Origin of the sequence: Thiofaba sp. EF100 (assembly GCF_039822285.1) — a bacterium.
In the GTDB taxonomy this organism is placed as follows: domain Bacteria; phylum Pseudomonadota; class Gammaproteobacteria; order Halothiobacillales; family Halothiobacillaceae; genus Thiofaba.
In genome coordinates, this window is sequence record NZ_JBAJEY010000002.1 from 280,307 (window position 1) to 335,507 (window position 55,201).

The 55,201-nt window shown below is 66.8% G+C and carries 58 protein-coding genes (2 of these 58 cut by a window edge); 31 read left to right on the forward strand and 27 right to left on the reverse strand.

The genetic code is table 11. The features are described 5' to 3' along the window. The 11 genes from V6D91_RS05700 to V6D91_RS05750 all read right to left on the reverse strand — a co-directional run. Window positions 1-64 carry the start of a hypothetical protein gene (locus V6D91_RS05700; RefSeq protein ID WP_347318569.1) on the reverse strand. 311 nt of this gene lie to the left of the window's left edge, so only the first 64 of its 375 coding nucleotides appear in the window; it begins with the start codon at window positions 62-64; the stop codon falls past the left edge of the window. A gap of 8 nt (window positions 65-72) precedes the next feature. Beyond that, on the reverse strand, window positions 73-279 hold the full coding sequence (locus V6D91_RS05705) for a monooxygenase (protein ID WP_347318571.1): 207 nt from the start codon (window positions 277-279) through the stop codon (window positions 73-75). A gap of 135 nt (window positions 280-414) precedes the next feature. Further along, window positions 415-1,098 (reverse strand): hypothetical protein, encoded by a 684-nt coding sequence (locus V6D91_RS05710; protein ID WP_347318572.1) that lies wholly within the window; start codon window positions 1,096-1,098, stop codon window positions 415-417. Between the two features lie 81 nt (window positions 1,099-1,179). Continuing rightward, window positions 1,180-1,380 carry a hypothetical protein gene (locus V6D91_RS05715; protein WP_347318573.1) on the reverse strand — a complete coding sequence of 67 codons (201 nt, stop codon included), beginning with the start codon at window positions 1,378-1,380 and terminating at the stop codon, window positions 1,180-1,182. A gap of 19 nt (window positions 1,381-1,399) precedes the next feature. Then, window positions 1,400-1,696, reverse strand: a complete 297-nt coding sequence (locus V6D91_RS05720; protein ID WP_347318575.1) for an XRE family transcriptional regulator — start codon at window positions 1,694-1,696, stop codon at window positions 1,400-1,402. Window positions 1,697-1,722: 26 nt separating this feature from the next. Continuing rightward, window positions 1,723-2,007, reverse strand: coding sequence for a helix-turn-helix transcriptional regulator (locus V6D91_RS05725; protein WP_347318577.1), 285 nt, complete (start codon window positions 2,005-2,007; stop codon window positions 1,723-1,725). Window positions 2,008-2,030: 23 nt separating this feature from the next. Continuing rightward, window positions 2,031-2,333: a HigA family addiction module antitoxin gene (locus V6D91_RS05730; RefSeq protein WP_347318579.1), complete on the reverse strand. Its 303-nt coding sequence runs from the start codon at window positions 2,331-2,333 to the stop codon at window positions 2,031-2,033. Window positions 2,334-2,342: 9 nt separating this feature from the next. After that, window positions 2,343-2,621 (reverse strand): type II toxin-antitoxin system RelE/ParE family toxin, encoded by a 279-nt coding sequence (locus tag V6D91_RS05735; protein ID WP_347318581.1) that lies wholly within the window; start codon window positions 2,619-2,621, stop codon window positions 2,343-2,345. 87 nt (window positions 2,622-2,708) lie between these two features. Further along, window positions 2,709-4,127, reverse strand: coding sequence for an integrase family protein (locus tag V6D91_RS05740; RefSeq protein ID WP_347318583.1), 1,419 nt, complete (start codon window positions 4,125-4,127; stop codon window positions 2,709-2,711). Between the two features lie 403 nt (window positions 4,128-4,530). Then, window positions 4,531-4,899, reverse strand: a complete 369-nt coding sequence (locus tag V6D91_RS05745) for a PepSY domain-containing protein (protein WP_347318585.1) — start codon at window positions 4,897-4,899, stop codon at window positions 4,531-4,533. Window positions 4,900-5,003: 104 nt separating this feature from the next. Continuing rightward, the gene (locus tag V6D91_RS05750; RefSeq protein ID WP_347318587.1) at window positions 5,004-5,666 is read right to left on the reverse strand and encodes a DUF1345 domain-containing protein; all 663 of its coding nucleotides are present in this window, start codon (window positions 5,664-5,666) and stop codon (window positions 5,004-5,006) included. Window positions 5,667-5,767: 101 nt separating this feature from the next. Between V6D91_RS05750 and V6D91_RS05755 the strand changes: the two genes are divergently transcribed. From V6D91_RS05755 to V6D91_RS05840, 18 genes are all read left to right on the forward strand, one after another. Then, on the forward strand, window positions 5,768-6,448 hold the full coding sequence (locus V6D91_RS05755; RefSeq protein ID WP_347318589.1) for a response regulator transcription factor: 681 nt from the start codon (window positions 5,768-5,770) through the stop codon (window positions 6,446-6,448). Continuing rightward, window positions 6,448-7,845, forward strand: a complete 1,398-nt coding sequence (locus V6D91_RS05760; protein WP_347318591.1) for an ATP-binding protein — start codon at window positions 6,448-6,450, stop codon at window positions 7,843-7,845. The genes V6D91_RS05755 and V6D91_RS05760 overlap by 1 nt, the downstream gene beginning before the upstream one ends. 78 nt (window positions 7,846-7,923) lie before the next feature. After that, a complete protein-coding gene (locus V6D91_RS05765; RefSeq protein WP_347318592.1) occupies window positions 7,924-9,372 on the forward strand; it encodes a histidine kinase in 1,449 nt (482 codons plus the stop codon). A gap of 58 nt (window positions 9,373-9,430) precedes the next feature. Then, window positions 9,431-10,063: a response regulator transcription factor gene (locus V6D91_RS05770; RefSeq protein ID WP_347318594.1), complete on the forward strand. Its 633-nt coding sequence runs from the start codon at window positions 9,431-9,433 to the stop codon at window positions 10,061-10,063. A gap of 187 nt (window positions 10,064-10,250) precedes the next feature. After that, on the forward strand, window positions 10,251-11,405 hold the full coding sequence (locus V6D91_RS05775) for a methyl-accepting chemotaxis protein (RefSeq protein WP_347318596.1): 1,155 nt from the start codon (window positions 10,251-10,253) through the stop codon (window positions 11,403-11,405). 11 nt (window positions 11,406-11,416) lie between these two features. Beyond that, the gene (locus tag V6D91_RS05780) at window positions 11,417-11,785 is read left to right on the forward strand and encodes a response regulator (RefSeq protein WP_347318598.1); all 369 of its coding nucleotides are present in this window, start codon (window positions 11,417-11,419) and stop codon (window positions 11,783-11,785) included. A 14-nt stretch (window positions 11,786-11,799) separates the two neighbouring features. Then, window positions 11,800-12,087: an STAS domain-containing protein gene (locus V6D91_RS05785; RefSeq protein ID WP_347318600.1), complete on the forward strand. Its 288-nt coding sequence runs from the start codon at window positions 11,800-11,802 to the stop codon at window positions 12,085-12,087. Then, window positions 12,084-14,183 (forward strand): chemotaxis protein CheA, encoded by a 2,100-nt coding sequence (locus V6D91_RS05790; protein WP_347318602.1) that lies wholly within the window; start codon window positions 12,084-12,086, stop codon window positions 14,181-14,183. Before V6D91_RS05785 ends, V6D91_RS05790 begins: the two co-directional genes overlap by 4 nt. 23 nt (window positions 14,184-14,206) lie before the next feature. Then, complete coding sequence (locus V6D91_RS05795) at window positions 14,207-15,850, forward strand: methyl-accepting chemotaxis protein (RefSeq protein WP_347318604.1); 1,644 nt, start codon at window positions 14,207-14,209, stop codon at window positions 15,848-15,850. Continuing rightward, window positions 15,847-16,362 carry a chemotaxis protein CheW gene (locus tag V6D91_RS05800; RefSeq protein WP_347318606.1) on the forward strand — a complete coding sequence of 172 codons (516 nt, stop codon included), beginning with the start codon at window positions 15,847-15,849 and terminating at the stop codon, window positions 16,360-16,362. Before V6D91_RS05795 ends, V6D91_RS05800 begins: the two co-directional genes overlap by 4 nt. Before the next feature lie 12 nt (window positions 16,363-16,374). Beyond that, window positions 16,375-16,902 carry a chemotaxis protein CheW gene (locus V6D91_RS05805; protein ID WP_347318608.1) on the forward strand — a complete coding sequence of 176 codons (528 nt, stop codon included), beginning with the start codon at window positions 16,375-16,377 and terminating at the stop codon, window positions 16,900-16,902. Then, the gene (locus V6D91_RS05810) at window positions 16,899-17,498 is read left to right on the forward strand and encodes a hypothetical protein (RefSeq protein ID WP_347318610.1); all 600 of its coding nucleotides are present in this window, start codon (window positions 16,899-16,901) and stop codon (window positions 17,496-17,498) included. The genes V6D91_RS05805 and V6D91_RS05810 overlap by 4 nt, the downstream gene beginning before the upstream one ends. A gap of 4 nt (window positions 17,499-17,502) precedes the next feature. Further along, a complete protein-coding gene (locus V6D91_RS05815; RefSeq protein ID WP_347318611.1) occupies window positions 17,503-18,246 on the forward strand; it encodes an MBL fold metallo-hydrolase in 744 nt (247 codons plus the stop codon). A gap of 11 nt (window positions 18,247-18,257) precedes the next feature. Then, window positions 18,258-19,088 (forward strand): protein-glutamate O-methyltransferase, encoded by an 831-nt coding sequence (locus V6D91_RS05820; protein WP_347318613.1) that lies wholly within the window; start codon window positions 18,258-18,260, stop codon window positions 19,086-19,088. 44 nt (window positions 19,089-19,132) lie between these two features. Then, entirely contained in the window at window positions 19,133-20,764 is a 1,632-nt protein-coding gene (locus V6D91_RS05825) for a methyl-accepting chemotaxis protein (RefSeq protein WP_347318615.1), read from the forward strand. 32 nt (window positions 20,765-20,796) lie between these two features. Beyond that, a complete protein-coding gene (locus V6D91_RS05830) occupies window positions 20,797-21,285 on the forward strand; it encodes a chemotaxis protein CheD (protein ID WP_347318617.1) in 489 nt (162 codons plus the stop codon). 15 nt (window positions 21,286-21,300) lie between these two features. Beyond that, window positions 21,301-22,353, forward strand: coding sequence for a chemotaxis response regulator protein-glutamate methylesterase (locus V6D91_RS05835; protein WP_347318618.1), 1,053 nt, complete (start codon window positions 21,301-21,303; stop codon window positions 22,351-22,353). A gap of 15 nt (window positions 22,354-22,368) precedes the next feature. Then, complete coding sequence (locus tag V6D91_RS05840; protein WP_347318620.1) at window positions 22,369-24,117, forward strand: EAL domain-containing protein; 1,749 nt, start codon at window positions 22,369-22,371, stop codon at window positions 24,115-24,117. 13 nt (window positions 24,118-24,130) lie between these two features. Here V6D91_RS05840 and V6D91_RS05845 read toward each other — a convergent pair whose 3' ends face one another. Next, window positions 24,131-26,599 carry an FtsX-like permease family protein gene (locus V6D91_RS05845; RefSeq protein ID WP_347318622.1) on the reverse strand — a complete coding sequence of 823 codons (2,469 nt, stop codon included), beginning with the start codon at window positions 26,597-26,599 and terminating at the stop codon, window positions 24,131-24,133. After that, window positions 26,596-27,267, reverse strand: coding sequence for an ATP-binding cassette domain-containing protein (locus V6D91_RS05850; protein WP_347318624.1), 672 nt, complete (start codon window positions 27,265-27,267; stop codon window positions 26,596-26,598). Before V6D91_RS05850 ends, V6D91_RS05845 begins: the two co-directional genes overlap by 4 nt. Here V6D91_RS05850 and V6D91_RS05855 point away from each other — a divergent pair. From V6D91_RS05855 to atpC, 11 genes are all read left to right on the forward strand, one after another. Then, window positions 27,266-27,958, forward strand: coding sequence for an arylesterase (locus V6D91_RS05855; protein ID WP_347318626.1), 693 nt, complete (start codon window positions 27,266-27,268; stop codon window positions 27,956-27,958). The genes V6D91_RS05850 and V6D91_RS05855 overlap by 2 nt on opposite strands. After that, a complete protein-coding gene (locus V6D91_RS05860; protein WP_347318628.1) occupies window positions 27,955-28,173 on the forward strand; it encodes an AtpZ/AtpI family protein in 219 nt (72 codons plus the stop codon). The genes V6D91_RS05855 and V6D91_RS05860 overlap by 4 nt, the downstream gene beginning before the upstream one ends. Then, window positions 28,154-28,522 (forward strand): ATP synthase subunit I, encoded by a 369-nt coding sequence (locus V6D91_RS05865; protein WP_347318630.1) that lies wholly within the window; start codon window positions 28,154-28,156, stop codon window positions 28,520-28,522. The genes V6D91_RS05860 and V6D91_RS05865 overlap by 20 nt, the downstream gene beginning before the upstream one ends. Before the next feature lie 33 nt (window positions 28,523-28,555). Next, the gene (atpB, locus tag V6D91_RS05870) at window positions 28,556-29,380 is read left to right on the forward strand and encodes a F0F1 ATP synthase subunit A (RefSeq protein ID WP_347318632.1); all 825 of its coding nucleotides are present in this window, start codon (window positions 28,556-28,558) and stop codon (window positions 29,378-29,380) included. 64 nt (window positions 29,381-29,444) lie between these two features. Beyond that, window positions 29,445-29,738 (forward strand): F0F1 ATP synthase subunit C, encoded by a 294-nt coding sequence (gene atpE / locus V6D91_RS05875; protein ID WP_347318634.1) that lies wholly within the window; start codon window positions 29,445-29,447, stop codon window positions 29,736-29,738. 76 nt (window positions 29,739-29,814) lie between these two features. Beyond that, the gene (locus V6D91_RS05880; protein ID WP_347318636.1) at window positions 29,815-30,285 is read left to right on the forward strand and encodes a F0F1 ATP synthase subunit B; all 471 of its coding nucleotides are present in this window, start codon (window positions 29,815-29,817) and stop codon (window positions 30,283-30,285) included. A gap of 9 nt (window positions 30,286-30,294) precedes the next feature. Then, complete coding sequence (locus V6D91_RS05885) at window positions 30,295-30,831, forward strand: F0F1 ATP synthase subunit delta (RefSeq protein WP_347318638.1); 537 nt, start codon at window positions 30,295-30,297, stop codon at window positions 30,829-30,831. A 12-nt stretch (window positions 30,832-30,843) separates the two neighbouring features. Continuing rightward, the gene (gene atpA, locus V6D91_RS05890; RefSeq protein WP_347318640.1) at window positions 30,844-32,382 is read left to right on the forward strand and encodes a F0F1 ATP synthase subunit alpha; all 1,539 of its coding nucleotides are present in this window, start codon (window positions 30,844-30,846) and stop codon (window positions 32,380-32,382) included. 14 nt (window positions 32,383-32,396) lie between these two features. Then, a complete protein-coding gene (gene atpG, locus V6D91_RS05895) occupies window positions 32,397-33,260 on the forward strand; it encodes a F0F1 ATP synthase subunit gamma (RefSeq protein WP_347318642.1) in 864 nt (287 codons plus the stop codon). 39 nt (window positions 33,261-33,299) lie between these two features. Then, window positions 33,300-34,685, forward strand: a complete 1,386-nt coding sequence (gene atpD, locus V6D91_RS05900) for a F0F1 ATP synthase subunit beta (RefSeq protein ID WP_347318644.1) — start codon at window positions 33,300-33,302, stop codon at window positions 34,683-34,685. A gap of 12 nt (window positions 34,686-34,697) precedes the next feature. After that, a complete protein-coding gene (gene atpC / locus V6D91_RS05905) occupies window positions 34,698-35,144 on the forward strand; it encodes an ATP synthase F1 subunit epsilon (protein WP_347318646.1) in 447 nt (148 codons plus the stop codon). Window positions 35,145-35,446: 302 nt separating this feature from the next. Here the strand turns inward: atpC and V6D91_RS05910 are convergent, their stop codons facing one another. The 5 genes from V6D91_RS05910 to V6D91_RS05930 form a co-directional block, all read right to left on the reverse strand. Beyond that, on the reverse strand, window positions 35,447-37,699 hold the full coding sequence (locus tag V6D91_RS05910; RefSeq protein ID WP_347318648.1) for an arginine/lysine/ornithine decarboxylase: 2,253 nt from the start codon (window positions 37,697-37,699) through the stop codon (window positions 35,447-35,449). Between the two features lie 336 nt (window positions 37,700-38,035). Continuing rightward, entirely contained in the window at window positions 38,036-39,025 is a 990-nt protein-coding gene (locus V6D91_RS05915) for a lysylphosphatidylglycerol synthase transmembrane domain-containing protein (protein ID WP_347318650.1), read from the reverse strand. An 84-nt stretch (window positions 39,026-39,109) separates the two neighbouring features. Further along, entirely contained in the window at window positions 39,110-40,027 is a 918-nt protein-coding gene (locus V6D91_RS05920) for a biotin-dependent carboxyltransferase family protein (protein WP_347318652.1), read from the reverse strand. Then, on the reverse strand, window positions 40,024-40,728 hold the full coding sequence (gene pxpB, locus V6D91_RS05925) for a 5-oxoprolinase subunit PxpB (protein WP_347318653.1): 705 nt from the start codon (window positions 40,726-40,728) through the stop codon (window positions 40,024-40,026). The genes V6D91_RS05920 and pxpB overlap by 4 nt, the downstream gene beginning before the upstream one ends. Beyond that, window positions 40,725-41,480, reverse strand: coding sequence for a 5-oxoprolinase subunit PxpA (locus V6D91_RS05930; RefSeq protein ID WP_347318655.1), 756 nt, complete (start codon window positions 41,478-41,480; stop codon window positions 40,725-40,727). The genes pxpB and V6D91_RS05930 overlap by 4 nt, the downstream gene beginning before the upstream one ends. A 57-nt stretch (window positions 41,481-41,537) precedes the next feature. Between V6D91_RS05930 and V6D91_RS05935 the strand changes: the two genes are divergently transcribed. Next, window positions 41,538-42,275, forward strand: a complete 738-nt coding sequence (locus V6D91_RS05935) for a hypothetical protein (protein WP_347318657.1) — start codon at window positions 41,538-41,540, stop codon at window positions 42,273-42,275. Window positions 42,276-42,481: 206 nt separating this feature from the next. Here V6D91_RS05935 and V6D91_RS05940 read toward each other — a convergent pair whose 3' ends face one another. The 9 genes from V6D91_RS05940 to glyQ form a co-directional block, all read right to left on the reverse strand. Continuing rightward, window positions 42,482-43,246 (reverse strand): M90 family metallopeptidase, encoded by a 765-nt coding sequence (locus V6D91_RS05940; RefSeq protein WP_347318659.1) that lies wholly within the window; start codon window positions 43,244-43,246, stop codon window positions 42,482-42,484. Then, window positions 43,231-44,571 (reverse strand): GH1 family beta-glucosidase, encoded by a 1,341-nt coding sequence (locus tag V6D91_RS05945; protein ID WP_347318661.1) that lies wholly within the window; start codon window positions 44,569-44,571, stop codon window positions 43,231-43,233. Before V6D91_RS05945 ends, V6D91_RS05940 begins: the two co-directional genes overlap by 16 nt. Window positions 44,572-44,597: 26 nt before the next feature. Then, window positions 44,598-44,960 carry a DUF488 family protein gene (locus V6D91_RS05950; protein WP_347318663.1) on the reverse strand — a complete coding sequence of 121 codons (363 nt, stop codon included), beginning with the start codon at window positions 44,958-44,960 and terminating at the stop codon, window positions 44,598-44,600. Beyond that, window positions 44,957-45,970: a sensor domain-containing diguanylate cyclase gene (locus V6D91_RS05955; protein WP_347318665.1), complete on the reverse strand. Its 1,014-nt coding sequence runs from the start codon at window positions 45,968-45,970 to the stop codon at window positions 44,957-44,959. Before V6D91_RS05955 ends, V6D91_RS05950 begins: the two co-directional genes overlap by 4 nt. Before the next feature lie 13 nt (window positions 45,971-45,983). Then, entirely contained in the window at window positions 45,984-46,991 is a 1,008-nt protein-coding gene (locus V6D91_RS05960) for a histidinol-phosphate transaminase (RefSeq protein ID WP_347318667.1), read from the reverse strand. 326 nt (window positions 46,992-47,317) lie between these two features. Then, window positions 47,318-48,397, reverse strand: a complete 1,080-nt coding sequence (ugpC, locus tag V6D91_RS05965) for a sn-glycerol-3-phosphate ABC transporter ATP-binding protein UgpC (protein ID WP_347318669.1) — start codon at window positions 48,395-48,397, stop codon at window positions 47,318-47,320. Between the two features lie 11 nt (window positions 48,398-48,408). After that, window positions 48,409-50,433 carry a glucoamylase family protein gene (locus V6D91_RS05970; RefSeq protein WP_347318671.1) on the reverse strand — a complete coding sequence of 675 codons (2,025 nt, stop codon included), beginning with the start codon at window positions 50,431-50,433 and terminating at the stop codon, window positions 48,409-48,411. 103 nt (window positions 50,434-50,536) lie between these two features. Further along, on the reverse strand, window positions 50,537-52,609 hold the full coding sequence (glyS, locus tag V6D91_RS05975; protein ID WP_347318673.1) for a glycine--tRNA ligase subunit beta: 2,073 nt from the start codon (window positions 52,607-52,609) through the stop codon (window positions 50,537-50,539). Further along, on the reverse strand, window positions 52,606-53,526 hold the full coding sequence (gene glyQ / locus V6D91_RS05980) for a glycine--tRNA ligase subunit alpha (RefSeq protein ID WP_347318675.1): 921 nt from the start codon (window positions 53,524-53,526) through the stop codon (window positions 52,606-52,608). The genes glyS and glyQ overlap by 4 nt, the downstream gene beginning before the upstream one ends. A 345-nt stretch (window positions 53,527-53,871) precedes the next feature. Between glyQ and V6D91_RS05985 the strand changes: the two genes are divergently transcribed. Beyond that, a protein-coding gene (locus V6D91_RS05985; RefSeq protein ID WP_347318677.1) for a cytochrome ubiquinol oxidase subunit I crosses the window boundary here: on the forward strand, window positions 53,872-55,201 show its 5' portion. Its footprint extends 65 nt past the window's final position; the window shows 1,330 of its 1,395 coding nt (coding positions 1-1,330); the start codon lies at window positions 53,872-53,874; the stop codon falls past the right edge of the window.

Consider the following 55,201-nt stretch of genomic DNA (forward strand, 5'->3'; position numbering starts at 1 on the left):
CCTTGCCGATACCGCTTCCACCGTTCATTTCGGCCCACCCCCGCCCGCCAGCGGGGGTTTTCATTTGTGCGCTCATTGCTCGCCCTCCCCGCTCTTGGTCTTGCGGTAGGCGGACATGCGCTCCAGGGCGTCCGCAGGCCACAGCAGGCGGCCATTGGGGAGTTTGAGGGGAACCAGGCCGAAGTAATGCCCGCGCTCGCAGTAGTGCACGCGGATGGAGGACGGCTTGATCTTGACCAGCCGGGCCAGTTCTTCGGTGGAGAGGGGAATGTCGTTCATGTGATTGGGCTCCTTGAATTCACCAGCCTTCATGTGCTGGCAGGGCCCAATCTATTGACCGCCAATCGCGTTTTGTCCCTATAGGGATGAACCTCTATCCCGATAGTCTCCTATCGGGATAGAAGGTCTTGACGGCTAGTCTTCAAGTGTGATGGCCGCCTTGATTTTCTCCGCGATGGTTTCGTCCTTGGAGGGTAGGCTTAAGCCGTACTTGGCAGCCTTAGCCTGTAACTCATGAGCCGCACTGTAAGGCTCGCGTGGAAGGCCAGCAGCTTTAAGGAGGACGCGGATCATCTGGAGGTAGGTCTTCTCTTTGCGCGGGTCGAGGCGATCCTCCATTTCCGCCTTGCTGGGCATCGTTCCAGCGTATGCGCCGAGGCGATATTCGCGCTCGAAGCGGTCGCGTTCTTCGCGTGTGATTACAAGGCTTTTTAGTCCTACAGCATCCATGCTATCAATCCAAAACCAACTGGTCGGATTGGCCGCCTCATCGCCTATCTTCTCCTTTTTTAACTCAGCCCATATTCCTTCAGTTATGGGTTTGCCGTCTGCAATCTCCCCAATAATAGGGGGTGGCACGGCAATGATGCCGGCTATCTTTTCTGGCTCGCTAGAGTCAATGAAGTGCCCGTTTTGTATGCGCCCTCGCACAAACTGCATGTTTCTTGTTTTGGCGCAAATCCTGATGACGTCCGTTTCACCATAGTGCAATAAATCATCAACACTACACCCCCAGCGTTCAGCAATTTCCTCCAGACTGAACCACTCCTTTTCCGGTAGCTCAACGCGGGCGGGTTGGTTATCCTTCTTGGCAGCCATGATTGCACTCCTCGCGTGCATGGGTGGTGAGAGGCCCGGTCAGGTGGTGGCACACCTGCCGGGCTTTGTTGTTGGTGGGCTCTACGCTTTCCCCGCCAACCGAATGACGGCACGGTTGCCGGTAGCCTCGGCACGGCAACGGAGGGCAGTCATCAGAGCCTCGCGTCCGCCAGGTTGGTCCGCTTCCTCCAGGGCCACCGATACCAGTTCCTCGGCAAAGGCCGGGTCCTTGCGCATCAGCTCAATGAGGGTTTCATCGTGGGGGCGGTCAGGGCGGTGCATGCGATCCCTCCTTGGGGCATCAGGCGGCGGCAGGTTCAGCGGGTTCCAACGCTTCGATGTGCACACGCAGCCCGGCAGCGGTCGCCATGTTGATGAGGGCGTCCAGCGAGAAGCGGCTCATCCTCCCGCGCAAGAGGTCGTTCATGCGCGGCTGGGTCACGCCACAGCGGTGGGCGGCTTCGGCCTGGGTCCAGCCGTGGCGGCGCACGTGCTGGGCCATGGCTTGCATCAGCTCGGCACGGGCTCGCAGGTTGGCGGCCTGTTCGGGGGAATCCGCTAGGGCGTCCCAGACGCTGGCATAGGTTTCAACGGTCATGATGGCGCAGGTAGTCTCTCCAAGGCTTACTCCCTCGCCTCCAGCCGAATGACGGCGCGGCTTCCGGTGGCCTCGGCATAGCGGGCCAGGGTGCGCAGGCTGGGCATGCTCTTCCCGCTCTCCAAGCGGGCAATGGTGCTCTGGGTGGTGTGCATGCGTTCGGCAAGCTGGGCCTGGGTCAGCCCGGCGCGTGCCCTTGCGGCGATCAGTTCGCGGGCGATGGCGTACTCGGGCTCCAAGGCGTCATAGGTCGCCTTCACCTCGGGGTGCTCCAGCAGCTTGGCTTTAAGCTCATCAAGAGTTGTCATCATGGCTCGCCCCCTCCTTAGAGGCATCAGGCGGCGGCAGGCTCGGGCTTGCGCAGCGGCTCAATCGGCGGCAGGCGGTGTTGTGAGGCTCGCCAGAGGTCATATTGCACCTGGAGCCCTAGCCAAAGGTCGGGCGAGGTGCCCAGCCATTGGGCCAGCCTCAGCGCCATGCCTGCCGACACTCCGGCGCGTCCATTCAGCAGCTTGGAGAGGGTGACCCGGTCAACGTGCAAGGCTTGAGCGGCCTCGGTCACGGTCATTCCCTCGGGCAGCCATGCTTTCAGGACCTCGCCAGGATGAGGTGGGTTGTGCATGCGGGTGGCATTCATGGTGACCTCCTAGTGGTAGTCCTGATAGTCCACAACCTCGGCATCCGCGCCCACAAACAGGAAGGTCAATCGCCAGTTGGCGTTCACCCACACCGCCCAATGTCCGGCAAGGTCGCCAGTTAGGGGGTGCAGCTTCCAGCCGGGGGCGTTCATGTCTTCCGGGCCGGTGGCGTTATCCAGGGTGGCAAGCATCACGCGCAGCTTGCCCGCGTGATGCGGCTGGATTCCGGCCTTGCTGCCGGTGCGGAAGAAGGCTTCCAGTCCGCGGTGGCGGAATGATCGAATCATGGCTGAATTGTTGTGTGTTGCGTTACAGTTGTCAATGTGAGTTTGCCCAATCACGCATAGGCGCAGGGCGGGCCGAAGGGGAGGAATTCAATTCCTACCCCCGGCCTTGACCACACGAAGGCCCGTTAGGGTCCTCTCAATGGCGGGCTGCTCGATCCCGGCCTGTTCCAGAATCCACGCCTCGATCTTGGCGTGCCACAGGCGCAAGAGGTCGATGGGGCGGACGCGGTAATGCTTGTTGGCAACGTCTCCAGGGACGTGGCCCTGTATCTGCTTGACGATGCCATCCGGGCACTCAACCCATTCAGCGAGGCTTCCGAAGCTGCGGCGCAGGCCATGCGGGGAAACGTGGGGGATGCCCGCCAGTTCACACACGCGGGCATTCAGGCGGGCCGGTTCGCTGATGTACCCGCTGGCACTGGTGGAGCTAGCGAACACCCAAGGGGAAGGTCCGGGCGCTTGACCGTCCCGGAGGGGGCGGACATTCGCAGCGCGGCGCTTGAGGTCGAGGAGCAGGCTTGCGACGTAGGGGGTCAGCGGGATGGTGCGCGTTCTGTCCAGCCCTCCACGGCTTGCCACTTTGTCGCGGATGGTGAGGCGGTGCCATTGCAAGTCCACATCGTCCCAGCGCAGGGCCCGCAAGGACTCCGGGCGGGCTCCAGTGAGGAGCAGGGCTTGCAGGTAGACCGAAACCGTCTGGTTTTGGAGTTTCCGCACTTCACCAAACCATGCCGCGAGCTGCTCCCGTTCCAGGCTGTCCTCTTTGGCCTCAGCGCGTGGGATGAGCTGTTTCACCTTCTTGGCGGTCACAGCCTTGGTTTGGATGAGCCCATCGTATTGGGGCTCCTCGCTTGCCCAGTTCAGGCACGCACGCAAGAGGCGATAGGCACGGCTGGCGACGGTCGGGCGCGTTTTGGTTTCGGTTTGCAGCCATGCTTGCAGGCGCTCGGGGGTCAAGTCCACCAGGCGCACATCGCGCAAGGCGTACAGCGGACCGGCGGCGGTGGGTAGCTTGGAACGCTTGCGTGGCAGCCCAGGCGTTTGCATGGCCTTGTGGTGGTCTGTGAGCGAGTGCTTGCCCCAATAATCTTTGCGGGCTTCGATGTAGTGAGGCCAAACATCGCCAAGGGTCAGCGCCTGCCGGGCTTCTTCGCGGGCTTGAGCTTCCTTGGCCCGCTGTTTGGCTTCGTGCTCCTTGGCCTTGGCCTCGCGTTCCTCGCGGGGGTCAATGCCTTGATCCACCAGCACCTTAAGGCGGCGGGCCTCCGCACGGGCCTGGTCAAGAGTCCAGGCATCCGGGTTGCCGATGGTCACGCGGGCGGCTTTGCCATGAATGCGGTACTGGAACAGGTAAGCCTTGGCTCCCCCTTGGCGGGCACGCAGACCAAGCCCAGGCGCGGCAGAGTCCCATAGCGTGACCTCGCCCTTGTCTGGCGGGCATGTGAAGTCCCGCACGCGGGCAGCGGTGAAGTTCACGCGGGTAGTGGTAGAGTTTTTGGCAGCCATAGGCGCATCCCTTTCATGCGTCGGTGGTCAGGGCCCTGGGTGGTGTTGCCGCACCTCCAGGGCCTGTTTGTTTGGGGGCCGTTTCAATGTTTCGCCCCCGTCCCTTGGTTCCAGGGCATCAAATCCTGGGTAGCGCTGGGGTAGCGCCTGGGTAGCGCTTGGGTAGCGTTTGAGGCAAATATAGACTAACGCGCATGAATTGCAAAAATCGCGCAAGCCGATGAATTTTCTGGATTTATTGGGTTTCGGCTAACGCCGATAAACGTTGCAAAATGCAATCTTTTGGGGATTGAAAATCCCCGTGTCGGGGGTTCGATTCCCTCCCTGGCCACCATAGAATTCCAAGAATGCCCAACCCTTGCGGTTGGGCGTTTTGCTTTGGGCCCCTCCTTGGGCGACAGGGTTATCCCTCGTGATCGTCATCCTCCTCGGCCTCCAGGGCCAGGACCTTCCCGTTGCCGGCATCGACGGCGACCTCGCTCACCCCTTGCGCGTGCTGGATGTCCACCTGCCAGACCAGGTAGCCATCCTCCTTCTCGAGTTTGGCCTTCACGACCTTGCCCGGCAGGGCGGCGAGAGCGGCGGCCTCGGCCTGAGCCTGGTCGATCTTGGCAAGCTTGATCAGCTCACCCTTCGGGGTTCCGCGCGGCACTTGAAGGCTCGCCCCTTTGACCTCATCAGGCAGGGGTAGGGCGCCGGTGGCGAAGGCTGCGCCGGTGCTGAGGGTGGCAAGGAGAGCGAGGGAAGTCATCAGACGGGTACGCTTGGTCATGGTCATCACCTTTTACGCTGGGTTGGCGGCGGAATTGCCGTGAGGTGAAGACTACGCATCCAAGTTCGCGGTTGACTGGCGCCAACCTTACCAGATGGCGAACCTCACCCGAGGGCGCTGGCGACCAGATTCAGGGTGAGGGCGAGCACTAGGAGGTTGAAGGCGAAGGCCACCAGGCCGTGCAGCAACACCAGCCTGCGCATGGCGGAGGTGGCGATGCCGACATCCGCTACTTGCGCGGTCATGCCAATGACCGCGGCAAAGTAGGCAAAATCGAGATAGTCCGGCGTGCTCTGCCCAGGGAAGATCAGTCCGCCTTCCGTGGTGCGGTAGTAATTACGCGCATAGCGCAGGGCGAACACGGTCTGGATGAGCAGCCAGGTGGCCAGCAGGGTGGCGAGAGCCAGGCCGATGTGGGCCCAGCGGGCCAGGCCGCTCATGCCCTTGGCTGCGTCAGTGACCAGGAGCACCCCCACCAGGCTGACCCAGCTGGCGGCCACGACTAAGGCATACAGGGCGCGCTGACCCGGGTCGTAGGCGGTGGCCCGCAGGTGGGTGCCTGCGGCATCCAGCCGGCCCACGCCCCACCAGACGATGGTCATGTACACCAGGCTGCCGACCAGCCAGCCGGCGAGGATGCGTGTCTCCCACAGCGCGGCGGGGGTAAGGAGGGTCACCGCCATGCCGCAGAGGGTGGCGAACAGCAGGCGGTGCCAGGCCTTCAGGCGGGCCAGGGGGTGCAGCTGGTGCAGGGTGTGGGTGTTCATGTCTTCTCCAAGAGCGACCCCGACGGTGCCATACCAAGGGCGGCGCCCAAGCTTACCGGATGGTCATGCACACGGAAGGCAGGATTCGCTAATCTCACCCCATGCACATTCTGATCGTTGAAGACGACACCGCGACGGCGACCTACCTTCGCCAGGGGCTGGAGGAGGCCGGGCATGTCGTCGATCTGGCCCATGATGGAATGGCAGGCCTGAATCTTGCCCTTGATGCACACTTTGATGTGCTGATCGTCGATCGCATGCTGCCCGGACGGGATGGCTTGAGCCTGATTCGCATGCTGCGTGCGGGTGGGGTGAAGACGCCGGTGATGGTGCTCTCCGCTCTGGGGCAGGTGGATCAGCGCGTGGAGGGGTTGCGTGCGGGGGGCGATGACTACTTGGTCAAGCCCTTCGCCTTTGCCGAGCTTTTGGCGCGAATCGAGGCCCTGGGGCGCCGCGGGATCGGACAGGAGGGCCAGGCGACCGTTCTGCGTGTGCAGGATCTGGAGCTTGATCTGGAGCGCCGCCGCGTGACCCGCGCCGGGCGGCTGATTCGCCTGCAGCCGCGCGAGCTGCGCCTGCTTGAATACCTCATGCGCCGCGCGGGCAAGGTCGTCACCCGCACCATGCTGTTGGAGCAGGTCTGGGACCTGAGCTTCGACCCGCAGACCAATGTGGTGGACAGCCAGATCAGTCGCCTCCGGGCCAAGATCGACCGCGATTTCGACCGGCCGCTTTTGCACACCCTGCGCGGGGTGGGCTACCGCCTTGGGGACGAGATCTGATGCGCCTGCCGGCCCTGCTGCGCACCACCGCCATGCGCCTGGCCCTGCGCCAGGCCCTGCTGCAGATGCTTGCGCTTCTGCTGATGCTCGCCATCCTGTTCGCGGTGCTTGAGCACTTCACCGAACGGCAGGTCGAGTCCGCCTTGCGAGGCGAGGCCCAGGCCCTGGCGAGCCTGCCGATGGATGCGCGGGTGGCGAGCCTGACCCTCCTGGCCCAGCTTCATGACGAGGCAAGGCTGCGTTACTACCGCCTGGAGGATAGCCAGGGGCGGTGGATGGCGGGCAACCTGCCCCACGGGCCGGAGGAGGTCAGGCTCGATGGGCGGCTTGAACGGATGGCGCTCAGGCTGCCCCAAGAGGACGAGGGCGATGGGGAGGTGCGTCTGGCCGTGGTCGCTGTCGCCCTGCCCGAAGGCGGGCGCTTGCTGATTGCCCAGGCCCCCGGGGAACTGGAGGATCTGCAGGATCTGGCCTTGGGCCTGGCCGCGGCCCTGGTGGTGCTGGGGGGGCTCTTGGCCCTGCTCATGGGGGGCAGGCTTGGCCGCCAGTGGCTTGCGCGGATCACCGCCATCAATGCAGTGGCGGGACGGATTGCCGCAGGGGAGCTTGGGCAGCGGGTGCCCATCACCGGCCGTGGGGATGAGTTTGACCTCCTGGCCGAGCACCTGAATGCCATGCTCGCCCGCATCGAGGCCGCCGTGGCGGGGATGCGCGAGGTGTCGGACCATGTCGCCCATGATCTGCGCCGTCCACTCACCCGCTTGAAGACCCGCATCGAGGTGGCTCTCGGTCGGCCGCGCGAGGAGCGTGATCTGCGCGCCGCGCTCGAGGCGAGTCTTTATGACGTGGAGGAGATTCTCACCACCTTCGAGGCCCTGCTGACCATCGCCCGGCTGGAGGCGGGCAGCGAGCGCCTCTTGCGGGAGCGCTTCGATCTCGGCGCCTTGGCCGAGCAGCTGCATGAGCTCTACGCCCCCGAGTTCGAGGCCGCCGGGCGCAGCCTGATGATCCACGTGGAACGCCCGGGGCTCGAGGTTGAGGGTGCACGGCCCCTGCTTTCGCAGGCCTTGGCCAATCTGCTCGACAACGCCCTCAAGCACACCCCGCCCGCCACCTCCGTCGAGATCGAGGTCCGGGGAGAGGGCGCGGGCGTGCGCCTGGCGGTCATCGACCACGGCTCCGGGCTGAGCGCGAATGAAAAGGGGTGTGTGCTTGAACGTTTCACCCGCGGCGATGCAGCGCGCAGCACGCCGGGCAGCGGCCTGGGCCTGGCCTTGGTACAAGCGATTACCCGGGCGCATGGCGGGCGATTACGCTTGGAGGACACTCCAGGCGGGGGACTGACGGTCGGTCTGACCCTGCCTGTGGCCGCGCCCCGCGGCGGGCAGGGTTTTTAATTGGTTCTTGGAAATAACGGGTCTGCAAAGACTGCATTATCATGCCCCTTTCGTCTCAGTCAGAGCGCACGCGGCAGCATGTGGTTTCCCCTCAAGGATGATCTGATCCGGGTCCTGCTGGTCGATGATTCGGAAGATGATGCCCAGGCCCTGGTCGACCATCTGACGGCGGCGGGCATGAAGCTGGCGTGGCGGCGGGTGGATTCGCTCGTGGGCTTGCGGGCCGCTCTGGGGGAAAGTCTCTGGGATGTGGTCATCGCCGAGCATCACGTGGCCGATTTCGATGCCATGACCGTCCTCCGCATCGTCCATGGCATCATGCCTCATATGCCCTTCCTCATCGTTTCCGGCCACATCGGCGAGGAGGATGCCGCCGAGGCGATGAATGCGGGGGCGTTCGATTATGTGCTCAAGTCGAACCTTGCCCGCCTGGCCCCGGCCATTCGGCGCGCCCTCGGCAAGGCCCAGCTGCAGGCGGAGCGCACGGCGGCACTGCGGCGCCTGCGTGAGCGGGAGGCCCAGCTGAGCGCGATCACCCAGCACATCCCCGGTGCCGTCTTCCGGATGTCGTTCGACACCGACGGCAGGCTGTCCTTCGCCTATGTCAGCGAGGGGGTGCGTCAGTTGCTGTTTGTCAGCCCTCAGACCCTGCTTGCGGATGCCTCGCCCTTCATCGGGCTGCTGAACTTGCACGAGAAGGCGGGCCTGTTTGGCGAGATCCGCCGCTGCCAGCGCGAGGGCGGGGTGCTCAACTGGACTGGACGTCTCCATCTTCCGCCCGACGAGGAGGTCAAGTGGATCAACATCCGCGCCAGCGTGGACAGGCATGACGAGCGCGAGGTGGTGCTGGATGGCGTCATGCTGAACGTCACCGCAACCAAGCTCGGTGAGCAGGCGCTGAGCCAGTCGCGGGCGCAGATGCAGGCCCTGGCCGCCCGCCTGCAGGAGGCGCGCGAGGAGGAGCGGCGCCGCATCGCGCACGAAGTGCACGACGAACTGGGATCCTCCCTCACCGCGCTGAAGATGGACCTTTACCTGTTGCGCCGCCGGTTGGAGGCGCAGGCTGCCGGCGCGGAGGTCCTGGAGCAGCTTGCAGGTCTCAATCGGGCGCTGGACCAGACCATCGGCACGGTACGTACCATCGCCCAGGATCTGCGACCGAAGCTGCTCGACGAGCTGGGGCTGGTTCCCGCCTTGCAGAGCCATGTCGAGGAGTGCGGCAGGCGCACGGGCATCCGTTGCCTTTTCGAGAGCGACTGCGAGGATGTGCCCCTGGATGAGCGGGTGGCGACGGCAGTGTTCCGCATCGCCCAGGAGGCGCTGACCAATGTCCTCCGTCATTCCGGCGCGAGCGAGGTGCGGGTGGAGATCCGCTGCGCGGAGGGGCGCCTCCTGGCTTCGGTCTGTGACAATGGGCGCGGCATCGCGGCCGGCAGGTTGGAAGACCCGCGCTCCACGGGGGTGCGCGGCATGCAGGAGCGTGCCCGTCTCGTCGGTGGGCAGGTGAGGATATCATCCGGAGACTAGGGAACCTGCGTGCGGGTGGAAATTCCCTACACTGGAAGATGAGGCCCTCAAAGGAGGAATGATGCGGGTATTGATCGTCGATGACCATGCCCTCTTGCGCAGCGGTATCAAGGGCCTGCTGGGCATGGAGCCGCGTGTCACTATGGTGCTGGAGGCTGCCTCCGAGGCCGAGGCGGTGGCTTGCGTCCGCGAGGGTGGGGTGGACTTGGTGATCCTCGACATCAACCTGCCTGGCCGCCCTGGCCTGCATGCACTGCGTATGATCCGTCAGCTGCAGCCGAAGCTTCCGGTGCTGATCTACAGCATGCATCCCGAGGAAACCTACGGCGTCCAGGCCATGCGCCTGGGGGCGAGCGGCTACATCAGTAAGCAGGCCGATCCGGAGGAGGTGTTGGAGGCGGTGCGCACGATCGCGCGCGGCCGCCGCTACATCCCCGCCTCCCTCGCCGAGCGTTTGCTCGACAGCCAGTTCGATGGCGAAGAGGGCCCCCCGCATGCCCGCCTCTCCGCACGCGAACTCGAGATCATGCTCATGATCGCCGCGGGGCAGCCCCCTGCGGCGATCGCCGAGGCCCTGTCCATCAGCACCACCACCGTCAGCACCCACCGCGTGCGCATCCTCAGGAAGCTTGGCCTCAAGGCCAACGCCGAGATCGCCCGCTACGTCGTCGAGCACGGCCTCGCGGGCTGACCGCCTTCCTCGGCCCCCTCATCGTGGGGGCGCATGCCACAACCTGGCCCTCCAGCCCTGCCTGCGTGATTCTGCGACGCCCCGTCGTGGTTTTGATGACAGGCAAGTTCGTCGTTTCCCGGATATTTACCGCACCAGCGCACTCGGATAATCCGCCCATCCGATTGATCCTGAGAGTGCTTTGCGCATGTCCGAGAGTCGATTCAGCCTGCCGGCGTTGCTGGTCCCGGCCCTTCTTGGGGTTGCGGGGGCGACGGCTGCCGTCCTGGTGGCCGGCGTCGGGGTGGCCGGCGTGCTGCTGGCCGTCGGCGTGTTCGCGGCGTGCATGGCCTCCGGCTGGGTGGCCGGGGGTTTGAGGAAGGATGAGACCCCCATGACCTTACCGGAAACCATGCCTGATGAACTCGAGCGGGCACGCGAATACCACCAGCGCCTGACGGCCAGCCTGCAGGCCGCCCTGCCCATCATCGAGCGGCAGATCGAGACGGCGCGCAGCCAGGCCGAGGAGGCGATGATCGCCATGTCCGAACGCTTTGCCACCCTGGTTGGCCGCATTGGTACCACCCTGGAGGCATCGAACGGCGGCGAAGGCGGCGAGGCGGACGCGGTGCACCGCGCCTACCAGGAGAGCGGCGAACGCCTCGAGGCCGTCATCAGCAGCCTCGGCGACTCCGTGCGCGTGCGCGAGCAGATGTTGGAGACGATCCGGGGGCTGCATGCCTATGCCAAGGACCTCAAGAGCATGTCCTCCGAGGTCAGCTCCATCGCCTCGCAGACCAACCTGCTCGCCCTCAACGCCTCCATCGAGGCAGCCCGCGCCGGGGAGATGGGGCGCGGCTTCGCCGTGGTGGCCAACGAGGTGCGCGCCCTTTCGCTGCAGTCTCACGAGGCGGGCGGGCGGATCAGCCACAAGGTGGACGAGATCTCCGAGGCCATGCAGCAGGCCCTGAACATGGCCGAGCAGGCCTCGGAGCAGGAGGCCAGCGTCCTGGCCGGCTCTGAGACCACCATCCACGAGGTGCTCGAGCGCCTGCAGGGCATGGCCGAGGGGCTTTCGCAGTCCTCCTCTGTGCTGCGCGAGGAAAGCAGGCTGATGCGCGCCGAGATCCAGGACATCCTCGTCTCCCTTCAGTTCCAGGACCGCATGAGCCAGATCCTCCAGCATGCCGTGGAGTCGCTGGACTACCTGCGCGCGCAGCTGGACGGCGGTGATGCCATCGATCCGGAGGCCATCCTGGCCGAGATCGAGCGGCGATACACCACCGAGGAGGAGCGCTTCAACCACCGCGGGGGGGCGGCGGCCACGAGCGCCGCGTCCGCCGGCGAGATCACCTTCTTTTAAGAGGAATTGCCATGGCAAAGACCATTCTGATCGTGGACGACTCCGCCTCGCTGCGCACGGCGGTCAAGATCGCCCTGACCGGCGCCGGTTATGAGGTCATCGAAGGCTGCGATGGCCGCGACGGCCTGGCCAAGCTCGATGGTCGCAAGGTCCACCTGGTCATCAGCGACGTGAACATGCCGAACATGGACGGCATCAGCATGGTGCAGGCGATCAAGCAGAACCCGGCCTACAAGTTCACCCCGATCATCATGCTCACCACCGAGGCCGGCTCCGACATGATGGAGAAGGGCAAGGCGGCTGGCGTGAAGGCCTGGGTGGTCAAGCCGTTCAAGCCCGAGCAGATGCTGCAGGCGGTCTCCAAGCTGATCCTGCCTTAAGCGAGCGGCCCGAGATGAGCGACAGCAGCATCCGCCTCGACGGCGAAGTGACGATCTACCAGGCGGCCGCCCTGCGCGAGTGCCTGATGGAGCAGTTCGCCACCCTCCCGTCGATCGAGCTCGACCTCTCCGCCGTGGCGGAGATGGACACCGCCGGCCTGCAGCTCGTGCTGGCCGCCAGGGCGGAGGCCCTCCATGCCAGCAAGCCGTTCCGCGTGATTGCCATCAGCGACAGCGTGCGCGACCTGCTCGACCTCTATGCCATTCCGGTGGCAGACATCCATCTGGAGCATGCCGCATGAACATGGACCAGGCGATCGAGACCTTCATGACCGAGAGCGCCGAGCTGCTCGCGGAGATGGAGCATGCCCTGCTGGAACTTGAGCAGCGCCCCGATGACGCGGACCTGATCAACGCGGTGTTCCGCGCGGCTCACACCATCAAGGGGTCCGCCGGCCTGTTCGGCTTCGACGATGTGGTCGCCTTCACCCACGTCGCGGAGAGCGTCCTCGACCGGGTGCGCGATGGCGAGGTGCGGGTGGACGACGCGCTGATCGCGCTGCTGCTGGGCTGCCGTGACCACATGATCACCCTCATCGGCCGCGCGCAGGGCGGGGACGAGGATGGCCGGGCGACCTGCATCGCCGCCGGCGAAGTCCTGATCCAGCGGCTGGGGAGCTATCTCGACGGCAGTGCCTGCAACGCCCGCCCCGCGGCCGCTGTGCACGCGGAGCCGGCAGGGGGACGACGCTGGCGCGTGGAGCTCGGCTTCGGCGAGGACATGCTGCGCCACGGCATGGACCCGGCCTCGGTGCTGCGCTACCTCGCCCAGCTCGGCGAGATCGATGCGGTGCAGACCTCCACCGTGCGCCTGCCGCGCCTCGCTGAGATGGACGCCGAGAGCTGCTACCTGGACGTGAGCCTGACCCTCGCGAGCGACAAGCCGGTCGAGGAGATCGAGGGGGCGTTCGACTTCATCCGCGAGGAGACTGCAGTCTCGCTCATCCCGCTGGACGACGAGGCGGTCGGGCGTGCGCCCGAGGTCATCGAGGAGGCTGCGCCCCCCGTCGATGAGCCGAGCGCCTCTCCCCGCGTAAGCGGGGCCGAGGCCATGGATGGCCGAGGGGGGCGAGGCCAGGATGAGCCCCTTGAGCTTACCGCGGGGGCCTCTGAGGGCGCCGGCAAGCAAGTGGTCAGCGCTGCCCGCAGCGTGCGCATCGATGCCGCCAAGCTGGACGAGCTGATCAACCTGGTCGGTGAACTGGTCATCGCCAGCGCCAGCAGTCATTTGATCACCCAGCGTTTCGACGATGAGGCCCTGGTCGAGTCCATGTCGGTGATGTCCCGCCTGGTGGAGGAGATCCGCGACAGCGCCCTGCGCCTGCGCATGGTGCCGATCGGCGAGACCTTTGCCCGCTTCCGCCGCGTGGTGCGCGATGTCAGCAACGACCTCGGCAAGGACATCCGCCTGGAGATCCAGGGCGCGGACACCGAGCTGGACAAGACCGTGGTCGAGAAGATCGGCGATCCGCTGATGCACCTGGTGCGCAACGCCATGGACCACGGCATCGAGCCGGCCGAGCGCCGCCTGCCGCTGGGCAAGCCGGCGCACGGGACCCTGCGCCTGAACGCCTACCACGACGCCGGCAGCATCGTGATCGAGGTGGCCGACGACGGCGGCGGGCTCAACCGCGACAAGATCATCGCCAAGGCCATCGCCAAGGGCCTGATCGCGCCGAATGCCGCCCTCACCGACCAGGAGGCCTATCGCCTGATCTTCGAACCCGGCTTTTCCACCGCGGACCAGGTCACCAACCTCTCCGGCCGCGGCGTGGGCATGGACGTGGTGAAGAAGAACATCGAGGCCCTGCGCGGCACGGTGGACATCGACAGCCGTCCCGGCCAGGGGACCACGGTCAGCATCCGCCTGCCACTCACCCTCGGCATCATCGACGGCTTCCTGGTGCGCGTGTGCGACGCGGCCTACGTCATCCCCCTCGACATGGTCATGGAGTGCATCGAGCTGCCGGAGGGTGACCGTGCCCAGAGCCGCACCCGCCACTACCTCAACCTGCGCGGCGAGGTCCTGCCGTTCGTGCGCCTGCGCGAGCTGTTCCACGGCGATGGACGCCCCGCCCCGCGCGAGAACGTCGTCGTCGTCCATTACGGTGGCCACAAGGCCGGCCTTGTGGTGGACGAGCTGATGGGCGAGTTCCAGACCGTCATCAAGCCGCTGGGCAAGATCTTCGAGCGCCTGCGAGGCGTCAGCGGCGCCACCATCCTCGGCAGCGGCGAGGTCTCCATGATCCTCGACGTGCCCAGCCTGGTCGAGGTGGCCGCGCAGCGGGGCAGGCCCCGTGCCGCGGTCGAAACCGACATCCACCGAATCACCGTTTGAGTTTGCGAACCGGAGTAACAGCAATGTTCAAGAACATGAAGATTGGCACGCGCCTGGGACTGGGCTTCGGCGTCGTCATCCTGCTGATGGCCATCACCGCCTTCATCGGCATCACCCGCATGCAGTCGCTCAACGCCTCGGCGGACAAGTTGGTGTATGACCGCTGGCCCAAGGCCGTGTTGGCAAACGACATCATCGACAACGTCAACCTCATCGCGCGCAACATGCGCAACATCCTGCTCGCCGAGAGCAAGGAGGAGTTCAAGGCGGAGAAGGAGCGCCTGTTGGGGGCGCGCAAGATCATTGGCGAGCGCATGACCAAGCTCGAGGAGACCGTCAAGACCGCCGAGGGCAAGGCCCTGCTGAATGAGATCAAGGCGTTGCGGGCGAAGAACATCGAGGCCCAGGACCACCTGCTGGCGCTGGCGGCCGAGGGGCGCACGGACGAGGCCAAGGCCCTGCTGTTCGGCGAGCTGCGTACCCTGCAGCGCGGCTACCTCGATGCGGTCAACAACATGATCAAGTACCAGGGCAGCCTGTTCGAGCAGACCGGCGCCGAGACGACGCAGACCTACGAACAGGGGCGCACCGTGCTGATCGGCATCACTGCCACCGCCCTGGTCTTTGGCGTGCTGATCGCCTTCTGGATCACCCGCGGCATCACCGGTCCGCTCAATCGCGCGGTTGGGGTGACGAACCGTCTTGCGGAGGGCGACCTGACGGTGCGTTTTGAAACCTCCTCGCGCGATGAGGTGGGTCAGCTGATTGCGGCGCAGGCGGCGATGGTGGAGCGCCTGAAGCAGGTGATTGGTGAGGTGAACAGTGCGGCGGAGGCGCTGACTGGGGCGGCCGGCCAGGTGAGCGACACGGCGCAGAGCCTGAGCCAGGGGGCGAGCGAGCAGGCGGCGAGCGTGGAAGAGACGAGCGCGTCGCTGGAGCAGATGAGCGCCTCGATCAGCCAGAACACGGAGAACGCGCAGGCGACGGACCGGATTGCGACGGACGCCTCGCGCCAGGCGAGCGAGGGCGGCAGCGCGGTGGCCGACACGGTGGCGGCGATGAAGCAGATTGCCGACCGCATCAGCATCATCGAGGACATTGCGTACAAGACCAACCTTCTGGCGCTGAACGCCGCGATCGAGGCGGCGCGCGCTGGCGAGCACGGCAAGGGCTTCGCGGTGGTGGCGGACGAGGTTCGCAAGCTGGCGGAGCGCAGCCAGACCTCGGCGCAGGAGATCTCCGACCTTGCCGGCAACAGCGTGAAGGTGGCGGAGCGGGCCGGGACACTGATCAACGAAGTGGTTCCGGCGATCCAGCGGACGGCGGAGCTGGTGCAGGAGATTGCGGCGGCGTCGGTGGAGCAGTCGACCGGGGTGGGTCAGGTGACGGTGGCGGTGGAACAGCTGGACAAGGTGTCGCAGCAGAGCGCGTCGGCCTCGGAGGAGCTGGCGGCGACGGCGGAGGAGATGAGCGCGCAGGCGGTTCAGCTGCAGCAGACGATGGCGTTCTTCAAGCTGGACGAGTCGCATGGCGCGGAGCACGGCCACGGCTCTGCGCGCCGGGCGGTGGCACGCCTCAAGCCGCAGGCCCACGGTCGCGGCCATGATGCGCGCCACCACCACGCCCACGAGGACGACTTCGAGCCCTTCGAGAAGGGGGCCGCATGACTGCGGGGGCCGTTGCCGGCAAGTACCTGACCTTCCTGGTCGGGGGCAGGCTGTACGGCCTGCCCATCCTCAAGGTGAAGGAGATCCTCGAGGTCGGCGAGATCACCCCGCTGCCCGGGCTTCCCCGCGCACATCGCGGCGTGATCAACATCCGCGGCAAGGTGATGCCGGTGGTGGATGTCGCCCTGCTGTTCGGCGGGGTCGAGACCAGCCTCAAGGGACGAGCCTGCATCATCGTGATGGAGGTGCAGCAGGGCGACCATCTGGTGGAGGTCGGCTTCATCGTTGAGGCGGTACGCGAGGTCGCGGACATCGCGCAGGAGGCCATCGAGCCGGCACCGAGCTTCGGCGGCGAGGACAGCGTCCAGGCCCTCGAAGGGGTTGCCAAGGTCGGGGAGAGGTTGGTGGTGCTGCTGCGCGGGGATGCCCTGCTGCGCGGCAACAACCTGGCCGCGCTGGCGGGATTCGATGCGTCGCTCCAAGAGCCGGCGGGCCTGGAGCAGGTTGCCTGAGGAAGATTCGTCATGCAGAACACCATGCAAGCGGCCGCCGGCACGGGCGGCAAGCCCAGCGGCCGTTGGGCCGGGCAGCACAAGGTCCTGGCCTTCACCCTGGGTGGCGAGCGCTTCGGCATCGAGATCGGTGCGATCAAGGAGATCATCGAGTATCGCGCCCTGACCGCCGTGCCGCTGACCCCGGACACCATCAGCGGGGTGCTGAACCTGCGCGGGGATGTGGTGCCGGTCATCAGCCTCGCCCGCCGCCTGGGCCTTGAGCCGGCAGCGGTCGGCAAGCGCACCTGCATCCTCGTGATCGAGGCGCGGGAGGGCGAGTTCAGCCTCGATCTCGGCATCGTGGTCGACATGGTGAACGAGGTGGCGGATGTCGACGGCGCGGACATCGAGCCCGCTCCGGCCTTCGGCACCAGCATCCCGGCCGACTACATCGGCGGCATGCTGCGCCGGGGGGAGGACTTCACCGCGCTGCTGGCGCTCGAGCGGGTGCTGGCCATCCCCGAGCTGATGGTGCCCGCGACAAGGCTCAACGCATGAACAGGGGGCGGCGGGATGCCGAGCTGCTGCGCGTCGTGCGCCTGAACGAGGCGATCAAGGCCGTCAGCGAGGCGAGCCGGCAGGTCTATACCATCGCGCTCAACGCGATGTTCGCGGCCCGCCAGAGCCAGGTGCGGGTGCCCGGCTTCAATCGCGTGACCGAGGAGCTGCGCGTGTTCAGCCAGCGCCTCGACCGCAGTGTGGTGGAGGTTGGCGGCTCGCTGGGGCAAATGGTCCGGGTGGGCGCGGAGCTGGCCAAGCAGACCCGCCGCGGGCGTCATTTCGAGCGCACCGACGCGGACTGCCGGCGTCAGGGCGCGAGCCCGGCGCTGCTGGCCGGAGTCCTTGCCGACCAACGCGCTCGCCAGGGGACGTTTGCCCGCCTGCTGGAAAACCTGCGCCATGCCGTGCTCGAGGCGCTCGGGCGTGCGCTGCGCCTGTGCGGCATCGGCGAGCAGCTGGCCGTGCTTTGCAAGGTCGAGGCGCAGGCAGGAGGCGCCAACGCAGAACTCGATGCCGTGGCCGTGCGCCTGCAGCAGGCCATCGCCGAGATCCTCATCCGCCTGAACGGGGCCCGCGCCCTGCTGAATCACTGAAGCCATGAAAAAGACCACCACCCTCTTCGAGGACGGCGACCACCGCTGGATTGTCGTCGCCCGCGATCCCGAGCGCCCGGACCACCTGATCGACACCAATGAGTACCTGATTACCTCGGCGGGCGAGGGCCTGCTGACCGATCCGGGCGGGATGGAGATCTTCCCGGCGGTATTCTCCGCCATCAGCGCAGTGTTCGATCCGGAGAAGATCCGCACCCTGTTTGCCTCCCACCAGGACCCGGACATCATCTCCTCGCTGGCCTTGTGGCTGGACTTCAACCCGAGTCTGCACTGCTACCTGAGCTGGCTGTGGGACAGCTTTGTGCCGCACTTCGGCGGTAACGAGGACACCTTCCGCCCGATCCCGGACGAGGGCATGGCGATCCCGTTGGGTGAGTTGACCCTGCAGGCGGTCCCGGCGCACTACCTGCATTCCTCGGGCAACTTCCACCTCTACGACGGGAAGGCGCGCATCCTGTTTTCCGGCGACATCGGCGCGGCCATGATCCCGCACGAGGAGGATTACCTGTTCGTCACCGATTTCGACCGTCACATCCGCTACATGGAGGGTTTCCACCGGCGCTGGATGGGCTCCAACGAGGCCAAGCGCGACTGGTGCGAGCGCGCCAGCCGGATGCCGATCGACATGCTCTGCCCGCAGCACGGCGCGATCTTCCAAGGCGCGGATGTCGAGCGCTTCATCCACTGGCTGGATGAGCTGAAGGTCGGCAGCGGCATCCGGGGCTGAGGAGGGGGAGCATGGAACTTGCGGTCGGGGACGAGGTGTTCGGGCGCATCCAGCGCTTCCTTCACCAGCGCGCGGGGATCAGCCTGGCGCCGAACAAGAAGTCGATGGTGGCCAACCGCCTGGCGCGCCGGGTCCGCCATCACGGCCTGCCGGACCTCGACGCCTACGTGGCCTTCGCCACGGGCTCGGAGGGCGGGGATGAGCTGCGCGTGATGCTCGACCTGTTGACCACCAACGAGACCTCCTTCTTCCGCGAGCCGGCCCACTTCGACTTCCTGCGCCAGCACATCCTCCCGCACGCCCCCAAGGGCAGGCCGTTCCGGGTGTGGAGTGCCGCCTCGTCTTCCGGCGAGGAGCCCTACACCCTGGGCATGGTGCTGGACGAGGCGCTGGGGTCGGGGCGCTGGGAGGTGCTCGGCACCGACATCAGCACGCGGGTACTGGAGGTTGCGCGCAGCGGTCGCTATCCCATCGAGCATGCGCAGCGCATCCCCAGGCATTATCTGCACGCCTACGCCCTGCGCGGGGTGCGTTCGCAGGAGGGCTTCATGCGGGTGTCGCCCAGCTTGCGGGCGGCCACCCGCTTCGAGCACTTCAACCTGAACGGCGACTGGGGTGATTTCAGCGAGCGCTTCGACGTGATCTTCCTGCGCAATGTGATGATCTATTTCGACCCGCCCACCAAGCGCCGTCTGGTCCTGCGCATGCTGGACCACCTCCAGCCCGGGGGGTACCTGATCATCGGCCACTCGGAGACGCTGAACGGCATCACCGACCGGCTGCAGGTCGTGAGGCCTTCCATCTATCGCCTGACCGATGGGGCGCCGCTGCGCCGCCGGTGACCCCGTGGACCGTGCTTTCTGAGAAAAACAAAAAGAGGAAGATCGTGAATCTGTCGAGAACCATCGGCGGCCGCCTGTTCTTTTCCATGGGTGCCGTGTTTGCCCTGTTTATCGCTGCCCTTGCCATGGCCCTTTATGGGCTGCACAGCATGCGCGGTCAGTTCACGGACTTCCTCGACCGGGACCAGGCCCTGTTTCAAGCCGTCGGTGAGATGTATGCCATGGGCCTGCAATCCGGTCAGGCCATGCGCAACATCATCCTCGATCCAGCCAATGCCACGGCCCATGAGAACTTCAGGCGGGCCACGGAAGGTTTCGATGCCGCGCTGGGGGCGGCCAGGGGGCTGGTGACGGACCGTCAGGTCGGCCAGCTCGACCAGGTCGAGGCCCTGCGCAAGGCACATAAGCCGCTGCAGGAGGCGGTGCTCGAGCGGGTGCGGGCGGGGGACATCGAGGGGGCAAAGGCTGTGCTGAACGGTCAGGAGACCCCGGCCTGGCGCAAGATCCGCCAGCAGCTGCTGGACATGCGCGCCCTGATGCAGGACGAGCTCCAGGCCACCCGGGCGGAGGTCCAGTCCACCAGCGAGCGGGTTCTGCTCACGGGCCTTGCCGTGGCCACCCTGGCGCTGGTGCTTGGCCTGGTCATCATCGCCTGGGTGACCCAGAGCATCACCCGGCCGCTGAAGCGTGCGGTTGGGGTGACGAACCGCCTTGCGGAGGGCGACCTGACGGTGCGTTTTGAATCCTCCTCGCGCGATGAGGTGGGTCAGCTGATTGCGGCGCAGGCGGCGATGGTGGAGCGCCTGAAGCAGGTGATTGGTGAGGTGAACAGTGCGGCGGAGGCGCTGACTGGGGCGGCCGGTCAGGTGAGCGATACGGCGCAGAGCCTGAGCCAGGGGGCGAGCGAGCAGGCGGCGAGCGTGGAAGAGACGAGCGCGTCGCTGGAGCAGATGAGCGCCTCGATCAGCCAGAACACGGAGAACGCGCAGGCGACGGACCGGATTGCGACGGACGCCTCGCGCCAGGCGAGCGAGGGCGGCAGCGCGGTGGCCGACACGGTGGCGGCGATGAAGCAGATTGCCGACCGCATCAGCATCATCGAGGACATTGCGTACAAGACCAACCTTCTGGCGCTGAACGCCGCGATCGAGGCGGCGCGCGCTGGCGAGCACGGCAAGGGCTTCGCGGTGGTGGCGGACGAGGTTCGCAAGCTGGCGGAGCGCAGCCAGACCTCGGCGCAGGAGATCTCCGACCTTGCCGGCAACAGCGTGAAGGTGGCGGAGCGGGCCGGGACACTGATCAACGAAGTGGTTCCGGCGATCCAGCGGACGGCGGAGCTGGTGCAGGAGATTGCGGCGGCGTCGGTGGAGCAGTCGACCGGGGTGGGTCAGGTGACGGTGGCGGTGGAACAGCTGGACAAGGTGTCGCAGCAGAGCGCGTCGGCCTCGGAGGAGCTGGCGGCGACGGCGGAGGAGATGAGCGCGCAGGCGGTTCAGCTGCAGCAGACGATGGCGTTCTTCAAGCTGGAGGAGGGTCATGGCGCGGAGCACGGCCACGGCTCTGCGCGCCGGGCGGTGGCGCGCCTCAAGCCGCAGGGGCATGGCCGCGGCCATGAGGCGCGCCACCACTACGCCCACGAGGACGACTTCGAGCCCTTCGAGAAGGGGGCCGCATGATCGGCTCAACGCGCGCATCACATGGGTGAGGCATGCTCTACCTGAAGCCGGGCGAGATCTACTTCGGGCGGAAGCACGCCATCCTGCGCACCCTGCTGGGGTCCTGCGTGGCCGTGACGCTTTGGCATCCGTCCCGCGCGGTCGGGGGCATGTGCCACGTGGTCCTGCCCCACAACCCCAAGGCCATCCCCGGCCGAGGGGGCGCCCTTGAGCCCGACCCGCGCTACGCGGACGGGGCGGTGGCCTGGCTGCTGGAGCGCGTGCGCCGGCTGGGTACCTGGCCGGCCAGTTATGAAGTCGGGGTCTATGGTGGAGGGGTGATGTTTGGGGCGGCCGAGCGGCGCGCCTCGCTCGACATCGGCCGGCGCAATGTCGAGGCCGTCGAGAGGGCGCTTGCGGCGAGTGGGTTCCGCATCGGCGAGCGCCGGGTGGGGGGCGAGATCTATCGCAACGTGACGCTGGACCTGCGTCTTGGCAAGGTCGGTGTGATTGAGCAGAGCGTCCTTGTGGATGCCTTGTGAGTCGGGATGGGAAACATGAAAAAGGTTCTGATCGTGGATGATTCGGCGGTGATCCGCCAGGTCCTGGCCGAGGTGCTCGGCCAGGACCCGGACCTGCGCGTCATCGGCACGGCCTCCGATCCCATCTTCGCCATGAAGCGCATGGAGCAGGAGTGGCCGGACGTCATCGTGCTGGACATCGAGATGCCGCGCATGGACGGCCTGACCTTCCTGCGCCAGATCATGGCCGAGCGCCCGACGCCGGTGGTGATGTGCTCCACCCTCACCGAGCAGGGTGCGGAGGCCACCATGCAGGCCTTCTCGGCCGGGGCGGTGGATATCGTGACTAAGCCGAAGATCGGCCTCAAGAGCTTCCTGCACGAGGAGGCTGCGCATCTGGTGCGCACGGTGAAGGCGGCCGCCGATGCCAGGCTGCGCCGCGTCCCCGGGGCGTCGGCCGCGCTCGCGGCCGGCAAGGTCGCCAGATCCGTTGCCCCGGCCGGTGTCCAGGCGCCCCCTGGCGGGCAGCAGGTCATCGCCCTGGGGGCGTCGACCGGTGGGACGCAGGCCCTGGAGGCTGTTCTCACCCGCCTGCCCGCCACCATGCCCGGCATCGTCATCGTCCAGCACATGCCGGAGAAGTTCACTGCGGCCTTCGCTGGGCGCCTCAACACCCTCAGCGCGCTCGAGATCCTCGAGGCGCGCGATGGTGACGAGGTGCGCCCGGGGCGCGCCTTGCTGGCCCCGGGCGGGCGGCACATGCGTCTCAAACGCTACAGCCGGGGCTACACGGTGGAGGTCTTCGACGGCCCGCCGGTGCGCCGCCACAAGCCTTCGGTGGACGTGCTGTTCGGCTCCGTGGCAAGGGTCGCGGGACCGCAGGCCACCGGCGTGCTGATGACCGGTATGGGGGACGACGGCGCCCAGGGCCTGCTGGAGATGCGCCAGGCCGGGGCCCTCACCTTCGCCGAGAGCGAGGAGACCTGCGTGGTGTTCGGCATGCCGCGCGAGGCGATCCGCCGCGACGCGGCCTGCCATGTCGTGCCCCTGCATGAGATCCCGGTGGCCCTGCAACAGGCTTGCCGCTGAGGGGAGGATAAGGAGATGCCGCAACTGTGCCTGCTTCATATCGAGAATTTCGAGGATGACCGCATCCTGCTGTCCGAGCTTCTGCGTGCCGCGGGGATCAAGCCGGCCATCCACTATGCGACCAGCGTGGACGAGGTCGATGCCTGTCTGCGCCGGGGAAGGCCGGACATCGTTGTCTGCGATCATCGGCTGCCCACGCTGGATGTGGTCCAGGTTCATGCCCGGGTGCGCGCCGTGGCGCCGGAGGTGCCGTTCATCGTCTTTTCCGCGCAGGATCTTGATGGCGCGGTGAAGGAGGTGGTGTCCGCCCCCGGGTGCGTCTTCGTCAGCAAGGAGCGGGCCTGGATGCTGCCCCAACGGATCAGGGAGATGCGTGCCGCTCCGGAGGAGGAGGTTGACATCGCCGCGTTGCCGGAGAAGTGGTGCCCGGATGACGGAAAGGGGCCGTCGCCCCTCGACCGCCTGCAGTTCGAGCACCGTCTGGCTGACGTTCTGGTAGGCATGGAGGAGGGGCGCCACACCCTGTGCTTCCTGGATATCGATCGCCTGCAGATCATCAACGATCTGTGCGGTCATGAAGGTGGGGATGCGCTGATCAGCGAGGTGGCCGGGATCCTGCGCGATGGCATCGGGCAGAGGCATGTATTCGCTCACTTCGGCGGGGACGAGTTCGGCCTTCTCCTGCTCGACTGCCCCCTGGACGAGGGGGTGGCGATCGTGCGTGGGTTGCAGGCATGCGTCGTCGGCCATCGCTTCCGCTGGGATGGCAAGGTCTTCGATGTCAGCGTGACGGCCGGGGTGACCGAGCTGCATCCGGACTGCGGGACGGTCGGCGAGGTCATGAGCGGGGTGGACAGCGCTTGCCATGCCGCCAAGGAGATCGGCCGCAACCAGCTGCACATCCATGATCCCCATGACCAGTCGGCCAGGCGCCGGCGCGAGCAGATGGCCTGGGTCCACCGCCTGCGCTGGGGGCTGGACGAGAGCGCCTTCGTGCTCTACGGCCAGGAGATCCGGGCCCTGAAGGGGGCGGGCCCCCGCCACTACGAGGTGCTGGTGCGCATGCGCTGCCCGGACGGGCGGCTGGCCATGCCGGGCGAGTTCATCCCCGCCGCGGAACGTTACGGACTGATGGTCGACCTGGATGCCTGGATCATCGAGCACTGCCTGGCCATGGTGCGCCAATGGGAGGAGCGCGGAGGCGAGGGTCTGCCGGCGTTGAACCTTGCCCTCAACCTCTCCGCCCAGTCGCTCTCCGACCAAGGGTTTCTCGAGCGCGTCATGGAGTTGGTCAAGGGCAGCGGGATCGCGCCGGAGCGGATCCATTTCGAGATCACCGAGACCGCCATGGTGACCAATCTCGGCAATGCAGCGGTGTTCATCGAATCGCTGCGCGCGCTGGGCTGCCGCTTCGTGCTGGATGATTTCGGCAGCGGGCTCTCATCCTTCGCCTACCTGCGGGACATGCATGTCGACGCCCTGAAGATCGACGGGACCTTCGTGCGCGACATGGATCGCAATCCGCACAATGCCGCCCTGGTACGGGCGATCAACCAGGTGGGGCAATCGCTCGGCATGGAGACGGTCGCGGAGTTCGTCGAGAACGAGTCGATCTTCGGCATGCTGGCCGAGATGGGCGTGGACCATGCCCAGGGGTATTGGATCGACATGCCTCGACCGCTCGAGGCGATCCTGGACGAGGGCGCCGCCCTGGCGGCCGCGGCATCCCCTGCGCGGGGCATGTCCGGGGGGCGCCGGGCATGACCGCGGCCTGACCTCAGCCCGCCTCGCGCAGCACCAGCGCGGGTGGCGTGTTCAGCGTGCCGCGCAGGCTCAGCCAGCCGGCCGTCGCGCTGAGGGCGGCGCCAAGCAGCGGCGTGATGAGCCAGGGCAGGGGCGAGATGGGCAGCCATGCCTCCAGGATCAGGCGGCCCAAGCTTGCGCTGACGAGGGTGGCGGCGAGGGCGGCGAGCAGCCCGGCGAGCAGGCCGAGCAGGGCGTACTCGGTGACAAGCTGGCGGCGCAGCCAGCGGCGCGAGGCGCCGAGGGTGCGCAGCAGGGCAGTCTCGTGGCGGCGGGTGCGGGCGGTGCCGGCGGCGGCGTTCCACAGCACCAGCCAGGCGCTGATGAGCACGAAGCCGAGCACCAGCCCCACCGCGGCTTCGATGCGTGTCAGCACCTCGCGCACCTGGGTCAGCGCGGCGCGGATGTCGATGATGGTGATGTTCGGCAGCGCGGCCACCAGTTGATCCGCGAGTCCGGCCTTGTCGTCCGGAAGGTGGAAGCTGGTGATCCAGGTGGCCGGGTAGCCGTCCAGCGCGCCGGGCGGGGCGGAGACGAAGAAATTGACGTTGAAGCTGTCCCAGCGCACCCGGCGCAGGTTGAGCACGGTGCCTTGCCAGTGCTCGCCGGCAATCTCGAACTCAAGCAGGCTGCCCAGTCCAATGCCAAGGCGCTTGGCAATGCCCTCCTCCACCGATAGCCAGTGTTGACCGGCCTCATCCGTGCGCCAGTGGCGCCCGGCGATGATGCGGTTGTCGGCAGGGTGGGTGTCGGTCATCGACAGGTTGAACTCGCGCTCGGCGAGGGCGCGCGCCCGTCCCTCCGCCAGCGGGCGCTCGCTGATGGGCTGCCCGTCGATGCTCAACAGGCGCCCGCGGATCATCGGTCTGAGCACGGGGGGTGGCAGGCCGGCCTCGACCAGCAGGCGGCTAAGGTCGTCCTTTTGTTCTTCCAGCAGGTTGATGACGAAGCGGTTCGGCGCATCCGCCGGTAGGCGCGCTGCCCAGCCCTCGAGCAGGTCGGTGCGCAGGCTGAAGGCGAGGGTGAGAGCCATCAGGCCGAGGCCGAGGGTGGCCAGGGTGAGATGGGCGCGGCTGCCGGGCTGGGCCAGACGGCCGAGGATGGCTGCGCTTGCGGGCAGCCAGCGTCGCCGGGCGAGGAGGATGGGCAGGCTGGCGAGGAGGACCAGCACGAGTCCCAGGGCAAGCGCCCCGCCGAGAACGGCGGCGGTGAGGCGGGTCGGGCCGGCGATGACGGCGACCAGTGACGCAAGCAGGATGATGCCGGCGGTCAGGGCGCTCCAGCCGGCGGGGCCCCAGGCAGGCGGCTCCAGATGGCGGCGCAGGATGCGCAGCACCGGCGTTGCTCGCAGGCGCAGCACGGCGGGCAGGGCGAAGGCGAGGGTGATGAGGGGGCCTGCTGCCAGGCCGAGCAGGGCAGGCAGGGGGCCGGGTGGGGGTAGGTCGGTGGGGATCACGCCCCGCAACAGCAGGGGCAGGAGCGGTTGGATGGCGTAGCCGAGGAGGACGCCGATCAGGCTGCCGAGCGCGGCGGTGGGCAGCAGGGCGAGCAGGGCGGAGGTGGTGATGAAGCCTGCCCTGGCGCCGAGGGCGCGCAAGGTGGCGGCGGCATCGAGCTGAGCGCGCAGGCGGTCCTGCATGCCGATGCCGACCGCGAGCCCCGCCAACAGCAGGGCGAGCAGGCCGCTGACGCGCAGCAGCCCCTCCGCACGGCTCAAGGCCTCGCGCAATTCCGGGCGGGTCTCGTCCAGTCCCTCCAGGCGCTGGCCGCGCTCGGGGTGGCTTCGCGCGTAATCGGCAAAGGACTTCAGCGCCGCGGCGCCGCCGGCCAGGTGCAGGCGGAAGGTCGCGCGGCTGCCGAAGCCGAGCAGGCCGCTTGCGGCGAGGTCGGCCTCGGCGATCATCACCCGTGGGCCAATGGCGAACACGCTGGGGGCGCGGTCCGGCTCGCGGTCCAGTCGGCCGCCCGCCTGCAGGGTGAGCTGGCCGAGGCTGAAGGGGGCGCCCTGGTCGAGGCCGAGTGCAGCCAGGGCATCCGGTTCAAGCCAGGCCTGGCCTGCGGCCGGTGCGCGGGCCGTGGTCCCGTTCACGCGCAGCTCGCCGAGCAGGGGGTATTCGGGGCTCACCGCCTTGATCTCGACCAGGCGTGCCCGCTCGGCGGCCAGAATCATGCTCGGAAAACTGGTGGAGGAGGCGCTGCGCAGGCCGAGGCGCTCCGCCTCGGCGCGGAAGTGGGGCGGGATCGCGTGGTCGGCGACCAGCACGAGATCGCCGCCCAGGGCCTCGGCGGCACCGTGCTGCAGCGCGCCGGACAGGCGTTCGGCGAAGGTGCTGACCGCCACCAGCGCGGCGACGCCGATGGCGAGCGCCATGACCATCCCGAAGGCCCGCTGGCGCTGGCGGCGGGCGTACCACAGCACCCCGCCGTTCATGGCTTGGTTCATGATGGCCTCAGCCGACCTTGGTCGAGGCGCAGCAGACGGTCGCAACGCCCGGCCAGGGCCGGATCATGCGTGACGAGCAGGAGGGTCGCGCCGCGCTCGCGGTTGAGTTCGAACAAAAGCTCGATGATGCGCGCCCCGGTGGCTTGGTCGAGGTTGCCGGTCGGCTCATCGGCCAAGAGCAGGGGCGGTTCGAGGGCGAAGGCGCGGGCAATCGCCACGCGCTGTTGCTCCCCGCCGGAGAGCTGGGCCGGGTAGTGATGCATGCGGTGCGCAAGGCCGACGGTGGCGAGCAGATCCCGGGCGCGTGCCGAGGGCGTGGGATGTCCGCCCAGGCGCAAGGGTAGCTCGACGTTTTCCTGCGCGGTCAGTCCAGGCAGGAGCATGAAAGACTGGAACACGAAGCCGATCATGCGCCCGCGCAGGGCCGTGCGCTCGTCCTCGGACAACGGGCCGAGGGCTTGGCCGTCGAGCAGGATCTCGCCTTCCGTCGGGGTGTCGAGCGCTGCGAGCAGGCTGAGCAGGGTGGTCTTGCCCGAGCCCGAGGCGCCAACCAGGCCAACGCGCTCGCCGCGCGCAAGCTCGATGTTGATATCCTCAAGCAGGCGCAGTGGGCCGTCAGCGGTATAGACGGTCTTGCCGAGACCGCGGGTGTGGAGGAGTGCTTGCATGAGAGGTTTCTTGGTCGGTTCCTTAGTCCATAGATCATGGCTGGCGCTGGCGGTTCTGTGTATCACGCTCGTGGCGGGCCAGCCAGCCGCCCGGGCAACCGATGTGCTGCTGATCGTCGGCGACAGCCTGAGCGCAGGCTATGGGGTAAACCGGGAGCAGGCATGGCCGAGCCTGCTGCAGAAGCGCCTGCACGATGCCGGGCTGGACGTGCGGGTGGTCAATGCCAGCATCAGCGGCGAGACCAGTGCCTCGGGGCGTGCGCGCCTGCCCGCGCTGCTCGAACGGCACCGGCCGCGCTGGGCGGTCGTCGAACTCGGCGCCAATGACGGCCTGCGAGGGCTTGCGCTCGACGCGCTGCGCGCCAACCTCAAGGCCATGCTGGAACGGGCGCACGCCGCCGGGGCCGTGCCCATCCTCGCGGGCATGCGCCTGCCGCCCAATTACGGATCCATTTACACGACCGAGTTTGCCGCCATCTATGCCGGGCTGGGGCGGGAATATGTGACGATCCCCTTCCTGCTGGACGGGGTGGCCGGCCAGCCGCAGCTCAACCAGCCCGACGGCATCCACCCGAATGCGGAGGGGCACCGCCTGATCCTGGAGAACGTATGGGCCGTACTCGCGCCGGTCCTGGGGGTGGGGCCGCAGGTTGAGGGTGAAAAGAAAACGATGTTAGACTCCCGGAAATGAGTAAATCCCCCTCCATGGGCCTGCCGCTCATCGGTGCCGGAAACATGTTCGTATCGATGATCGCCTCCGGCTTCATCATCGGATACCTGGTCGATGGCTGGTTCGACACGCGGCCCCTGTTCATGTTGATCATCGGGGGGCTGGGGGTGATCGGCGGCTTCCAGAAGGCCCACCAGCTGCTGAGGATGCAGGATCGTGCCCGGCAGCAGGGTTGATCTGCTTGCCCGCCGGCTGATGCTGGCGCAGCTGAGCGCCACCGCGGTGCTGGGGCTGCTCTGGGGGGGGCTCGGACATTATTTCGACGGGCTGGCCGTGATCTACGGCGGGCTCGTCAGCATGGTGCTCGCGTGGTTGCACAAGCGCGGCGTTCGCAAGGCCGAACAGCGCGCCATCCATGACCCGAAGGGCAGCATGCTCGTTTTGTACGTGGGCGCGGTCGTGCGTTTCCTGCTCCTCATCGGCCTGCTTGGGCTCGGGATGGGATTGCTGAAGCTGCCGGCGCTGCCCTTGTTCGCAGGTTTCGTGCTCGCGCAGCTGGGGTTCCTGGCTGTCGCGCGGCGCTAGTTTTCGTCAAGCTTGGATTTGGGGAGTACAACCGTGAGCGCAGCGGAGAACTCGGGCGGCGGGTCCGTCGAGTACATTCAGCACCACCTTACCAACTGGTCGGTCGGCGAGGGTTTCTGGACCCTCAATCTCGATACCCTGGTCGTCAGCGTCATGCTCGGCGCCCTGATCGTGTTTGCGGCCATGCGTGTGGGGCGCAGCCTCCAGGTGGGGGCGCCGAGCGGCTTCCAGAACTTCGTCGAGATGGTGCTGGATTTCGTCGACAAGCAGGTCAAGGATTCCTTCGGTGGCAAGGACAACAAGCTGATCGCCCCGCTCGCCCTGACCGTGCTGGTCTGGGTGTGGCTGATGAACTTCATGGACCTGATCCCGGTGGATCTGGTTCCGGCCATCCTGCATGGCGCCGGCCTTGAGCACTTCAAGCTCGTGCCGACCACCGACATCAACACCACCCTGGCCATGGCGGGCGTCGTGTTCCTTCTGACCGTCTACTACAACATCAAGGTCAAGGGCGTCGTCGGCTATGCCAAGATGTTCCTGTTCCACCCCTTCGGCAAGTTCCTGATCCCGGTCAACGTCATCATGACCGCCATCGAGGAGCTGGCCAAGCCCCTCAGCCTTGGCCTCCGACTCTTCGGCAACATGTTCGCCGGCGAGCTGGTGTTCCTGCTCATCGCCCTGCTGTCCGGCGCGGCGACGATCGGCGCGGCCCTGCTGATCTGGTTCCCGCTGCAGGTCGTGCTTGATCTGGGGTGGCTGCTGTTCCACATCCTCATCATCACGCTGCAGGCCTTCATCTTCATGGTGCTGACCATCGTCTATCTGGGCATGGCGCACGCCTCCGAAGATGACCACTGAGTCGCTGATGACAACCACCTTTTCAACCCTTCACCTTCAACAAAATCCGTAAGGAGAACCGACGATGAACGCTGACATGATCGCGATGATTTATGCCTACACTGCCGTAGGCGTGGGCGTGATTCTTGCCGCTGCTGGCCTGGGCTCGGCCATTGGCTGGGGCCTGATCTGCTCCAAGACCCTCGAAGGTATTGCTCGTCAGCCGGAAATGCGCCCGCAGCTGATGGTCAACATGTTCATCTTCGCCGGTCTGATGGAATCCTTCCCGTTCATCATCCTGGCCTTCGCCATGTGGTTCCTGTTCGCCAACCCGTTCGTGGGCGCCCTGCAGGCCGCCATCCAGGCAGTCGGCGGCTAAGACACGGGGAATCCTGGCGTGCGGGCCCTGGTGTCCGCGCGCAGTTTTCCTGTGTCCCCTAAAGAGGTAGGCAACCGTGAACATTACGGTCACCCTGATTGCCCAGATGATCGCCTTTGTGGCGATGATCTGGCTGGTGAACAAATTCCTGTGGGCCCCGCTGTCCACCATGATGGAGGCACGTCGTCAGCGCATCGCCGACGGCCTGTCCGCCTCCGAGCGTGGCAAGCACGAGCTCAAGCTCGCTGAGGAGCGTGCGGTGCAGATCATCAAGGAAGCCAAAGAGAAGGCGACCGAGATGCTGGCCCAGGCCAATGCCCGCAGCAACGAGATCATTGACGAAGCCCGCAACAACGCCAAGGCCGAGGCCGACCGCATCCTCTCCGGTGCACAGGCCGAGATCGACCGCGAAGTCGAGCGCGCCAAGCAGGAGCTCGGCAAGCAGGTCGCCGTGCTTGCGGTCGCTGGCGCTGAGCGCATCCTGAAGCGCGAAGTGGACGCCAAGGCACACGAAGCGTCGCTCGCCGACCTCGTGGCCCGCGTCTAAGGGGGCACTATGTCCGAGATCGCAAAAGCCGCCCGCGCCTATGCCCGCGCTGCCTTCGAGGTGGCCCAGGCCAAGGGTCAGCAGGCCAAGTGGTCCGAGATGCTGGCCTTCCTGGCGGCGGTCGCCAACGATGCCGACATGGGGCGCCTGATCGCCTCGCCGGCCATCGGTCGCGACAAGCTGGTGGAACTCATGCTCAACGTCGCGCAGGGTCGCCTGACGCCCGAGGCCGAAAACCTCGTGCGTCTGCTGGGCGAGAATGCGCGTCTTGCCCTTCTGCCGCTGATCGCGGTGGAGTTCGAGGAACTCCGTCGCGCCGAAGAGGGCCGGATGGACGTGCGTGTGGTGTCCGCCAAGCCGCTCGGCAGCGATGAGCAGGCCAAGCTCGTCGAGGCCCTCGGCAAGCGTCTGGGCAAGGTCATCACCCTGGCCAATGAGGTTGACGAATCCCTGATCGGCGGCGCCATCGTGTACGCGGGGGATCTGGTCATCGACGGTTCAATGCGGGGTCGCCTGCAGGGCCTGGCAAACGCTGTGGTCCGCTAAGGAGTTATTTTCATGATTAATCCTTCTGAAATCAGTTCCCTGATCAAACAGCGGATTGAGAGTTTCGAAGTCGGTGCGGATGCCCGTACCGTTGGCACCATCGTCAGCGTCAGCGACGGTATCGTGCGCATCCACGGTCTGACCGACGTCATGCTCGGTGAGATGATCGAGTTCCCGGGCAACACCTTCGGTGTGGCGATGAACCTCGAGAGCGACAGCGTCGGTGCGATCGTTCTGGGTCAGTATGGCCACCTGAAGGAAGGCGACCAGGTCAAGTGCACCGGCCGTATCCTGGAAGTGCCCATCGGCAAGGAGCTGCTCGGCCGCGTGGTCGACACCCTGGGCCGTCCGGTGGATGGCAAGGGTGAGATCGGCGCCAAGCTGACCGCTCCGATCGAGGTCATCGCCCCGGGCGTGATCGATCGCAAGTCCGTCGACCAGCCGCTCTTGACCGGTATCAAGGCGCTGGACGCCATGGTGCCCATCGGTCGTGGCCAGCGTGAGCTGATCATCGGTGACCGTCAGACCGGTAAGACCGCGGTCGCCATCGACACCATCATCAACCAGAAAGGCAAGGGCGTTTACTGCGTCTATGTGGCGATCGGCCAGAAGGCCTCGACCATCGCCAACATCGTACGCAAGCTGGAAGAGCACGGCGCGATGGAGTACACCATCGTCGTGGCCGCCGGCGCCTCCGACCCGGCCTCCATGCAGTACCTGGCTGCCTACGCCGGTTGCACTATGGGTGAGTACTTCCGCGACCGCGGTATGGACGCGCTCATCGTGTACGATGACCTGACCAAGCAGGCCTGGGCCTACCGTCAGATCTCCCTGCTGCTGCGCCGTCCGCCGGGCCGTGAAGCCTATCCGGGTGACGTCTTCTACCTGCACAGCCGCCTGCTGGAGCGTGCCTCCCGCGTGAACGCCGACTACGTCGAGAAGTTCACCAACGGCGAGGTGAAGGGCAAGACCGGCTCGCTGACCGCGCTGCCGATCATCGAGACCCAGGGTGGTGACGTCTCCGCGTTCGTTCCGACCAACGTGATCTCCATCACTGACGGTCAGATCTTCCTCGAGACCGACCTGTTCAACGCCGGCCTGCGTCCTGCCATCAACCCGGGTATCTCCGTATCCCGCGTGGGTGGTGCGGCCCAGACCAAGATCATCAAGAAGTTCTCCGGCGGTATCCGTACCGACCTCGCCCAGTACCGTGAGCTGGCGGCGTTCTCGCAGTTCGCCTCCGACCTGGACGAGGCCACCCGCCGTCAGCTCGAGCGCGGCAAGCGCGTCACCGAGCTGATGAAGCAGGCCCAGTACAAGCCGCTGTCCGTGGCGGAAATGGCTCTCTCGCTGTTCGCCGCCAACGAGGGCTATCTTGACGACGTACCGGTCGAGAAAATCGGTTCCTTCGAGTCCGCGCTGCACGCCTACGCGCACAGCAACGCGAAGGACATGATGGATGCGATCGGCAATGACGGTAACCTCAACGACGACATCTCCGCTGGCCTGAAGAAGACCCTCGAGGCCTTCAAAGCCAACGGTGTCTGGTAAGAGAGGCGACTGTCATGGCCGGCGCTAAAGAAATCCGTACGCAGATCAAGAGCGTTCAAAACACGCGTAAGATCACCAAGGCCATGGAAATGGTCGCGGCGAGCAAGATGCGCAAGGCCCAGGAAAACATGGAGGCGACCCGTCCTTACCTGAAGAAGGTCAAGGAGGTGATCGCCAACCTCAGCAACGCCCATCCGGAATACCGCCACCCGTTCATGGTGGAGCGTCCGGTCAAGCGTGTGGGGATGATCCTGGTAACCACCGACCGTGGTCTGTGCGGCGGCCTGAACGTGAACCTGTTCAGGCAGGCCCTCAAGACCATGAAAGGCTGGGCCGATCAGAACATCGAGATCGATGTCTGCGCCATCGGCAGCAAGGGCGTGGCCTTCGTCAAGCGCGGGGCCTTCAACCCGGTGGCCGAGATCACGGGCTTGGGCGATCGCCCGAAGTTCGTGAGGGTGCAGGGGGCGGTCAAGGTCATGCTCGACGCCTTCGAGGCGGGCAATCTGGACGAGATCTGGATTGCACGCAACGACTTCGTCAACAGCATGACCCAGCGCCCCGTGATCGAGCGCATCCTGCCGCTCATGCCGGTGGACCTGCCCGAACTGCAGCATCGCTGGGACTACATCTACGAGCCCGAGTCGAAGGACGTCCTGGATCTGTTGCTCAAGCGTTACGTCGCTGCCAGCGTTCACCAGGCGACCATCGAGAACGTGGCCTGTGAAATGTCTGCACGCCGCATCGCCATGAAGAACGCGTCCGACAACGCGGGCGGGCTGATCCGCGACCTGAAGCTGAAGTACAACAAGGCACGTCAGGCCGCGATCACCCAAGAGATTGCGGAAATTGTCGGTGGCGCGGCTGCGGTCGGCTAAAGGCTTGAATTCTTACGTATTGATGATGAGGAACCGAACATGAGTTCTGGCAAGATTCGCGAAATCATCGGTGCGGTCATCGACGTGGAGTTTCCACGTGATGCCGTACCGAAGGTTTACGACGCACTGAAGGTCGACAGCACCGGTCTGACCCTCGAAGTTCAGCAGCAGATCGGCGACGGTGTGGTGCGTACCATCGCCCTCGGCGCATCCGAAGGTCTGCGTCGCGGCCTGTCCGTGAGCAACACCGGCGCCCCCATTTCGGTGCCGGTGGGCAAGGCCACCCTGGGCCGCATCATGGACGTGCTGGGCGAGCCGATCGACCACGCCGGTCCGATCGCCACCGAAGAGCGCAACGTCATTCACCGCAAGCCGCCGGCATTCGACGAGCAGTCCTCCAGCACGGCCTTGCTCGAGACCGGCATCAAGGTCATCGACCTGCTGGTTCCGTTCGCCAAGGGCGGTAAGGTTGGCCTGTTCGGCGGCGCCGGCGTAGGCAAGACCGTGAACATGATGGAGCTCATCCGCAACATCGCGGTTGAGCACAGCGGCTACTCCGTATTCGCCGGCGTGGGCGAGCGTACCCGTGAGGGCAACGACTTCTACCACGAGATGAGCGAAGGCGGCGTACTGGACAAGGTGGCCCTGGTCTACGGCCAGATGAACGAGCCGCCCGGCAACCGTCTGCGTGTGGCGCTGACCGGTCTGACCATGGCCGAGTACTTCCGTGACGAAGGCCGTGACGTGCTGATGTTCATCGACAACATCTACCGTTACACCCTGGCCGGTACTGAAGTCTCCGCACTGCTCGGCCGTATGCCGTCCGCGGTGGGTTACCAGCCGACCCTGGCCGAGGAGATGGGCGTCCTGCAGGAGCGCATCACCTCCACCAAGACCGGCTCCATCACCTCCGTGCAGGCCGTGTACGTTCCGGCGGACGACCTGACCGACCCGTCCCCCGCGACCACCTTCTCGCACCTGGATGCGACCGTGGTGCTGTCCCGTGACATCGCCGCCCTGGGTATCTACCCGGCGATCGATCCGCTGGATTCCACCAGCCGCCAGCTCGACCCGCAGGTGGTGGGTGACGAGCACTACACCATCGCCCGCGGCGTGCAGAAGACCCTGCAGCGCTACAAGGAGCTGAAGGACATCATCGCCATCCTGGGGATGGACGAACTGTCCGAGGACGACAAGCTGGTCGTGGCCCGTGCGCGTAAGATCCAGCGCTTCATGTCCCAGCCATTCTTCGTGGCCGAGGTGTTCACCGGCGCCCCGGGCCGCTTCGTTTCCCTGAAGGAAACCCTGCGTGGCTTCAAGGGCCTGCTGGAAGGCGAGTACGACCACCTGCCGGAGCAGGCGTTCTACATGGTCGGTGGCATTGACGAAGCGGTTGAGAAGGCCGCCAAGCTCGCCGCCAAGTAATCAGGAGGCTGTATGGCCATGACCATCCATGTGGACATCGTGAGCGCCGACAAGCCCATCCACAGTGGCCAGGCGACCTTCGTGGTCGCCCCCACCACGGGCGGTGAAATCGGCATCACGCCGCGCCACACGCAGCTCCTGGCGACCCTCAAGCCGGGCGAGGTCCGCGTGACCGACGAGAAGGGCAACATCAGCCACTACTACGTCTCCGGTGGTGTGATCGAGGTGCAACCCCTCAAGATCACCATCCTCGCGGACAGCGCCCTGCGTGAAGAGGATGCCCGTGCGGTGGAGCTCGCGGCCGAGGAGGCCCGCCTCAAGGCCCTTGAGAGCAAGGGGGCCATCGCCGAGGGCGCCGAGGTGGATTACTTCCGCCTGCAGAACGAGCTGATCGAGGGCGCCGAGCGCCTGCGCTGGATCCGCGAGATCCGCGGGGTGCGGAGCAACGTCTCGCAGTAATCCTGCCAAAGGAGCGCATGAAAAAAGGAGGCCTGGCCTCCTTTTTTGTTGTCCGCGATCCGGCGGGCAGGGAGGCTCCAACAGCGGGGCTGCGTAGGCGCGGCGCTACCGCCGCGATGAAGGCGGATGATCGGCCCGGGGGCGGGCCTCCTACACCCCCCTTGGCACCGTCAGCCAATGGTCGAGGGGGCATGGCTTTCCCTCAGGTCGGCTGTGTAGGAGCGGCACCCTCGCCGCGACAGGGGGCGTGAGGTCGGTCGGCCCGGGGGCGGGCCTCCTCGGGCACCGTCGGCCGACCGCCCTCAGTCCTTCACGCAGTCGATGTGGTAGACGATCCTGCCGTCCACCTCCTCGGCCACCAGGCCGTGGATGTCGGTCTCGAACCCCGGCAGCTGCCGGTTGAATTCGCGCGCGAACTTCAGGTAATCGACAATGGTCTTGTTGAAGCGCTCGCCCGGGATCAGCAGCGGGATGCCCGGCGGGTAGGGGGTGACCAGGCTCGCGGTGATGCGGCCCTCCAGCTCGTCGATGGGCACCCGCTCGATCTCGCGGTGGGCCATCTTGGCCCAGGCGTCGGCCGGGCGCATGGCGGGCACCATGTCGGAGAGGTACATCTCGGTGGTCAGGCGCGCTACATCGTACTGCTTGTACATGTCGTGCAGCTTGCGGCAGAGGTCCTTGAGGCCCATGCGCTCGTACACCGGGTGCTTGGCGACGAACTCGGGCAGGATGCGCCACAGCGGCTGGTTCTTGTCGTAGTCGTCCTTGAACTGCTGCAGGGCGGTGACCAGGGTGTTCCAGCGGCCCTTGGTGATGCCGATGGTGAACATGATGAAGAAGCTGTAGAGGCCGGTCTTCTCTACCACCACGCCGTGCTCGGCCAGGTACTTGGTGACGATGCCGGCCGGGATGCCCCAGTCGGCGAAGTCGCCGTCCACGTCGAGCCCCGGGGTGATCACGGTGGCCTTGATCGGGTCGAGCATGTTGAAGCCCTCGGCCAGATCGCCGAAGCCGTGCCAGCGGTCGCCCTTCTTGATCATCCAGTCCTCGCGCCGGCCGAGGCCCTCCTCGGGCAGATGATCCGGGCCCCAGACCCTGAACCACCAGTCCGAGCCCCACTCCTCATCGACCTTGCGCATCGCGCGGCGGAAGTTGAGCGCCTCGACCAGGGACTCTTCCACCAGCGCGGTGCCGCCCGGCGGCTCCATCATCGCCGCCGCCACGTCGCAGGAGGCGATGATGGCGTACTGCGGCGAGGTGGAGGAGTGCATCAGGTAGGACTCGTTGAACACGTCGCGGTCGAAGCGCTGCTCCTCGCAGTCCTGCACCAGGATCTGCGAGGCCTGCGAGAGGCCGGCGAGCAGCTTGTGGGTGGACTGGGTGGAGTACACCAGCGACTTCTTGCAGCGCGGGCGGCCCTCGCCGATGGCGTGGTAGTCGCCGTAGAACTCGTGGAAGGCGGCGTGCGGCAGCCAGGCCTCGTCGAAGTGCAGGGTCTCGATCTCGCCGTCCAGCAGCTCCTTGATCGCCTCGACGTTGTACACCACGCCATCGTAGGTGGATTGGGTGATGGTCAGGATGCGCGGCTTCTTGTTCGCCGCATGGCGGGCGAACGGGTGGGCCTCGATCTTCTTCTGGATGTTCTCGGGACGGAACTCCTCCAGCGGGATCGGGCCGATGATGCCGAAATGGTTGCGCGTCGGGGTGAGGAAGACCGGGATGGCCCCGGTCATGATGATCGCGTGGAGGATGGATTTGTGGCAGTTGCGGTCCACCACCACGATGTCGCCCGGGGAGACCACGCTGTGCCAGACCATCTTGTTGGAGGTGCTGGTACCGTTGGTGACGAAGTACAGGTGGTCGGCGTGGAAGATGCGCGCGGCGTTGCGCTCGGAGGCGGCCACGGGACCGGTGTGGTCGAGCAGCTGGCCGAGTTCCTCGACCGCGTTGCACACGTCGGCACGCAACAGGTTCTCGCCGAAGAATTGGTGGAACATCTGCCCCACCGGGCTTTTGAGGAAGGCCACGCCGCCGGAGTGGCCGGGGCAGTGCCAGGAGTAGGAGCCGTCCGCGGCATAGCCGGTCAGGGCGCGGAAGAAGGGCGGGGCCAGGGTGTCGAGGTAGGCGCGCGCCTCACGGATGATGTGGCGGGCGACGAACTCCGGGGTGTCCTCGAACATGTGGATGAAGCCGTGCAGCTCCTTGAGCACGTCGTTCGGGATGTGGCTGGAGGTGCGCGTCTCGCCGTAGAGGAAGATCGGAATGTCCGCGTTGCGGAAGCGGATCTCCTCGACGAAGCTGCGCAGCTGGCGCACCACATGCAGCTCCTCCTCCGGGTTGCCGGAGTTGAACTCCTCGTCGTCGATCGAGAGGATGAAGGCCGAGGCGCGGCTCTGCTGCTGGGCGAAGGTGGAGAGGTCACCGTAGCTGGTGACGCCCATGACCTCGACGCCTTCCTCCTCGATGGCCTTGGCCAAGGCGCGAATGCCGAAACCGCTCGCGTTCTCGGAGCGGAAGTCTTCGTCGATGATGACGATGGGGAAGCGGAATCTCATGGGCGACCCTTGCCGACGGCTGAAGCTGAAAATGAAAAACAGGATGCTGAAAAAGGGCATCGTGCCCTTTTTCAACTCGCCCCGTCGCGGCACATGTCCGCGACGGGCTGCGAAGATCAATCACTTGGCGTGATGGATCTTCGTGCAAGCCATCCATGGCTTGCCTTAACAGGCCGTTGAAAAACACTTTCAACGGCCTGTTAAGGCGTGCGCGGGCATGCGCACACCTCGATTCGGGCATTGTACAGGCAGGGCGGGTTCCCCGCCTGACCTCTCTCAACGCATTATCCTGCCACAAGGATATGGCAGCTGCGTTGCGGTACCGGCGGGGCATGCCTAGCGCAGTGCCCGCCGGGTCAGCCAAAGCCCAGGCAGCATCGGCAGCCAGAGGGTGAAGCCGCGCAGGAGCAGGGTCGCGGTCAGCCCGGCCTCGATGGGCACGCCCAAGGCGGCGAGCATGGCCACGCAGCTCGCCTCGAAGGTGCCCAAGCCGAGCGGGACGGGGGCGAGCGTGGCCACTACCGAGGCCATGATGAAGGCCGGCAGCACCACCCCGAAGGATGTGGGCTGGCCGACGGCGTACAGCATGACCCAGAGGGTCAGGGCATCCAGCAGGAAGACGGCCCCGTGCAGGAGCAGGGCCGCAACCAGCAGGCCCCGGTCGCGCACCAGCTCGGCCGAGGTTTCCGAGAACGATCCAAGCATGGCCTTGAGCCCGGGGATGCGCAGCACGAGCGGGGGCAGGGGGCGGGCTCCGAACGACTGCAGCCAGAGCGCGCCGGCGGGCATGGCCACGGCCAGCAGCCCGAAGACCAGGGCGGTGGCGACGATCCAGCCCTGCATGGCGTGGTGCAGCCAGAGCAGCAGCACGCTCGCGATGGCGAAGAGCAGGTAGGCACTGTAGTAGGCGATGAGGCTGACCAGCAGGGCCGCCATGCACAGCTGGGCCGGGACGCCGCGCCGGGCGAGGGCCGCCACCAGGAAGGCGGTGCCGCTCATGCCGCCGATGGGCAGGGCCTGGTCCGAGAACTGCTTGGCGAGTCCCAGCGGCACCAGCGCCATCAGCGGGATCCGCGCTCCACCCCGCCGGAGCGCGCGTCGCCAGAGTTCGGCGACGCTGAAGTAGGTGGCGACCTGAATCAGCAGGGCGACGGCCAGCCAGGCCGGTTCGGCGCGCTGCATCTGCCCGAGGAAGCGCTCGATGTCGCCGAAATGGGTCACGGCCACGATCAAGGCCGAGAGCAGGAGCAAGCCCAGCCACAATCGCCGCAAGGTGAGCAGGGCGGGATGCGGTCCCGTGGACTTCAGGATCTCGCGAGGATTCATGGGGCCAGCATGGTGGGGGCGTTCCAGGGTCGGATGGGCCGCTAGGCTCGGCCGCAACACCCCAAGTGTAACGGCCTGCGTCCCTCAGGTGGGGACGGAGTGGGTATGGAAGAAGCTCAGGAAGGTGCGCATCTCCGCCTGAGCCTCGCGCAGGGTGAGGGCTCGCAGGTGGAGTGCGGTACCCGGCAGGCGCTGCGCCAGGGCGGCGAGGTCGAGCGGGTGGATGGCGCCGAGCTTGGGGTAGCCGCCGAGGGTCTGGCGGTCGTTGAGCAGGATGATGGGCTGGCCGTCAGGCGGGACCTGCACCGCGCCGAGGGCCATGCCCTCCGAGATCAGCCCCTGCGGGGCGTCAAGCGGTGCCCCCTCAAGCCGCGCCCCCATCCGGTCCGAGCGCGGGGAGAGGTGCCAGGTCTGGTCAAACAGGCGGGCGCGGGTGGCGCTGGGGAAGGATGCGAACTGGCTGCCGGGGATCAGGCGCAGGCTCAGCGGGGCGTGGTAGTCGGGCTGAAGGCGGGGCGGCACGCTGCGCCGTGGTCGGACCAGTCCGGCAAGGCAGGGCAGCCGGTCCCCTGCGGCGAGCGGACGCCCGTCCCCGTGCAGGCCGCCGAGCCCCTCGCGCGGGACGGTGGGGCCATGGACGGCGAAGCCGCCCGCCACCGCGAGGTAGGCACGCAGGCCATGGCGTGCCCTGCCAAAGCGCAGGTGCTGCCCGCGCCGAAGCAGGAAGCTTTGCCAGGGGGCGAGCGGGGTCGAGTCGATCCGGGCCTCGAGGTCCGCCCCGGTGAGGGCGAGCCACACGTCGGCCTCGGCCTGAAGCTCCAGGCCGCCGTAGTGGATCTCGATCGTGCCCGCGCCCCAGGGGTTGTCCAGCAGGCGGTTGGCCCAGGCCCAGGCGTGCAGGTCCAGCGGTCCGCCCTGGGTCAAGCCGGTGTGCATCAACCCGCGTCGTCCACCATCCTGCGGCAGCGCGAGGATGCCGGGCTTGAGGACACGCAGGCTCATGGGCGATCGTCCAACCGTCCGCCCAAGGCAAGGTATTCGGCGCGCCCGATGGACACGAAACGCACCCGGTCACCAACCTCGAAGCGGCAGACCGAAGGATGGGCGGGGTCGAACAGTTTCAGCGGTGTGCGGCCGATCAGGTTCCAGCCGCCGGGGGAGGCGAGCGGGTAGATCGCGGTCTGGCGCTCGGCGATCCCGAGGCTTCCTGCGGGCACGCGCGGGCGCGGGCTGCTCAGGCGCGGGGCGGTCAGCCGCTCATCGATCAGGCCAAGGTAGGCAAAGCATGGGGCAAAGCCGACCGCGAAGACGGGGTAGTCCTGCCCGCTGTGCAGGGCGATGACCTCCTCCACCGTCAGCCCGGCGCGGGCGGCAAGAAGGGGCAGGTCGGGGCCGACCTCCTCCGCGTACCAGATGGGGATCTCGTGCAGTCGTCCGTCGTTCAGAGGCTCTGGCTGCAGCCCGTCCAGTGCGCGCAGAAGGGCCTGGTGCATGGATTCGGCATCGTCGCGCAGCAGATCGTACTGCACGAGGATCGTGGTGTAGCTCGGCACCACCTCGATGAGTCGTGCGCCCAGCCGCTCGCGCAGGCGCAGGGCGGCGGCGCGCACCCAGGGGATCAGTGCGGGGTCGATGGTCTCGCCCAAGCGGATCAGGTAGGCATCCACCCCGGCCACCTCCAGCCGCAAGCCCGGGCGGCTCATGCACCCGGCCCCAGCGCCTCGCGAATGGCCCGCAGGGCCTCCAGGGCCTGCGGGGTGTCGCCGTGCACGCACAGTGAGTCGGGACGCAGAAGCAAGGACGTGCCATCCGGAAGCCCAAGCGGCTCGCCACGGGCCAGACGCAGGGCCTGTTCGACGATCACCGTGACCTCGGTGTGCACCGCTCCCGGCTGGCTCCGCGGGCAAAGGCTCCCGTCCGGGGCGTAGGCGCGATCGGCGAAGGCCTCGAACAGCAGCGGCACGCCGTATTCCGCGGCCAGTTGCGCGGTCGGGCGGTTGTCAGCGCGGCCGAGGACCATCAGGGCCAGTCCTTCGCCCAGACCCGCCACGGCCTCCAGCACGGCGCGGAGGATGGCTGGCTCCCGCATCATGTCGTTGTACAGCGCGCCGTGCGGCTTGACGTAGTCCACCTGCCCGCCTTCGGCGCGGACCATCCCCTCCAGCGCACCGATCTGGTAGCGCAGCAGGGCGACCAGCTCGGTGTGCTCAACGGCCATGGAGCGGCGGCCGAAGCCAAGCAGGTCCGGGTAGCCGGGATGGGCGCCGATGCTGACACCGTGGTCCAGGGCCAGGCGCACGGTGCGGCGCATGGTCAGCGGGTCCCCGGCGTGGAAGCCGCAGGCGATGTTGGCCTGGTCGATCAGCGGCATCACCGCCGCATCCTCGCCCATGCGCCACGGGCCGAAGCCCTCACCGAGGTCGCAGTTCAGTTTGATCGGGTTTGGTGGGAACATCCGTCTTGCCGGCGGGTCACAACGCCGTCATCGTCTAGGGTCTTGCGAGATCATCCCATGAAACGTCCGCTTTTCCTGCTCCTCCTGGCGCTGCCCGCGCTGGCCTCGGCCGACATCACCGGCGTCTACCACCTCTTCGACGAGCAGCAGAAGGAGGCCGGCACGCTGACCGTGCAAATGAGGGATGCGCGCCACATCCGCTACGACATGCAGGGTGGCGCGCAAGGCTCCGCCTCCACCCTGCTGGTCGAGGACAAGCTGTACATGCTCACCCCCCAGGGGGCGGTGATGGACATGGACATGGTGGGGGCACTGGCCGGGGCCTTCATGACCCCGCAGGCGAAGGCGGCCATGCAGAAGACGCCGCGGGTGGAGGCCACGGGGCGCAGCGAAACGGTGGCGGGGCTCAAGGGGGAGGTCTGGCGCTGGAGTGAGGGGGGGCATGCCGGTGAGGTCGTGCTCTCGGACGACTCACGCGCGCGTAAGCTCGGTGAGGCGCTGGAAGCCTTGGGTGACCGGATGGAGCGGGCCTTGGGCGATGCGCAGGCCTCGCGCGCCTACCGCCAGCTGCGCGACGCCCCCGCGTTGCGCGGCAAGGGCGTGCTGCGGGCCATGGAGAACCGCGGCGGCGGCATGCTTCTTGTGCGCGTGGACGAGGCCCCGCTGCCCGCCGAGCGCTTCGTGCTGCCGAAAAAGCCCGGCGCGACGCCGTTGCCGGGGATGCCGAACGGCCTGCCCAACCTCAACGATCCGCAGCTGCAGCAGATGCTCCGGGGGCTGATGCAGCAGCATTGAGGGGGCAATGAAGAAAGGGTGGTGGACGGGCATGGGACGGGCATAGGCCCTTCACCCTCTCCCCAACCCCTCCCCCGTCGAGGGGGAGGGGCGATCATCGTGCCATGCGGCGGGCAAGCTTTCCGCTTCAAGCCGGCCTTAGGTACGTTCCCTCCCCCTCGTGTGGGGTAGGGAGAGGGCGGCACGGCTGTCCAACCGCCTCTGCGTTATAAACGCCCGCAACCCCCGCCCGCATAAAACTGTGCCAGCTGCTCGAATACCGCCGGGTAGGCGGCGCGCAGGGTGTGCGGCTGCTCGAAATACAGCTCGCTCGTCACGGCGAAGAACTCCTCCGGCGCCTCGGCGGCGTACGGGTCGATGGGCGGCTCCTCGTGCCGGTCGAGGCGCTGGTTCAAATCCTCGAAGGCCGTGCTGAAGGCGGCCGTCCAGACGTCCTGACGCATGCCGCGCGGCAGCGGCGGGAAGCCGTTCGGCACGCCGTTGCCCATGTCCAGCACGTGCGCCACCTCGTGGATGACCACGTTGTAGCCTTCCCCGAGCCCTGAGGCGGCCACATCCGGCCAGGCCAGGACGATCACCCCATGCCCCCAGCTCTCCCCGCTGCGCACCTCGCGGCGGCGGTGGACCACCCCGGCCTCGTCCACCTCCTCGATCTCCGGCACGAAGGCCTCCGGGTAGACGATGATGCGGACGATCCCATCCAACGCATCCTCCGCAAGATGCAGGGCCGGCAGGCAGGCCTGGACGGCGATGCGCACCCGCATGGCGCCGGTGAGCGTAAGGCCGTCGATGGCGGTGAAGGGCGTGTGGTGCAGGAACAGGGTGGCCCGCACGCGCAGACGGGCAAGCTCCTCGGTGGTGAGCCTGTGGAGGATAGGCACGGTGGCGAGCGCCGCTTGCCAGTCGGCCTCGGCGATGGGGTGGCGCTCAAGGATGCGCCGCTGCCACCAGGCCCTCAGGCGCTCAAGCATTCGCCGTGGGTTGCCGCCACTTCGGCGAACAGGCGCGCGCTGTCCTTGGGCGTGCGCGCCCCCGTAGCGGGGTCCACGTGCACCAGACCAAAGCGCTTGCTGTAGCCGAACTGCCATTCAAAGTTGTCGAGCAGCGACCAGGCGAAATAGCCGCGCAAGTCCACTCCGCGTTGCAGGGCGTTCAAGGCTGCTTGAAGGTGCTCGTGCAGGTAGGCCTCTCGCAGCGGGTCGTGCAGGCGCCCATCCTCGATGGGCGGGTCGGCGAAGGCCGCGCCGTTCTCGGTGACGTACAGCGGGATGCCACCGGTGCGCTCGTGCAGCCACAGCAGGGTGTCGGTCAGCCCCTGCGGGTAGACCTCCCAGCCCATTTCGGTATGCAGGCCGGGTTGCCTGACCGTGGCGGTGTCCAGGAAGCCGCCGGGGGCATGGCGCACCACGGCGCGGGTGTAGTAGTTGAGCCCCAGCCAGTCGAGCGGCTCGCGCAGGGGGGCGAGGGGTTCGGCCAGCACCTCGCGCCAGGCCGTCTCGCCCAGCGCCTCGATGAGCTCCTCCGGCCACCTGCCTTGGAAGATCGGGTCGACGAACAGGCGGTTCATGTAGGCCTCGGCGCGGGCGCGCGCCGCGTGATCCTTGGGCTCGTCGCTTGCCGCATATTTGGGCTCGATGTTCACCACCAGGCCCATGCGGTGGCGGCCGGTGGCGCGGTAGGCGCGTACCGCCTCGGCATGGGCGAGCAGGAGGTGGTAGGCGACCTTGGGGGCGAGGGCGAGGTTGGCAAGGCCAGGCGGATGCACGCCCTCGACAAAGCCTGCGTGCATGATGACCCACGGCTCGTTGAGGGTGCACCAGTCCTCGATCTGGCCGTCCAGCGCCCCGGCCATCAGCTCGGTGAAGTCGGCGAAGCGCAGGGCGGTGTCGCGGGAAAGCCAGCCACCGGCATCCTCCAGCGCGGCAGGCAGGTCCCAGTGGTGCAGGGTGGCGAAGGGCCGGATGCCGTGGGCGTGCAGTTCGTCCACCAGGCGCTTGTAGAAGTCGAGCCCCTTGGGATTCACCTTGCCGCGGCCCGTAGGCTGGATCCGCGCCCAGTTGAAGCTGAAGCGGTAGGCGGAAACGCCCAGGCGCTTGATCAGCGCCACATCTTCGCGGAAGCGGTGGTAGTGGTCGCAGGCCACATCGCCGGTGTCCCCATTCTGGATGCGGCCGGGTTCGTGGGCGAAGCGGTGCCAGTTGCTCGGCCCTGCGCCATCGGCCAGCGGCGCGCCCTCGATCTGGTAGGCGGAGGTGGCTACGCCCCAGGTGAAGCCGGTGGGAAAGCGGGTGCTCAAGTGGTTGTTCCTGTGCAGGTTGTGCGTCAGTCCCGGCGTCGCCCCTCCAGGTAATCCCGCAGGGCGACGGCATGGTTGTGTTCCGTGTCGCGCGAGGCAAAGACGAAGGTGACGGGGCCGTGTGCGGCGGCGATTTCCTCGCGCAGTGCCTCCACGGCCTCGGGCTTCCCGTCCAGCTCATCGAAGTAGCGTCGGCGGAATTCCGTCCACCGGGCAGGATCGTGGCCGAACCAGCTCCGCAGCTCACGGCTGGGGGCGATGGCCTTGTGCCAGACGTCGAATGCGCCGGCCTCGCGCGCGATCCCGCGTGGCCAGAGGCCGTCGATCAGGATGCGCAGCCCGTCTCCGGGCGCCTTCGGTACGTAAATGCGTTTGAGCTGGATGTTCATATCCTACCTTCCGCCTGTGCCTCAGGCGAGGCGGGGGGCGGTCCTGGCTGGGCGGCCCCGGTGTGGTTCTGATCGACCGGGGGGGCCGTGACTACTCGGTTCCGGCCCGCCGCCTTGGCGGCATAGAGGGCCTGGTCGGCTGCCTCGATCAGGCAGGACGGCGGCTCATCCCTGTTCGGGCGGATGGCGGCCACGCCCAGGCTCGCCGTCAGGCATTCGCCGAAGGGGGAGTGCTCGTGCGGGATGTCCAGCGCCTGGATGGCCGCGCGAATCTCCTCCGCGATCTCGGCAGCCTGCGGCAGTTCGGTGTTGGCCAGGATGACCGCGAACTCCTCGCCGCCGTAGCGCGCGGCCATGTCGCCCGCGCGCTGGGCGAAGCGTCCCAGGGTGCGGCCGATCCGGCGCAGGCACTCGTCCCCTGCCTGGTGGCCATAATGGTCGTTGAACTGCTTGAAGTGGTCGATGTCCAGCATGACGAGGGCGAGGGGGGTGTGGGTCCGACTGGCACGGCGCCATTCCTGCTCCATGAAGGCATCGAAATAGCGGCGGTTGGGGATGCCGGTGAGTCCGTCCATGTAGGCCATGGTCTCGACCCGCTCCTCGGCCAGCTTCCGTTCGGTAATGTCATGGTGCGAGATGATGACGTACCTCTGGCCCGCCCAGTGGAGGGGGGTGGCCTGCATCATGAACCAGCGCTGCTTCTCCGGGCTGTGGCAGGGATATTCATGCTGGAAGGCCGGTGTATGGCCGTCGAGCACGTCGCGTATCCCACTGGCGACGATCTGTCCGTCGGGATCGCCGCGTTTCGCGGCAGCCTGGCAGGCCTGCAGGTAGTTGAGTTCCGCCCACGCCTCGGGCGCAGGGAGGTCGTTCCGGCGGCCGAATTCGACCCAGGCATGGTTGGCGTAGATGATGCGGCCTTGGGCATCGATGAGGGCAATGCTTTCCGGCTGGGCGTCGACCATGGCCCTAAACAGTGCATCCGGAAGCGGTAGGGTCTGGTCTGCCATGAAGGCTTCTTGCCTAGCGTGCCAACAGGGAACGCAGCGCGGCCACGAAGCGTGCGTTGTCCTCGGGCAGGGCGGTGGTGATGCGCATGAAGCCGGGGCCCAGCACGGGGTCGTTCAGCGGTTTGACCAGGATGCCCCGGGCCTTGAGGGCCTCGGCCAGCCGGGCGGCGTCGTGCGGGGCGAAGTCGGCCAGGAAGAAGTAGGTCTCGGTCGGGAAGGTGCGCACCCCCATGGCCTGCAGCTCGGCGGCGAGCGCGCAGGTCCACGCGCGCAGGTCGGCGAGGCGTGCCCGGATGCGCTCCTCGTGCAGCAGGGTGGCGATGGCCGCCGCCTCGCTGGGGCGGGCGAGCGGATAGGCGTCGTTGTGCGCATTGAGGTCGTCGGCGATCGCCTCGGGCAGCACCGCATAGCCGACGCGGAAGCCCGCCAGGCTGTGCGCCTTGGACAGGGTGCGGGTCACCAGCAGGTTCGGGTGCTCCGGTACCCAGGGGGCGACGCTCTGGCCCGCCAGGCCGATGAAGGCCTCATCGACCAGGAACAGGGTGTCCGGGTGGCGGCGCAACAGTCCAGGCAGGGGGGACATGTCGAAGGTGCCGCCGTTGGGGTTGTTCGGGTTGACGATCACCGCCAGGGTCGTGCCCGGTGGGATGACGAGGTCGGCGAGGTCGAAAGCGAAGCCCCGTTCGGGCGGGAGGCGCGTCTCCGTGTAGTGCCGGGCGATCTCGGGGAACAGCGCGTAGGTCGGCGTCAGCAGGTGCACCCGCTGGCCGAAGCGCTCGAACAGCTGGCGCAGGATCAGTTCCGAACCGGCATTGATGTGGATCAGCCGCTCCGGCACGCCCAATTGGCGGGACAGCAGGCTGCGCAGGGGGGCCGAATAGGGCTCGGTGTAGTAGTTGGAGTGCGGTACCTCGTCCTGCGCGGCCGCGATGGCCTCGTCGATCGGCGGCAGGGGGTTCTCGCACAGCAGCAGCTTGATGCCGTGGAAAGCCCCGCCGCCCTTTTCGCTTCTGGATGTCATGCCGTCTCCTGAATCGGGCGCATGGCTGACGAGGTTGTGCAGCCCTGATTCGAAAACTATAGCAGCCCGCCGGCGGGCGGCCAGTCCGCCTCAGGGCCGCGTACAGGGCAATCGCATGAACCTGTCTCATCGCGCTGAACGCCGATGCAGGAGCGATGCCCCCGCCGCGACAGGCGTATCGTGCGCAAGCGTCGGCCCGAGGGCGGGCCTCCTACAACCCAACAGAGCGAAGATGCCTCCCTTTGGATGCTGGATTTCGCCTTGTGCATCCCACTGCAACCAGGGCGGAGCGGCCAGGCAGGGCGGGCATGGGTGCGCTGCCGGCCTCAGCGCTGGAGCCGCTGGCCGTCGCTGGCACTGAACAGGTGGGGGAGGCCTGCCACATGCATCCTTACCGCCGTACCGGCGGCGATCTCCAGCCGGCCCGGCGCGCGCAGGGTGAGCAGGGTGTCGCTGCCCTGGAGGCGTGCGTGCAGCAGGGTCTCGTGACCGAGGAACTCGACCAGCTCAGCCTGCGTGTCCAGGCCGTCCTCGCCCGGTGCGGCCAGCCGGAGGTCCTCCGGACGGATGCCGAGGATGACGGGGCCGTCCGGCAGGGGCACCTCCTGGGCGGCGATGCATCGCGGCTGGGGGGATGCTGCCAAGATGATCCTTCCGCCCTCGATCCGGGCCGGCACCATGTTCATCGGCGGCTGGCCGATGAAGCCGGCGACGAAGGTGTTGGCCGGGTGCTCGTACAGCTCGCGTGGTGAGGCGACCTGCTGCAGGCGGCCCTGGTTGAACACGGCGACGCGCTGGCCGAGGGTCATCGCCTCGGTCTGGTCATGGGTGACGTAGAGCATGGTGGTGCCGAGGCGGCGCTGCAGCTCGGCGATTTCTGCGCGCACCTGCACGCGCAGCTTGGCGTCGAGGTTGGAAAGCGGCTCATCCAGCAGGAACACGGAGGCCTCGCGCACCAGCGCGCGGCCCATGGCGACCCGCTGGCGCTGGCCGCCGGAGAGCTGGGCGGGCTTGCGTTCGAGCAGCTCGCCAAGGTGCAGCATCTCGGCGGCCCAGGCGATGCGCCTGGCCTGCTCGGCCGCGGGCATGCGGCGCATCTTCAGCGGGAAGGCGAGGTTCTCGCGCACGCTCATGTGCGGATAGAGGGCGTAGTCCTGGAACACCATGGCCACGTCGCGCGCCTTGGGTTCGAGCTCGTTGACCCGCCGCCCCTGGATGCGCAACTCGCCGCTGCTGATCGTCTCCAGGCCCGCGAGCATGCGCAGCACGGTGGATTTGCCGCAGCCGGAGGGGCCGACCATGACCAGAAGTTCGCCGTCTGCCACGGCAAGATCGAGCCCGTCGATGACCGGGGCGGCAGCACCCGGGTAGAGCTTGCGGACCTTGTCGAACACCACGTCGGCCATGGGGATCGCTCCTATTGGAAGAAGTCTTCGGCCCCGAGCAGGGGGAGGACGCGGCGGGTGATGGGGTCGGCGGCGAAGTAGCGCTGGATCAGGTGGGGGCGCAGGTGGTTGGCGAGCCCCAGGAACATCATCCCCTGGTCGAGTGCCAGGTACTTGTAGGCCACGTCCCCGGTCATCGGGTTGACCGCATCGTAGAAGCCGAAGGGTCCGTAGATGGCATAGAGCTGGGCCATCTGGCGCAGGTTGTGGGCCGCCTCATCGGGGCGGACCATGGCGGCGAGGCCCGAGGCGTGCGGGGTGACGACCTCTTCCGCGTAGCCTTTCACCCCGAGGATGGCGATCCCGTATTCGCCATAGCCGCCGGCCGGGTTGGCGCTCGGCGACATCCCCCACACCGGCAGGCTGAGGACTTCCTGGGCGTAGCGGCGCTGGATGTCGACATGGGCGACTGCATTGCGACCGAGGCTGGCGGGGGCATGCGCCTGCCCGTCCAGGACGATGCCCGGCATCATCGCCTCGAACATGCTGCCGCCCCATGAGGGCAGGAAGCGGATGCCTTCCCAGGTGTAGTAGCCGCCGACGACCTGGTGGCCCTTCACCAGGCGCGAGGTGCGCTCGAGCGGGATCATGGTCTGCCAGGTCCAGTCGGCCGGGAAGGTGCGCGCCAGGCTGAACCAGTGGCTCTCGGGGACGTCGCCCTTGCCGATGGCAATCAGGCTGCCGAGGCGCGGCTCCGAGTACAGCAGGCCATAGACGTTTTTGGAGCGCTCATGGCGCTGCACGTGGTAGCCGTGCGTCATCTGCCCGACGGACGGGTCATAGAAGAAGGCGTAGTTCTCCCGCTCGAGCAGGCGGGTGATGCGCGGGTACAGGTCGGGCTCGGCCATGCGCGCGACCATCAGCCCGGCAGTCAGCCAGGAGGAGTCGACGAACGAGATGAAGTGGCTGGTGCGCTCGAGCGAGGTGGTGTCGTAGTAGTTGAAGAAGAAGCCCTGCCAGGTTTCCATCTTCTCCAGGGTGCCAACCACCTGCCGGAGGCGTGCCTCGGCAGCCTTCGGTGTGATGAAACCAAGGTCGCGGGCGGCCACCACCGACATCAGGTAGAGGCCGATGTTGGTAATGTTGGTGTAATCGCCGACCAGCGGCGGCCCGCCGCCTGGATGGACGGTGACCGTATCGAAGGGCAGGCCGCTCGGCTTATCGCGCAGACCGTCGAGCCCCCGCCATGTATCACGCGCCACGCGCATGAGGAGGGCCAGGTTGTCCGTCGGCAGGCTCTCGCGCCGCACCAGCGGCGGAGGCGGAAGCTCAATGGCGCGGGCGCGGATCGAGGCGCGCGCGGCCAGCTCGCCGCCACGCGCCATTTCCCAGGCCTTCTTGCCTGGGGCGACCGCACGGTCCTCCTGCGGTCCGACATGCTGGCCCGTGCGGACCAGGCTCACATCGTCGAGGAAAAAAACGCCCTTGCGATCACCGACCAGTTCCGGATCAAGCTGCAGGAAGAGCAGGCTGGGGGGCGTGCCCTCGGTGACGCCACTGAGGGCATTGAGCGGAATCAGCAGTTGGCGCCACTCATCATTCACCCCGACGACCATAAAGCCCTGTCCCACCTGGCTGGCGGGGGGGGTGTCCTTCGTCAGGAAGCGCACACGCATCTGCAGTGGGGTGCCCTGCTTACGGCTGCCGCGTACCCACAGGCTGAGGTGGTCATAGGCGGCAACATCCCCCTCGGGCAGGCGCAGCAGCAGGCCCTGGGGGGCGGCCGTCGGGGCCGTGAGGTCATAGCGCACGCGCAGGGCGAGGCCATGCTTGCCACGGCGCGGGGAGGCGGTGAGGTCGGCCTTCGGTGGGGCTTGGTGGGCGGAGGGGCCGGGCCACGGGATGACGCGGTTGACCAGCGGTTTTCCGTCATTGAAGTCCGCCAGCATGGCATGGGGCAGCTCGGCCGCCCGCGCGGGATTGAGGGTCAGGCAGAGCAGGATCAGGACGGTGTGCAGAAGCCGGTGAAGAGGGCGGCTCCCTCTTGTGGCCAGCATGAGGCGACCGGAGACATCGCGGCGACACGCCGCTCCCACAAGGGCCGAGGTTGGCTGTGGGAGCCGCGTGCCGCGGCGAGGGGGCGCCTGTTCCAAGCGGAGTTCAGCCACCGAGGACCGAGATGTCCGCGACGCGTAGGAACAGCGCACGCAGGCGGTTGAGCAGGGCCAGGCGGTTGGCACGCAAGGCTGCATCCTCGGCCATCACCATCACCCCATCGAAGAAGGCATCCACCGCCTCGCGCAGGTGGGCCAGGCGTCCCAGGGCGGCGGTGTAGTCGCCCGCGGCGAACAGCGGGGCGAGTTCGGCCTCGATGACCTCCACGTGGCCGGCCAGCGCGCGTTCGGCGGGGTCCTGGAGCAGGGCCGTATCGATCCGGCTGGGCAGTTCGCCCTCCACCTTCTTGAGGATGTTGGCGATGCGCTTGTTGGCCGCGGAGAGGCTCTCGGCCTGCGGCAGGGCGAGGAAGTCGTTGACCGCCTGCATGCGGCGCTCGAAGTCGAGCGGGCGCAGCGGGCGGGTGGCGAGCACGGCCTCGAACACATCAATGCGGATACCGCGATCCAGCGCGTAGGCACGCATGCGTTCGAGCATGAAGTCGAACACGGTCTCGACCACGGCCTTCGCATCGACCTTCTCCTGCACGCCGTCGGCGGCGAAGGTGAGCAGGGCGTGCAGGTCGAGGTCGAGCCCGCGCTCGATCAGGATGCGCAGCACGCCGAGGGCGGCCCGGCGCAGGGCGAAGGGGTCCTTGGCCCCGGTGGGCCCCTGACCAATGGCGAAGATGCCCACCAGGGTGTCCAGGCGTTCGGCCAGCGCCAGGGCCTGGCCGACGCGCGTTTCCGGCAGGGCATCCCCTGCCCGGCGCGGCATATAGACCTCGTCCAGCGCCTGGGCGACTTCGGCATGCTCGCCGTCGTGCCGCGCAAGGTAGCGGCCCATGATGCCCTGCAGCTCGGGGAACTCGCCGACCATGCCGGTCATGAGGTCGCACTTGGCAAGCAGGGCGGCGCGCGCGGCGCGTTCCATGTCGGCGCCCATCAGCCCGGCGATGTGACGGGCCAGGCGCACGACGCGCTCGGTCTTGTCGTGCAGCGTGCCGAGCCGCTGCTGGAACACCACGGTCTTGAGGCTTTCGAGGTGGGACGCGAGGGGCTGTTTGCGGTCCTCGTTCCAGAAGAACTCAGCATCGGAGAAGCGGGGGCGGATCACCCGCTCGTTGCCCAGGCGCACGGCGGCGGGGTCGCGGCTGTCGATATTGGCCACGGTGATGAAGTGCGGCAAGAGCTCGCCGGCCTCATCCAGCACCGGGAAGTAGCGCTGGTTGCCCTGCATGGTGGAGATCAGGGCCTCCTTGGGCACCTCGAGGAAGCGCGGCTCGAAGTTGCCGGTCACCACCCGCGGCCATTCGGTCAGCGCGGTCACCTCATCGAGCAGGTCCTCATCCAGCACCGCGCGGCCGCCCAGCTCACAGGCGGCAGCCTCGACCTGGGCCTTGATCATGGCCCGGCGGGCAGCGAAGTCGACGATCACATGCCCCGTGCCCTCCAGCAGCGCGGCGTAGTCGCCGGGCGCGGGGACGGGCAGTGGGGCGGGGTGATGGAAGCGGTGGCCGCGGGTCGTATGGCCGGTGCGCACCCCCAGGATCTCGGCATCGATCACATCCCTGCCGAACAGCAGCACGATCCAGTGCACCGGGCGCACGAAGGCGGCCTCGCCCGCACCCCAGCGCATGCGCTTCGGAATGGGGAGCTCATCCAGCGCGGCGCGCAGCATGTCCGGGATCAGGGTCTGGGCCGGCTGGCCGGGCTGCTTGGCGCGATAGACCATCCATGCGCCCTTGTCGGTGACGAGCTCCTCGAGCTGATCCACGCTCACCCCGCAGGAGCGGGCAAAGCCTTCCAGCGCCTTGCTCGGGCGCCCTTCACCGTCGAAGGCCGCATTCACCGCCGGGCCGCGACGCTCGATCTCGCGCTCCGGTTGCTGCTCGGCCACCCCCTGCACCAGCACCGCCAGCCGCCGCGGGGCGGCGTAGACGGTGTGGCCCTTGGGCGCGAGGCCCGCGTCGTGCAGGCGGCGGACCATGCCATCGGCCAGGGCTGCAGCGAGGGTGGTGAGGGCCTTGGGCGGCAGCTCCTCGGTGCCGATCTCGATCAAAAGGTCACGGGTGCTCATTGGGCGACCTCCTGGCTGCGTGCCACCATCGGGAAGCCGAGGCGCTCGCGCGAGGCGTAATAGGCCTCGGCCACGCTGCGGGCGAGCTCGCGCACGCGCAGGATGTACCGCTGGCGCTCGGTCACGGAGATGGCGCGGCGCGCATCCAACAGGTTGAAGGTGTGGGAGGCCTTGAGCACCTGCTCATAGGCCGGCAGCGGCAGGTTCAGCTCCATCAGGCGCTTGGCCTCTTTCTCGCATTGGTCGAACAGGCCGAACAGGAACGCTACGTCGGCCTGCTGGAAGTTGTAGGTGGATTGCTCCACCTCGTTCTGGTGGTAGACATCCCCGTAGGTGATCCTGCCGTTCGGGGTCTTGGCCCAGACCAGGTCGTAAACGCTCTCCACCCCCTGCAGGTACATCGCCAGACGCTCCAGCCCGTAGGTGATCTCACCGGTCACCGGGCGGCAGTCGAGGCCGCCGACCTGCTGGAAGTAGGTGAACTGGGTGACTTCCATGCCATTGAGCCACACCTCCCAGCCCAGGCCCCAGGCGCCCAGGGTGGGGGACTCCCAGTTGTCCTCGACGAAGCGGATGTCGTGGGTTAAGGGGTCGAAGCCCAGCATGCGCAAAGAGCCCAGGTAGAGCTCCTGGATCTCAAGCGGAGAGGGTTTGAGCACCACCTGGAACTGGTAGTAGTGCTGCAGGCGGTTGGGGTTCTCGCCGTAGCGGCCGTCGGTTGGGCGGCGTGAGGGCTGGACGTAGGCGGCGTTCCACGGCTCGGGGCCGATGGCGCGCAGGAAGGTGGCGGGGTGGAAGGTGCCGGCGCCGACCTCCATGTCCAAGGGCTGGAGGATGGCGCAGCCCTGCCGGGCCCAGTAGTCCTGCAGGGCGAGGATCAGGCCCTGGAACGTGGAGAGATCGTAAGCGGATGACATGATGGACCGGGTCATTGGATATGTGGCCCAAAGTATACGTGGGAGGGGGAGGCGCGGGGAAACCCTTCGAACAGACTGTGTTTGGCAACACGAAGCAGCGTGTCCAGGCGCAGGATGATTAATTCAGTGAATGCTTATATGCCTGTTTCCATGGCCTGTGCTTGAAAATTCCTGGCTTGGCCGAGGTCGTGCATGGGCTTCGACCCCATGTGGATCCGGTGGGAATGATTTTTCTCATTGTGAATCAATGGGTTGCGTGCTTGGCATGGTTTGTGTATCTAGGTGGTTTGGTCCTGACGGAATGGGTCGGATCAGAAAATCGACAACTTGGAGGAGATCAAAACCATGCCTGAGCACCTGGGGCTTTATCCCCATTGGTATGTGCCAGCGATCGGCTCCGCCTGGGTGATGGGCATCATCGGCACGATCCATGTGCTGGCGTCCCACACCTCGGTCGGGGCATCCTGGCTGTTCGCCTTGCTCGAAACCAAGGCGGTGCGAGAGAACAAGCCGGAGCTGATGGAGTACATCAAAAAGTACGGCATGTTCCTGCTCGTGTTTTCCTACATCATCGGCTCCATCACCGGTCCGGGTATTTGGTACTCGGTGACGGTAGCCAGCCCACGCGGGATCAGTGGCCTGATCCACAACTTTGTGTGGGTGTGGGCCACGGAGTGGGTGTTCTTCTTTGTCGAGGTCATCGGCGTTTACGCCCTCGTGTACCTGCTCGGCAAGATCGACCCGAGGACGCATCTGAAGCTGACCTGGTCCTTTGCCGTTGCGTCCTGGGCGACGATGATCCTGATCGTGCCCATCCTCAGCTTCATGATGTGGCCGGGGAACGAGCGCTGGTACGAAACCGGTTCAACCTTCGACGCAGCCTTCAACCTGAACTACTTCGCCCACCTCGGTGTGCGCACGGCCTTCATGTTCGCCATCGCCGGGGCGGTCGGCGGGATCCTCGCGGCCACGATGAAGAACCGTGAGGTGCGTATCGAAATCACTCGCTTCCTGTCGAAAATGGGGCTGGCCGGGTTGTTCCTGGGGGTGGTGATGTGGCTGTGGTACCTGCAGACCCTCCCGGAGAACGCACGCATCGTCATGGAAACCCAGATGGCGCCGAAATACGGGCCGTTCCTGGCTGCCGTGCTGCTCGGCACCTTGCTGTATTTCCTGTGGACGGCTTGGAAGCCACTCCAACTGCGTCAGGGGGTGGCGGTCGCCATGACGGTCGTGATCGCCCTGTTCGGCTTGTGGCCTGAGGAGCGCTCGCGCGAGTCCCTGCGCAAACCCTACGTGGCCGGGCAGTACATCTATTCCAACCAGCTCTTTGCGCGTGATGTGCCGGGCAAAGGTGTCACCTCCGACCTCCCGATGATCGAGGCGAAAGGGGTGCTTCAAACCCATATGTTCGTGCCGGCCGATCTGCGCACGGTCACTCCTGAGAACAAGGTCCGTGCAGGCGAGTTCCTCACCAAGACTCTCTGCACCAACTGCCACAGCATCGAGCCCGATGCCAAGCTGCGCGCCCTGCCTGCCCGCTTCGGCTTCTCGGACGATCCGGTTATGGTCAAGGCCTATCTTGATGGTGCGCTGTACCACGGTACGGTGCCCTACATGCCGCGTCTGCCGCTGCCCGAGGCCGAACGTGAGGCCATGGCGGCCTACATCGCCT

Coding starts and splice junctions, on each gene's coding strand:
- V6D91_RS05705 (WP_347318571.1), bottom strand. CDS start 279: ATGAACGACATTCCCCTCTCCACCGAAGAACTGGCCCGGCTGGTCAAG.
- V6D91_RS05710 (WP_347318572.1), bottom strand. CDS start 1,098: ATGGCTGCCAAGAAGGATAACCAACCCGCCCGCGTTGAGCTACCGGAA.
- V6D91_RS05715 (WP_347318573.1), bottom strand. CDS start 1,380: ATGCACCGCCCTGACCGCCCCCACGATGAAACCCTCATTGAGCTGATG.
- V6D91_RS05720 (WP_347318575.1), bottom strand. CDS start 1,696: ATGACCGTTGAAACCTATGCCAGCGTCTGGGACGCCCTAGCGGATTCC.
- V6D91_RS05725 (WP_347318577.1), bottom strand. CDS start 2,007: ATGATGACAACTCTTGATGAGCTTAAAGCCAAGCTGCTGGAGCACCCC.
- V6D91_RS05730 (WP_347318579.1), bottom strand. CDS start 2,333: ATGAATGCCACCCGCATGCACAACCCACCTCATCCTGGCGAGGTCCTG.
- V6D91_RS05735 (WP_347318581.1), bottom strand. CDS start 2,621: ATGATTCGATCATTCCGCCACCGCGGACTGGAAGCCTTCTTCCGCACC.
- V6D91_RS05740 (WP_347318583.1), bottom strand. CDS start 4,127: ATGGCTGCCAAAAACTCTACCACTACCCGCGTGAACTTCACCGCTGCC.
- V6D91_RS05745 (WP_347318585.1), bottom strand. CDS start 4,899: ATGACCAAGCGTACCCGTCTGATGACTTCCCTCGCTCTCCTTGCCACC.
- V6D91_RS05750 (WP_347318587.1), bottom strand. CDS start 5,666: ATGAACACCCACACCCTGCACCAGCTGCACCCCCTGGCCCGCCTGAAG.
- V6D91_RS05755 (WP_347318589.1), top strand. CDS start 5,768: ATGCACATTCTGATCGTTGAAGACGACACCGCGACGGCGACCTACCTT.
- V6D91_RS05760 (WP_347318591.1), top strand. CDS start 6,448: ATGCGCCTGCCGGCCCTGCTGCGCACCACCGCCATGCGCCTGGCCCTG.
- V6D91_RS05765 (WP_347318592.1), top strand. CDS start 7,924: ATGTGGTTTCCCCTCAAGGATGATCTGATCCGGGTCCTGCTGGTCGAT.
- V6D91_RS05770 (WP_347318594.1), top strand. CDS start 9,431: ATGATGCGGGTATTGATCGTCGATGACCATGCCCTCTTGCGCAGCGGT.
- V6D91_RS05775 (WP_347318596.1), top strand. CDS start 10,251: ATGTCCGAGAGTCGATTCAGCCTGCCGGCGTTGCTGGTCCCGGCCCTT.
- V6D91_RS05780 (WP_347318598.1), top strand. CDS start 11,417: ATGGCAAAGACCATTCTGATCGTGGACGACTCCGCCTCGCTGCGCACG.
- V6D91_RS05785 (WP_347318600.1), top strand. CDS start 11,800: ATGAGCGACAGCAGCATCCGCCTCGACGGCGAAGTGACGATCTACCAG.
- V6D91_RS05790 (WP_347318602.1), top strand. CDS start 12,084: ATGAACATGGACCAGGCGATCGAGACCTTCATGACCGAGAGCGCCGAG.
- V6D91_RS05795 (WP_347318604.1), top strand. CDS start 14,207: ATGTTCAAGAACATGAAGATTGGCACGCGCCTGGGACTGGGCTTCGGC.
- V6D91_RS05800 (WP_347318606.1), top strand. CDS start 15,847: ATGACTGCGGGGGCCGTTGCCGGCAAGTACCTGACCTTCCTGGTCGGG.
- V6D91_RS05805 (WP_347318608.1), top strand. CDS start 16,375: ATGCAGAACACCATGCAAGCGGCCGCCGGCACGGGCGGCAAGCCCAGC.
- V6D91_RS05810 (WP_347318610.1), top strand. CDS start 16,899: ATGAACAGGGGGCGGCGGGATGCCGAGCTGCTGCGCGTCGTGCGCCTG.
- V6D91_RS05815 (WP_347318611.1), top strand. CDS start 17,503: ATGAAAAAGACCACCACCCTCTTCGAGGACGGCGACCACCGCTGGATT.
- V6D91_RS05820 (WP_347318613.1), top strand. CDS start 18,258: ATGGAACTTGCGGTCGGGGACGAGGTGTTCGGGCGCATCCAGCGCTTC.
- V6D91_RS05830 (WP_347318617.1), top strand. CDS start 20,797: ATGCTCTACCTGAAGCCGGGCGAGATCTACTTCGGGCGGAAGCACGCC.
- V6D91_RS05835 (WP_347318618.1), top strand. CDS start 21,301: ATGAAAAAGGTTCTGATCGTGGATGATTCGGCGGTGATCCGCCAGGTC.
- V6D91_RS05840 (WP_347318620.1), top strand. CDS start 22,369: ATGCCGCAACTGTGCCTGCTTCATATCGAGAATTTCGAGGATGACCGC.
- V6D91_RS05845 (WP_347318622.1), bottom strand. CDS start 26,599: ATGAACCAAGCCATGAACGGCGGGGTGCTGTGGTACGCCCGCCGCCAG.
- V6D91_RS05855 (WP_347318626.1), top strand. CDS start 27,266: ATGAGAGGTTTCTTGGTCGGTTCCTTAGTCCATAGATCATGGCTGGCG.
- V6D91_RS05850 (WP_347318624.1), bottom strand. CDS start 27,267: ATGCAAGCACTCCTCCACACCCGCGGTCTCGGCAAGACCGTCTATACC.
- V6D91_RS05860 (WP_347318628.1), top strand. CDS start 27,955: ATGAGTAAATCCCCCTCCATGGGCCTGCCGCTCATCGGTGCCGGAAAC.
- atpE (WP_347318634.1), top strand. CDS start 29,445: ATGAACGCTGACATGATCGCGATGATTTATGCCTACACTGCCGTAGGC.
- V6D91_RS05885 (WP_347318638.1), top strand. CDS start 30,295: ATGTCCGAGATCGCAAAAGCCGCCCGCGCCTATGCCCGCGCTGCCTTC.
- atpA (WP_347318640.1), top strand. CDS start 30,844: ATGATTAATCCTTCTGAAATCAGTTCCCTGATCAAACAGCGGATTGAG.
- atpG (WP_347318642.1), top strand. CDS start 32,397: ATGGCCGGCGCTAAAGAAATCCGTACGCAGATCAAGAGCGTTCAAAAC.
- atpD (WP_347318644.1), top strand. CDS start 33,300: ATGAGTTCTGGCAAGATTCGCGAAATCATCGGTGCGGTCATCGACGTG.
- atpC (WP_347318646.1), top strand. CDS start 34,698: ATGGCCATGACCATCCATGTGGACATCGTGAGCGCCGACAAGCCCATC.
- V6D91_RS05910 (WP_347318648.1), bottom strand. CDS start 37,699: ATGAGATTCCGCTTCCCCATCGTCATCATCGACGAAGACTTCCGCTCC.
- V6D91_RS05915 (WP_347318650.1), bottom strand. CDS start 39,025: ATGAATCCTCGCGAGATCCTGAAGTCCACGGGACCGCATCCCGCCCTG.
- V6D91_RS05920 (WP_347318652.1), bottom strand. CDS start 40,027: ATGAGCCTGCGTGTCCTCAAGCCCGGCATCCTCGCGCTGCCGCAGGAT.
- pxpB (WP_347318653.1), bottom strand. CDS start 40,728: ATGAGCCGCCCGGGCTTGCGGCTGGAGGTGGCCGGGGTGGATGCCTAC.
- V6D91_RS05930 (WP_347318655.1), bottom strand. CDS start 41,480: ATGTTCCCACCAAACCCGATCAAACTGAACTGCGACCTCGGTGAGGGC.
- V6D91_RS05935 (WP_347318657.1), top strand. CDS start 41,538: ATGAAACGTCCGCTTTTCCTGCTCCTCCTGGCGCTGCCCGCGCTGGCC.
- V6D91_RS05940 (WP_347318659.1), bottom strand. CDS start 43,246: ATGCTTGAGCGCCTGAGGGCCTGGTGGCAGCGGCGCATCCTTGAGCGC.
- V6D91_RS05950 (WP_347318663.1), bottom strand. CDS start 44,960: ATGAACATCCAGCTCAAACGCATTTACGTACCGAAGGCGCCCGGAGAC.
- V6D91_RS05955 (WP_347318665.1), bottom strand. CDS start 45,970: ATGGCAGACCAGACCCTACCGCTTCCGGATGCACTGTTTAGGGCCATG.
- V6D91_RS05960 (WP_347318667.1), bottom strand. CDS start 46,991: ATGACATCCAGAAGCGAAAAGGGCGGCGGGGCTTTCCACGGCATCAAG.
- ugpC (WP_347318669.1), bottom strand. CDS start 48,397: ATGGCCGACGTGGTGTTCGACAAGGTCCGCAAGCTCTACCCGGGTGCT.
- V6D91_RS05970 (WP_347318671.1), bottom strand. CDS start 50,433: ATGCTGGCCACAAGAGGGAGCCGCCCTCTTCACCGGCTTCTGCACACC.
- glyS (WP_347318673.1), bottom strand. CDS start 52,609: ATGAGCACCCGTGACCTTTTGATCGAGATCGGCACCGAGGAGCTGCCG.
- glyQ (WP_347318675.1), bottom strand. CDS start 53,526: ATGTCATCCGCTTACGATCTCTCCACGTTCCAGGGCCTGATCCTCGCC.